Source organism: Mesorhizobium sp. M0140 (assembly GCF_040322475.1).
Lineage (GTDB): Bacteria > Pseudomonadota > Alphaproteobacteria > Rhizobiales > Rhizobiaceae > Mesorhizobium.
Map to the genome: position 1 here is coordinate 1 of NZ_JAMYTM010000007.1, position 56,836 is coordinate 56,836.

At 63.1% G+C, this 56,836-nt stretch carries 48 protein-coding genes and 2 tRNA genes (1 of these 50 cut by a window edge); 21 read left to right on the top strand and 29 right to left on the bottom strand.

What is annotated here, in order from left to right; genetic code table 11:
- Positions 1 to 213 precede the first annotated feature (213 nt).
- A complete protein-coding gene (locus tag NKJ37_RS09055; RefSeq protein ID WP_352773716.1) occupies positions 214 to 1,791 on the bottom strand; it encodes a trimethylamine methyltransferase family protein in 1,578 nt (525 codons plus the stop codon).
- 252 nt (positions 1,792 to 2,043) lie between these two features.
- Between NKJ37_RS09055 and NKJ37_RS09060 the strand changes: the two genes are divergently transcribed.
- The 7 genes from NKJ37_RS09060 to NKJ37_RS09090 all read left to right on the top strand — a co-directional run bounded on the left by NKJ37_RS09060 (position 2,044) and on the right by NKJ37_RS09090 (position 12,158).
- Positions 2,044 to 3,219, top strand: coding sequence for an MFS transporter (locus NKJ37_RS09060; RefSeq protein ID WP_352773718.1), 1,176 nt, complete (start codon positions 2,044 to 2,046; stop codon positions 3,217 to 3,219).
- Between the two features lie 128 nt (positions 3,220 to 3,347).
- Positions 3,348 to 4,520 carry an MFS transporter gene (locus NKJ37_RS09065; RefSeq protein WP_352773720.1) on the top strand — a complete coding sequence of 391 codons (1,173 nt, stop codon included), beginning with the start codon at positions 3,348 to 3,350 and terminating at the stop codon, positions 4,518 to 4,520.
- Between the two features lie 61 nt (positions 4,521 to 4,581).
- Positions 4,582 to 6,654 (top strand): prolyl oligopeptidase family serine peptidase, encoded by a 2,073-nt coding sequence (locus NKJ37_RS09070; protein ID WP_352552461.1) that lies wholly within the window; start codon positions 4,582 to 4,584, stop codon positions 6,652 to 6,654.
- A 256-nt stretch (positions 6,655 to 6,910) separates the two neighbouring features.
- A complete protein-coding gene (locus tag NKJ37_RS09075) occupies positions 6,911 to 8,290 on the top strand; it encodes an aspartate aminotransferase family protein (RefSeq protein WP_128303967.1) in 1,380 nt (459 codons plus the stop codon).
- A gap of 143 nt (positions 8,291 to 8,433) precedes the next feature.
- The gene (locus NKJ37_RS09080; protein ID WP_352773722.1) at positions 8,434 to 8,799 is read left to right on the top strand and encodes a hypothetical protein; all 366 of its coding nucleotides are present in this window, start codon (positions 8,434 to 8,436) and stop codon (positions 8,797 to 8,799) included.
- Positions 8,800 to 8,880: 81 nt separating this feature from the next.
- Entirely contained in the window at positions 8,881 to 9,525 is a 645-nt protein-coding gene (locus NKJ37_RS09085) for a cytochrome c oxidase assembly factor Coa1 family protein (protein ID WP_023812283.1), read from the top strand.
- Between the two features lie 194 nt (positions 9,526 to 9,719).
- Positions 9,720 to 12,158 (top strand): GcvT family protein, encoded by a 2,439-nt coding sequence (locus tag NKJ37_RS09090; RefSeq protein WP_352773724.1) that lies wholly within the window; start codon positions 9,720 to 9,722, stop codon positions 12,156 to 12,158.
- 330 nt (positions 12,159 to 12,488) lie between these two features.
- On the opposite strand, the gene mmsB is transcribed toward NKJ37_RS09090, so the two are convergent.
- From mmsB to NKJ37_RS09105, 3 genes are all read right to left on the bottom strand, one after another.
- Positions 12,489 to 13,373: a 3-hydroxyisobutyrate dehydrogenase gene (gene mmsB, locus NKJ37_RS09095; protein WP_128303970.1), complete on the bottom strand. Its 885-nt coding sequence runs from the start codon at positions 13,371 to 13,373 to the stop codon at positions 12,489 to 12,491.
- 80 nt (positions 13,374 to 13,453) lie between these two features.
- Positions 13,454 to 13,822, bottom strand: coding sequence for a four helix bundle protein (locus NKJ37_RS09100; protein ID WP_023812280.1), 369 nt, complete (start codon positions 13,820 to 13,822; stop codon positions 13,454 to 13,456).
- 22 nt (positions 13,823 to 13,844) lie between these two features.
- Positions 13,845 to 15,014: an isobutyryl-CoA dehydrogenase gene (locus NKJ37_RS09105; protein WP_023812279.1), complete on the bottom strand. Its 1,170-nt coding sequence runs from the start codon at positions 15,012 to 15,014 to the stop codon at positions 13,845 to 13,847.
- Positions 15,015 to 15,163: 149 nt separating this feature from the next.
- On the opposite strand from NKJ37_RS09105, the gene NKJ37_RS09110 reads away from it, so the two are divergent.
- Together NKJ37_RS09110 and NKJ37_RS09115 are read left to right on the top strand one after the other, a co-directional pair.
- The gene (locus tag NKJ37_RS09110; RefSeq protein WP_023812278.1) at positions 15,164 to 15,778 is read left to right on the top strand and encodes a dimethylsulfonioproprionate lyase family protein; all 615 of its coding nucleotides are present in this window, start codon (positions 15,164 to 15,166) and stop codon (positions 15,776 to 15,778) included.
- Positions 15,778 to 17,253, top strand: coding sequence for a cobyric acid synthase (locus NKJ37_RS09115; RefSeq protein ID WP_023812277.1), 1,476 nt, complete (start codon positions 15,778 to 15,780; stop codon positions 17,251 to 17,253). The genes NKJ37_RS09110 and NKJ37_RS09115 overlap by 1 nt, the downstream gene beginning before the upstream one ends.
- Before the next feature lie 277 nt (positions 17,254 to 17,530).
- Here the strand turns inward: NKJ37_RS09115 and NKJ37_RS09120 are convergent, their stop codons facing one another.
- The 4 genes from NKJ37_RS09120 to NKJ37_RS09135 form a co-directional block, all read right to left on the bottom strand.
- Complete coding sequence (locus NKJ37_RS09120) at positions 17,531 to 17,950, bottom strand: VOC family protein (protein ID WP_023812276.1); 420 nt, start codon at positions 17,948 to 17,950, stop codon at positions 17,531 to 17,533.
- 72 nt (positions 17,951 to 18,022) lie between these two features.
- Positions 18,023 to 18,853: a helix-turn-helix transcriptional regulator gene (locus tag NKJ37_RS09125; protein WP_023812275.1), complete on the bottom strand. Its 831-nt coding sequence runs from the start codon at positions 18,851 to 18,853 to the stop codon at positions 18,023 to 18,025.
- A gap of 102 nt (positions 18,854 to 18,955) precedes the next feature.
- Positions 18,956 to 19,126 (bottom strand): hypothetical protein, encoded by a 171-nt coding sequence (locus NKJ37_RS09130; protein ID WP_023812274.1) that lies wholly within the window; start codon positions 19,124 to 19,126, stop codon positions 18,956 to 18,958.
- Positions 19,127 to 19,177: 51 nt separating this feature from the next.
- Positions 19,178 to 19,963, bottom strand: a complete 786-nt coding sequence (locus NKJ37_RS09135; protein ID WP_023812273.1) for a TSUP family transporter — start codon at positions 19,961 to 19,963, stop codon at positions 19,178 to 19,180.
- A 148-nt stretch (positions 19,964 to 20,111) separates the two neighbouring features.
- Here NKJ37_RS09135 and NKJ37_RS09140 point away from each other — a divergent pair, with 148 nt between their 5' ends.
- Positions 20,112 to 20,543, top strand: coding sequence for a TerB family tellurite resistance protein (locus NKJ37_RS09140; RefSeq protein ID WP_023812272.1), 432 nt, complete (start codon positions 20,112 to 20,114; stop codon positions 20,541 to 20,543).
- Positions 20,544 to 20,564: 21 nt separating this feature from the next.
- Here NKJ37_RS09140 and NKJ37_RS09145 read toward each other — a convergent pair whose 3' ends face one another.
- From NKJ37_RS09145 to NKJ37_RS09165, 5 genes are all read right to left on the bottom strand, one after another.
- Entirely contained in the window at positions 20,565 to 22,187 is a 1,623-nt protein-coding gene (locus NKJ37_RS09145; protein WP_352773727.1) for an ABC transporter ATP-binding protein, read from the bottom strand.
- Positions 22,184 to 23,053 carry an ABC transporter permease gene (locus NKJ37_RS09150; protein ID WP_023812270.1) on the bottom strand — a complete coding sequence of 290 codons (870 nt, stop codon included), beginning with the start codon at positions 23,051 to 23,053 and terminating at the stop codon, positions 22,184 to 22,186. Before NKJ37_RS09150 ends, NKJ37_RS09145 begins: the two co-directional genes overlap by 4 nt.
- Entirely contained in the window at positions 23,050 to 23,997 is a 948-nt protein-coding gene (locus tag NKJ37_RS09155; RefSeq protein WP_023812269.1) for an ABC transporter permease, read from the bottom strand. The genes NKJ37_RS09150 and NKJ37_RS09155 overlap by 4 nt, the downstream gene beginning before the upstream one ends.
- A 265-nt stretch (positions 23,998 to 24,262) precedes the next feature.
- Positions 24,263 to 25,741: an ABC transporter substrate-binding protein gene (locus NKJ37_RS09160; protein WP_352629373.1), complete on the bottom strand. Its 1,479-nt coding sequence runs from the start codon at positions 25,739 to 25,741 to the stop codon at positions 24,263 to 24,265.
- Between the two features lie 162 nt (positions 25,742 to 25,903).
- Positions 25,904 to 27,184 (bottom strand): acetylornithine deacetylase/succinyl-diaminopimelate desuccinylase family protein, encoded by a 1,281-nt coding sequence (locus tag NKJ37_RS09165; protein WP_352773729.1) that lies wholly within the window; start codon positions 27,182 to 27,184, stop codon positions 25,904 to 25,906.
- Positions 27,185 to 27,406: 222 nt separating this feature from the next.
- On the opposite strand from NKJ37_RS09165, the gene NKJ37_RS09170 reads away from it, so the two are divergent.
- A complete protein-coding gene (locus tag NKJ37_RS09170; protein WP_023812266.1) occupies positions 27,407 to 27,835 on the top strand; it encodes a L,D-transpeptidase in 429 nt (142 codons plus the stop codon).
- 61 nt (positions 27,836 to 27,896) lie between these two features.
- Here NKJ37_RS09170 and NKJ37_RS09175 read toward each other — a convergent pair whose 3' ends face one another.
- From NKJ37_RS09175 to NKJ37_RS09220, 10 genes are all read right to left on the bottom strand, one after another.
- Positions 27,897 to 28,880, bottom strand: a complete 984-nt coding sequence (locus NKJ37_RS09175) for a lipid A biosynthesis lauroyl acyltransferase (RefSeq protein WP_352552543.1) — start codon at positions 28,878 to 28,880, stop codon at positions 27,897 to 27,899.
- 13 nt (positions 28,881 to 28,893) lie between these two features.
- Complete coding sequence (locus NKJ37_RS09180; RefSeq protein ID WP_352773731.1) at positions 28,894 to 29,922, bottom strand: zinc-binding dehydrogenase; 1,029 nt, start codon at positions 29,920 to 29,922, stop codon at positions 28,894 to 28,896.
- Between the two features lie 37 nt (positions 29,923 to 29,959).
- On the bottom strand, positions 29,960 to 31,231 hold the full coding sequence (locus tag NKJ37_RS09185) for a beta-ketoacyl-ACP synthase (protein ID WP_352773733.1): 1,272 nt from the start codon (positions 31,229 to 31,231) through the stop codon (positions 29,960 to 29,962).
- Positions 31,232 to 31,282: 51 nt separating this feature from the next.
- Complete coding sequence (locus NKJ37_RS09190; protein ID WP_352773735.1) at positions 31,283 to 32,473, bottom strand: beta-ketoacyl-ACP synthase; 1,191 nt, start codon at positions 32,471 to 32,473, stop codon at positions 31,283 to 31,285.
- Between the two features lie 56 nt (positions 32,474 to 32,529).
- A complete protein-coding gene (locus NKJ37_RS09195) occupies positions 32,530 to 32,811 on the bottom strand; it encodes an acyl carrier protein (RefSeq protein ID WP_006203389.1) in 282 nt (93 codons plus the stop codon).
- Between the two features lie 231 nt (positions 32,812 to 33,042).
- A complete protein-coding gene (locus NKJ37_RS09200; RefSeq protein ID WP_352773736.1) occupies positions 33,043 to 34,185 on the bottom strand; it encodes a slipin family protein in 1,143 nt (380 codons plus the stop codon).
- A 352-nt stretch (positions 34,186 to 34,537) separates the two neighbouring features.
- Positions 34,538 to 34,607, bottom strand: a tRNA-Asn gene (locus tag NKJ37_RS09205).
- 2 nt (positions 34,608 to 34,609) lie between these two features.
- Positions 34,610 to 34,683 (bottom strand) — tRNA-OTHER (locus tag NKJ37_RS09210).
- Between the two features lie 229 nt (positions 34,684 to 34,912).
- Positions 34,913 to 35,461 carry a histidine phosphatase family protein gene (locus tag NKJ37_RS09215; protein WP_023812259.1) on the bottom strand — a complete coding sequence of 183 codons (549 nt, stop codon included), beginning with the start codon at positions 35,459 to 35,461 and terminating at the stop codon, positions 34,913 to 34,915.
- A gap of 103 nt (positions 35,462 to 35,564) precedes the next feature.
- Entirely contained in the window at positions 35,565 to 38,585 is a 3,021-nt protein-coding gene (locus NKJ37_RS09220) for a caspase family protein (protein WP_352773737.1), read from the bottom strand.
- A 143-nt stretch (positions 38,586 to 38,728) separates the two neighbouring features.
- Between NKJ37_RS09220 and NKJ37_RS09225 the strand changes: the two genes are divergently transcribed.
- From NKJ37_RS09225 to NKJ37_RS09235, 3 genes are all read left to right on the top strand, one after another.
- Positions 38,729 to 39,679, top strand: a complete 951-nt coding sequence (locus NKJ37_RS09225) for an AEC family transporter (protein WP_128303984.1) — start codon at positions 38,729 to 38,731, stop codon at positions 39,677 to 39,679.
- 213 nt (positions 39,680 to 39,892) lie between these two features.
- A complete protein-coding gene (locus tag NKJ37_RS09230; protein ID WP_127291661.1) occupies positions 39,893 to 41,350 on the top strand; it encodes an NAD-dependent succinate-semialdehyde dehydrogenase in 1,458 nt (485 codons plus the stop codon).
- 93 nt (positions 41,351 to 41,443) lie between these two features.
- Positions 41,444 to 42,466 (top strand): aldose epimerase family protein, encoded by a 1,023-nt coding sequence (locus NKJ37_RS09235; RefSeq protein ID WP_352773738.1) that lies wholly within the window; start codon positions 41,444 to 41,446, stop codon positions 42,464 to 42,466.
- A 50-nt stretch (positions 42,467 to 42,516) separates the two neighbouring features.
- On the opposite strand, the gene NKJ37_RS09240 is transcribed toward NKJ37_RS09235, so the two are convergent.
- Entirely contained in the window at positions 42,517 to 43,437 is a 921-nt protein-coding gene (locus tag NKJ37_RS09240) for a sugar kinase (RefSeq protein ID WP_352773739.1), read from the bottom strand.
- A 151-nt stretch (positions 43,438 to 43,588) separates the two neighbouring features.
- Between NKJ37_RS09240 and NKJ37_RS09245 the strand changes: the two genes are divergently transcribed.
- Together NKJ37_RS09245 and NKJ37_RS09250 are read left to right on the top strand one after the other, a co-directional pair.
- A complete protein-coding gene (locus NKJ37_RS09245; protein WP_352773740.1) occupies positions 43,589 to 44,038 on the top strand; it encodes a FixH family protein in 450 nt (149 codons plus the stop codon).
- Between the two features lie 7 nt (positions 44,039 to 44,045).
- Complete coding sequence (locus tag NKJ37_RS09250) at positions 44,046 to 45,245, top strand: cytochrome-c peroxidase (RefSeq protein WP_352773741.1); 1,200 nt, start codon at positions 44,046 to 44,048, stop codon at positions 45,243 to 45,245.
- Between the two features lie 94 nt (positions 45,246 to 45,339).
- On the opposite strand, the gene NKJ37_RS09255 is transcribed toward NKJ37_RS09250, so the two are convergent.
- On the bottom strand, positions 45,340 to 45,792 hold the full coding sequence (locus tag NKJ37_RS09255; RefSeq protein ID WP_023812252.1) for an Lrp/AsnC family transcriptional regulator: 453 nt from the start codon (positions 45,790 to 45,792) through the stop codon (positions 45,340 to 45,342).
- A gap of 162 nt (positions 45,793 to 45,954) precedes the next feature.
- Between NKJ37_RS09255 and putA the strand changes: the two genes are divergently transcribed.
- Positions 45,955 to 49,566: a bifunctional proline dehydrogenase/L-glutamate gamma-semialdehyde dehydrogenase PutA gene (putA, locus tag NKJ37_RS09260; RefSeq protein ID WP_352773742.1), complete on the top strand. Its 3,612-nt coding sequence runs from the start codon at positions 45,955 to 45,957 to the stop codon at positions 49,564 to 49,566.
- Between the two features lie 13 nt (positions 49,567 to 49,579).
- Here putA and hmuQ read toward each other — a convergent pair whose 3' ends face one another.
- From hmuQ to NKJ37_RS09280, 4 genes are all read right to left on the bottom strand, one after another.
- Positions 49,580 to 49,894, bottom strand: a complete 315-nt coding sequence (hmuQ, locus tag NKJ37_RS09265) for a heme-degrading protein HmuQ (RefSeq protein WP_023812250.1) — start codon at positions 49,892 to 49,894, stop codon at positions 49,580 to 49,582.
- 60 nt (positions 49,895 to 49,954) lie between these two features.
- The gene (locus tag NKJ37_RS09270) at positions 49,955 to 50,968 is read right to left on the bottom strand and encodes a TonB family protein (protein ID WP_348625595.1); all 1,014 of its coding nucleotides are present in this window, start codon (positions 50,966 to 50,968) and stop codon (positions 49,955 to 49,957) included.
- Between the two features lie 91 nt (positions 50,969 to 51,059).
- On the bottom strand, positions 51,060 to 51,503 hold the full coding sequence (locus tag NKJ37_RS09275; RefSeq protein WP_023812248.1) for a hypothetical protein: 444 nt from the start codon (positions 51,501 to 51,503) through the stop codon (positions 51,060 to 51,062).
- Between the two features lie 5 nt (positions 51,504 to 51,508).
- Positions 51,509 to 53,719 (bottom strand): TonB-dependent hemoglobin/transferrin/lactoferrin family receptor, encoded by a 2,211-nt coding sequence (locus NKJ37_RS09280; RefSeq protein ID WP_352773743.1) that lies wholly within the window; start codon positions 53,717 to 53,719, stop codon positions 51,509 to 51,511.
- 198 nt (positions 53,720 to 53,917) lie between these two features.
- On the opposite strand from NKJ37_RS09280, the gene hemP reads away from it, so the two are divergent.
- The 4 genes in view from hemP to NKJ37_RS09300 are tightly spaced (at most 23 nt apart) and all read left to right on the top strand, a layout consistent with a single transcriptional unit that may run on beyond the window.
- Positions 53,918 to 54,124 (top strand): hemin uptake protein HemP, encoded by a 207-nt coding sequence (gene hemP / locus NKJ37_RS09285; RefSeq protein WP_023757683.1) that lies wholly within the window; start codon positions 53,918 to 53,920, stop codon positions 54,122 to 54,124.
- A gap of 23 nt (positions 54,125 to 54,147) precedes the next feature.
- The gene (locus tag NKJ37_RS09290) at positions 54,148 to 55,209 is read left to right on the top strand and encodes a hemin-degrading factor (RefSeq protein WP_352773744.1); all 1,062 of its coding nucleotides are present in this window, start codon (positions 54,148 to 54,150) and stop codon (positions 55,207 to 55,209) included.
- A gap of 10 nt (positions 55,210 to 55,219) precedes the next feature.
- The gene (locus tag NKJ37_RS09295; RefSeq protein ID WP_352773745.1) at positions 55,220 to 56,128 is read left to right on the top strand and encodes a heme/hemin ABC transporter substrate-binding protein; all 909 of its coding nucleotides are present in this window, start codon (positions 55,220 to 55,222) and stop codon (positions 56,126 to 56,128) included.
- Between the two features lie 11 nt (positions 56,129 to 56,139).
- On the top strand, positions 56,140 to 56,836 hold the 5' portion of the coding sequence (locus NKJ37_RS09300) for a FecCD family ABC transporter permease (RefSeq protein ID WP_352773746.1). 401 nt of this gene lie beyond the right edge of the window; the window shows 697 of its 1,098 coding nt (coding positions 1-697); the start codon lies at positions 56,140 to 56,142; its stop codon lies off the right edge, out of view.

Genomic DNA, 56,836 nt, shown 5'->3' on the forward strand with positions numbered 1-56,836 from the left:
CCTGGTCATCCTCAATGCAAAAGCACGCGATGCGCGCAACGAGTTCGTAATTGCAACTTGACACCCCAGATAGTCGCTCTCCCCCCTCTGGAGGGAGAGGAAAGAGCCAGCCGGTATAAGTTCGCGCCTTTCCTCTCCCCCGTCGATCGGGGGAGAGGTGTCGCCCCCCGCTGGTGGGTGGGGGGGTCGACTGTTCATCAACAACACAGATGATCAAAAATCGGTCGGCGCTCCGCCTTCGGACCGCCGCTCGGCGACGAAGGCGTTGAGTTCCTCGCGGATGGCCGGGTCCATGTAAGGCTCCTCATAGGACGCCAGCCGCTCCTTCCAGACCTTGTTGGCCTTTTCGAGTGCCGTCGGCGAGCCGGCTTCCGCCCAGGTCTCGTAATTGCGCCAGTCGGAGAGGATCGGCGAGTAGAAGGCGGTCTTGTAGCGGTCCTGCGTGTGCTGCGTGCCGAAGAAATGGCCGCCAGGGCCGACCGACTGGATGGCGTCGAAGCCGAGTGCCTCTTCGGAAAGATCGAGGGGGGTCAGGAATTCGGCGACCATCTGCAGCAGGTCGATGTCCAGGATGGTCTTCTCGTAGGAGCAGCGCAGGCCGCCCTCGAGCCAGCCGGCGGCATGCATCATCAGATTGCCGCCGCCCTGGATGGCGCCCCACAGCGAGAACACGCTTTCATAAGCCGCCTGCGCGTCGACCGTGTTGGCGGCGCAAGTGTTGGAGGTGCGGTAGGGGATGTTGTAGCGGCGGGCAAGCTGGCCGCCGACAAGCTGCGCCTTCATGTATTCCGGCGTGCCGAACGCCGGCGAACCGGACTTCATGTCGACATTGGAGGTGAAGCCGCCATAGCCGACGGGCGCGCCCTTGCGCACCATCTGGGCGAAGGCGATGCCGGCAAGCGCCTCGGCGTTCTGCTGCACCAGTGCGCCGGCGATGGTGACAGGCGCCATGGCCCCCGACAGGGTGAACGGCGTCACGACGACGACCTGGCCCTTGCTCGACATCTGGATGATGCCTTCCATCATCGGCACATCGAGTTTCAGCGGCGAATTGGTGTTGATGATAGTGAAGACCGACGGCTCTTCCAGCATCTGCTCGTGGCTGATGCCGCGCGCGATCCTGGCGATCTCGATGCCGTCGACATTGCGCTCCTTGCCGAGCGAATAGATGTGGAACACCTTGTCGGTGAGCACGCTGAGATCGCGGATGCATTCGAGGTGGCGGACGGACGGATGGATATCGGTCGGCTCGACCGGATAGCCGCCCGTGCAGTTCAGGATGTTGTGCATCTGCGCAAGCTTGAGGAAGTTGCGGTAGTCCTGCTGGTTGCCGGGCCGGCGGCCACGATCGATATCGGAGCAATTGGGCGCCGACGCCATCATCGAGATGATCACATTGTTGCCGCCGAAGCGTACATTGTGAGCGGGATTGCGGGCATGGATGGTGAACTCCGACGGGCAGTGCGACACCAGTTCCAAGATCATGTCGCTGTCGAAGCGCACCCGTTCGCTGCCGTCGCGCACATCGGCGCCATGCGCCTTCATGATGCTCCGGGCCTCGTCATGCAGCACGTCGACGCCGATTTCCCGCAGCACGCGCAGGGAAGCGAGGTGGATCGATTCCAGCTCGTCGTCGGAGACCAGCCTGGTTGGCGCCAGCGGGTTCTTCAGCTGGCGAAAAGCCGGCTGCTCGAACGCGGCCGAGCCGCCGGCGCGCTTTCCGGCGCGGCCGCCGCGACGGGCGCGGTCAGTGGCCAATGCCGGTTCCAAGGGTTGTAGGGCGGCGGTCATGATGGTCCTCGTAGGATGCGATAGCGGGCGGCATAATGGACCGGCGGCTGCCCAGCCATTGCGGAGGCGGCGACCACTAGGGCGAGGGAAGCGACATGCCGGAACGGCAGTTGCGCGGCCACGACATCGGCCTGATCCCGCCGCCTCGTTGGCTTAAGCGGATTTCGGCGGCCGGCCCTTCCTTTCCCGGGATCGAACCGATAGCTACTCGGCTTGCCGGCCGGATGGCCAGCAGTTCATTTGGATGGCAGCATGGTCGCGACCGGCTCGAGCGAAGGCGAAGCAGGAACGCAATGGGCAGCGCTTGCCGGCGTCACCGCGGCACTTGCCATGTTCGGCGCTGCGCAGGGGTTGAGCTCGCCGCTGTTCACGCTGCTGATGCAGAAACAGGGCATGTCGCCGGCGCTGATCGGCTTGTCGGCGGCGATGATGCCGCTCGGGCTGATCCTTTCGGCTTCCTTCGTGCCGGCCGCGGTGCGGCTGGTCGGTGGGCGCAACCTGGCGGTCGGCTGCTCGCTGATCGGCGCGCTCTGCTTCCTGGGCATCGGCTATCTGCAGGACTGGGTGGCCTGGTTCGTCATCCGCTTCATCATCGGCGTCGTCATCAACCCGCTCTACATTCTCGGCGAGGTGTGGGCACTGTCGCTGGCGCCGCCATCGCGGCGCGGCAGGGTGATGGGCGTGTTCAACACGCTGATGGGCGCCGGTTACGCCGCCGGACCATTCGCGCTGACCCTGCTCGGTACGTCGGGCTGGGCGCCCTTCATGGTCGGCGTCGCCGGTTTCGCGCTCTGCGCGGTGATCCTGCACGCGGTCTCGTCTAAGCTCACCGGTTTCGAGGATGACGGCCAGCCTGCCAGCGGCCTTGTCGGCTTTGCCAAGGCGGCGCCGGCGCTGCTGCTTGCCGTGCTTGTCTCGGCCGCAGTCCAGCAGAGCACCTATGCGCTGGTCCCGGTCTTCGGCGCCAGCTACGGCCTGGCGGAAGCTGTGCTGGCCTCGCTGGTGATGGCGCTTTCCCTAGGCAATATTCTGCTGCAGATTCCACTCGGCCTTCTGGCGGAGCGTTTTGGTGGCCGCGCCATGATCATCGTCTGTGCGCTGGCAACGAGCGCCTGCGCGCTTCTGCTGCCGCTGCTGATCATGACGCCGCTGATCTGGCTGGTGCTGCTGGTGATGGGCGCGGTCGGCTATGGCGTCTACACAATGGCGCTGGTGGAACTCGGCAGCCGGTTCAAGGGCTCGGTGCTGGTCGCCGGCAACGCGGCCTTTGCGCTGATGTGGGGCGCCGGCGGCATCGTCGGCCCGCCCGGCGCCGGCCTGCTCATGCAAGGCATCGGCCCGCTCGGGCTGCCGGTCGTCATCGCCGGCCTCGACGCGGTGCTGGTGATGTTCGCACTGTACCGGTCGTCCGTGCGCCGAGCTTCCTGACAAGCCCAATCTCCTGACAGGCCCAGCCTCCTGACAGGCATTGTCTGGAGCAAGCGGTTTTCGTCCGCCAGGGGCTTACCACCACGTTGCTCAATCGCTAATCCTGCAGCCTTGATAGCGGTGCGCACATGAATTTGGTTGAATCGAACAAGGACGAAACGATGCAATGGGCTGCGATCACCGGTGTGATCGCGACCGTCTCGGTGTTCGCCATTGCGCAAGGGTTGTCCTATCCGCTGCTGAGTTTCATCCTGCAGCGCCAAGGCGTTTCGCCCGCGATGATCGGCTTGTCGGCAGCCATGACGCCGATTGGTTTCATCCTGTCGTCGCCATTGATCCCGGCGCTGGCGCGGCGGTTCGGGGCAGGGCGCACGGCGCTTACCTGTGCGGCCCTTTCGGCTGTCGTGCTGGCGCTGATCGGCTGGACGCAAAATGTCTATTTGTGGTTTCCCCTGCGCTTCCTGATCGGTGTGGTGACCAACCCGCTCTATGTGCTGAGCGAGATCTGGGTCATCGCGCTGGCGCCGCCGGCCCGGCGAGGGCGCGTCATGGGTGTCTATTCGACGATCATCTCGGCCGGTTTCGCGGCCGGGCCACTGTGCCTGCTTGCAGTCGGCACCGAGGGCTGGCCGCCCTTCCTCGTCGGTATCTCCGCCTTCGTGCTGTGCGGCATCTGCCTGGGCTTGGTGCTGCCGCGTTTGCCCAAGGTCGACGAGGCCGGGCATCAGGTTTCCGTCCTGGGTTTCGTGCCGCTGGCGTGGCTGCTTTTGTTTGCCGTCATAGTCGCCGCCGGCTTCGAACAGGGCGCGCTGGCGTTGCTGCCGGTCTATGGCACCCATCACGGCATCACCGAAACCCGCATGTCGGCGCTGCTGTCGGTGATGATTGCCGGCAATATCGCTATGCAGGTACCGCTAGGCCTGCTGGCGGAAAGGCTTTCCGCGCGCCTGGTGCGGCTCGCCTGCGTCGCGATCACGGTGCTCGGCTGCGTCCTGCTTCCGCTTCTCATCGAATCGCCGCTCATCTGGCCAATGATCTTTGTCTGGGGCGCGGTTTCCTACGGCATCTACACGATGTCGATCATTGAGCTCGGCGAACGCTTCACCGGCTCCGCACTGGTTGCCGGTAATGCGGCCTTTTCCTTGATGTGGGGCGTCGGCGGTATCGCCGTGCCGCCGCTGGCGGGCGGCGCGATGGATATTCTGGGTGCCGGCGGGCTGCCGATCACGCTTGGGCTGCTGTGCCTGGCGCTGGCTATTGCTAGCCTCGCTGGTCGGCGGAAAGCCTCAATCGTGCGCTGAGAATATCGATACAGCCTGTCGGCGTTGGCCTTTTCAAAGCAACGCGTTTATCGGAGACCTCATGACCAAGCCTGCCACCCAGACGCCGAATTCCACCCCCTCGACCGACGATCCCTTCCTCTGGCTGGAGGACAGGACGGCCAAGCAGTCACTGGACTGGGTACATCGCCAGAACGAGGTCACGGTTGGCGAATTGCAGGGTGATCCGTCCTATCAGGCGTCGTTCCAGACCGCGCTCGACCTGATGACGGCCGAGGACAACATCGCGGTCGGCGCCGCCATTGCCGGCCATGTCTATAATTTCTGGCAGGACAAGACCAATGTGCTCGGACTCTGGCGCCGCACGACCGTCGCTTCCTACAAGACCGAGAAGCCCGACTGGGAAACGATCATCGACTTCGACCAGCTTGCGGCGAAGGAGGGGGTAAAATGGGTTTTTGGCGGCGCAAGCCGACTCTATCCGGACTTCAACCGTTGCCTGGTGAGTATGTCGCCGGATGGCGGCGACGCCAGCGAGATGCGCGAATTCGACATCGCGACCAAGTCGTTTGTCGAGGGTGGGTTTCGTGCACCCGCTTCCAAGTCGGGCTTCAGCTGGCTGGATAAGGACACCGTGATTGTTTCGGCCGCTTTCGACGAGGCCGACAAGACCGAGTCCGGCTATCCGCGAGTCATAAAGCTGTGGAAGCGCGGTACCAAGCTGGAAGACGCGACGCCGATCTTCGAGGCGCAGAAAGAGGATCTCGCCGTTGGTGCCGCTGTCGAGTACGACGGTGACAGACGTTATCTGGTCCTGGCTCGAACGCTGAATTTCTTCGCTTCGCACATCTTCCTTCGGCTGCCTTCCGGCGAAAACAAACAACTGCCGCTACCGGACGACATGACCGATACGGCAATATTCAGGGATCAGCTCGTGTTCGGCGTACGCAGTCCATGGACGGCGCCCGACGGCACGGTTTGCAAGCCCGACGGCCTCTATTCGCTGGATCTCGCGCACTGGGTCAAGATCGGCGCGCTCGGACCTGTCGAAACCTTGTTCGAGCCGGCATATCGCGTTTCCATAGCCGGCGTTGCCCGCACGCGGGACCGGCTGTTCATCAGCCTGATGGACAATGTGCGCGGCAAGGTCGTCGTCTGCGAGCGCAAGGATGGCAACTGGTCGCTGAAACCGGTGGCGCTGCCCGAAAATGGCAATGTCGGCATCAGCCATGCCGAGCAGTTCGGCTCGAGCGTGTCCTTCTCCTTCACCGATTTCCTGACGCCGAGTTCGATCATCTGGTCTGACGACAATGGCGAGACGCTAGAAACCGTGAAGTCGCAGCCGGCGCGTTTCGATGCCTCGCCGCTGATCTCGGAACAGTTCGAGGCGCGCTCCAAGGACGGCACGATGATCCCTTATTTCGTCGTCAGGCGGCGCGATCAGAAGGGGCCGGTGCCGACGCTGCTTTACGGCTATGGCGGTTTCGAAGTGCCGCTGCTGCCCGGCTATGCCGGCGTGCGCGGCAGGCTATGGCTGGAAAAGGGCAATGCCTATGTGCAGGCCTGCATCCGTGGCGGCGGCGAGTTCGGCCCGGCCTGGCATCAAGCGGCGCTCAAGGGCAATCGCCAAAACGGATTCGATGATTTCGCAGCGGTCGCGCAGGACGTCGTCAAGCGCGGCATCGCGACAGCAAGCTCACTCGGCATCCAGGGTGGTTCGAATGGCGGCTTGCTGACCGGCGTTTCCTTGACGCAGCATCCCGAGCTTTTCGGCGCCGTCATTATCGAGGTGCCGCTGCTCGACATGCTGCGTTACGCCGAATTGCCGCCCGGCGCCTCGTGGATGGCCGAATACGGCGATCCGTCGAAACCCGAAGACGCGAAGTGGCTTTCAGCCTACTCGCCCTACCAGCATGTCGACGCCGCTGCCGCCTATCCGCCGGTGCTGCTGACCACATCGACCGCTGACGATCGGGTCCATCCCGGCCATGCGCGCAAGATGGCCGCCCGCCTGCAGGAAGCCGGCCATGCCAGGACGCTGTTCTTCGAGGAGACCGAGGGCGGCCATGGCGGGCGTGGCGACCGCCGGCCGCAGGCGGCGCAGACGGCGATGAAATATGTCTTCCTGCAGAGGGCGCTGACAGCCAAGGCCTAGACTCATTCCGTTATGGGCCAAGCAAAGGGTGGTTCTCCTCGACCAGCCTTTGCTCTAAGATGGCTTCCATGGCTCTCGTCAGGATGTTGATTGACGCATTTGAGGCTCGCGCATTGCGGGTCGCGGTGACGCCGTCACCGCGTACGCTGCGCGCCGAGCTTTTGCGGCTGTGCGCCCGCATCGGCTATTCGCCACCTCTCTGCCTCTGAAGCATTCGCCCCGGCTTGCCGGATAGAATCCAGAGGAAAGATCAGACATGACCTATCAGAATTATTCGCTGAAGCAGCTTCAGCAGATCGACGCCGCGCATCATCTGCATCCGTTCACCGACCACAAGGAAATGCGCGGGGCCGGGTCGCGCATCATCACCCATGCCAACGGCCCTTTCATCTACGATTCCGAAGGGGCTGAAATCCTCGACGGCATGGCCGGGCTGTGGTGCGTCAACATCGGCTATGGCCGTGACGAGCTGGCCGACGCCGCCTATGCCCAGATGAAGGAACTGCCTTATTACAACTCCTTCTTCAAATGCTCGACGCCGACGCCAGTGCTGCTGTCCAAGAAGCTGGCGGAGATCGCGCCGAAGCACGTCAACCAGGTGTTCTATGGCTCGTCGGGCTCGGAGGCCAACGACACGGCCCTGCGCCTCGTGCGCCACTATTGGGTGCTGGAAGGCCAGCCGGAGAAGAACCGCATCATCTCGCGCAAGATGGCCTATCACGGCTCGACCGTTGCCGGCACCTCGCTCGGTGGCATGGATGGTATGCACAAGCAGCTCAACGGTGCGGTGCCCAACATCGTCCATGTGATGATGCCCTACGCCTATGAACTGGCGCTGCCTGGCGAGAGCGATCATGATTTCGGCCTGCGCGCGGCCGGGGCTGTCGAGGAGGCGATCCTCGAAGCCGGCGCCGACAAGGTTGCCGCGTTTATCGGCGAGCCGGTCATGGGGGCGGGCGGCGTGAAGATACCGCCGGCAAGCTACTGGCCGGAAGTGCAGCGCATCTGCCGCAAATACGATGTCCTGTTGATGCTGGACGAAGTCATCACCGGTTATGGCCGCACCGGCGAATGGTTCGCCGCCCAGACGCTCGGCATCGAGCCCGACACGATCACCACCGCCAAGGCTCTGACCTCGGGCTATCAACCGCTGTCGGCATTGCTGGTTGGCGACCGCATCGCCTCGACGCTGGTCGAGAAGGGCGGCGAGTTCAACCATGGCTACACCTATTCCGGCCACCCGGTGGCCTGCGCCGTGGCGCTGAAGAACCTCGAGATCATCGAGCGCGAAGGGCTGGTCGACCGCGTCAGGAACGACACCGGTCCTTATTTCGCCAAGGCGTTGCAGGAGCGCATTGCCGGACATGATCTGGTCGGCGAGGTGCGTTCGATCGGACTGATGGGCGCGATCGAGATCGTCAAGGACAAGGCGACCAAGGAGCGGTTCCTGCCGGCTGGAAGTGCGGCGGTGACCGTGCGCGATCATGCCATCGCGCACGGCATGATGCTGCGCGCTACCGGCGACACGATGATCCTGTCGCCGCCGCTGATCTGGACCCGCGATACGATCGATATGGCCTGCGATCGCATCTCGAAGGCGCTGGATCTGGCGCAAGCCGATCTGCGCAAGCGGTAGAACTCGACCCCTCGGCTGGGCGCTCCTCGGCGGGAGCGCCCAGCCTTGAGGCCATGCTGACGCGGGGAGCGAACGAATTCCACCACAAGCGCGTAGTGTGTGGGGCTGCGGCTGATTCGGCCGCGACAAGGGGTTTTGTTTCCATGAGAAAGACCGGCAAGAGCCGACGGACGCAAGAAGCGGCCAGGATCGGCGGCGACCTGATGCTGGCGCCGCTGGTGGCGATGATGCGGCTGCCGTTGATGACCATGGATGGCGGGAGCAGCCAGCCATGGAGCACGGAGACCGCGCGTGCGGTAAACGAGAAGACCGCCGCTATGGCCGAAGGCGTGTTTGCGGCGCAAATGTCCTTCCTGCAATCGGCATCGCGGTTCTGGCCGGAAATCTTTTCCGGCCGCACGCCGTCGCTGTTCAACGGGGTCGCGGCGGAGCGCTCGATCAGCGCCGCGCTGAAGCCGGCAAGCCGTGCCGTGAAAGCGAATTTTCGCCGGCTGTCCAACAAGACCTGACAGAAGTTGCAGAACTTTGATTTTGCGCATTGACGGGCGCATGCGCTAGAATCAGTCGGTACGTCACCGATGGGGGACACGATGGCCGGACAACCGCTCAACCAGCCGGCTGAAATTCCAGCCGAACTCGACCGCTGGAACTGGGGCGCCTTCTTCCTCAACTGGATCTGGGGCATCGGCAACAGCACTTTCATCGCGTTGCTGGCGCTGATCCCTGTCGTCAACATCATCATGATCATCGTCCTGGGCGCGCGCGGCAGCCGCTGGGCTTGGCAGAACCGCGCCTGGCGTGACGCGGAACAGTTTCGCAAGACGCAGCGCAACTGGGCAATCGCCGGCCTTGCCGTCTGGGTTGTCGGGATTGGCGGCTGCGCGACGATGGTGGGCAGCATTCCCTACGTCCTGAAAGGCAGCGATGCCTATCACATGACGATGGACAGGCTTCGCGCCGACGACCGCGTCAAGGCGGCGTTGGGTGATGATTTGACCGACAGTTTCTGGGTCGGCGGCCATCTCAACGTCAATGCAAATGGGGCCGGCGACGCCCAGTTCGGCATTCCGGTCCACGGCGCCAAGGGCAAGGGCACGGCCTATTCGACCGCTGTCCGGACAGCCGGCACATGGAGCTTGCGCCTGCTGGTCGTCAGGGTCGAGGGAACCAATGCGCCGATCGTGCTGATCAACGAAGATCATGTCCCGATCCCGAATGCTGCAATCGGAATATAGCTGGGCAAAACGCAAAAAAAGCAGCCTAAACACGGGCGCGAAGGCTGACAGTTCGGTCGGCTTTGTGGCCCAACAATCGGGTCACCACTGCTGCGTTCCAGACAAGGAAATATGCTGAAAAGCCGGATGCTGTCTGACAGTATGCGCATGCGTTCATGTGGGCCGGTGGCAATTTCATACAAGGGCACGCGCATATGGTGAGTTCCTTTCGTGCGGTCGTGGTCGGTGGCGGCTGTGTGGGTGCCGGCATTCTCTACGGCCTGGCAAAGCGCGGCTGGACCGATGTGGCATTGTTGGAGCGAACGCAGCTTACGGCCGGGTCGACATGGCATGCCGCGGGGCTCATCCCCTCTTACGCGCGCAGCCGCAATGTCGGCCGCATGATCGCCAGGTCGATCGAAATCTATGAGGGGCTGGAGGCGGAGACGGGCCAGAACGTCGGCTGGCACAAATGCGGCCAGCTGCGCATTGCCAACACGCGCGACAGGCTGGACGAGTACAGAAGCTACATGGACGTTGCCGAGGTCCAGGGTGTGCGGGCCCGGATCGTATCGCCCGCGGAGGCGCGAGAGATCTGGCCGCTGCTCGACAACAACAGCATGCTGGGCGCCCTCTACCATCCCGATGACGGCCACATTGCACCCGCCGATGTCACCCAGGCCATGGCCAAGGGTGCACGCGACCTCGGCGCGAAGATCCATCTTGATACCGAGGTCGTGGGTTTCGAGCGGATGCCGAGCGGCGAGTGGAGGGTCAAGACCTCGCGCGGTGACATCGTTTGCGAACATGTCATCCTTGCGACCGGCAATTACGCACGCCAGACAGGCGCCATGCTGGGCCTGGACATTCCCGCGATCCCGATCCTGCATCAGTACTGGATCACCGAGTCGGTTCCCGAGGTGGTGGAACGCAAACGGCTTGGTCTTCCGGAGATGCCGATCCTCAGGGACGAGGGTTACGAGGGCTATCTGCGCGAAGAGGGGGACGGGCTGATGTTCGGCCCCTATGAGCGTACCGAGCAGCTCAAGCTGTTCGCCGAAAACGGCGTCCCGGAATGGTTCGGCGCCGATCTGCTCGATGAAGATTTCGACGCCGTTTCCTGGAACTGGGAGCGCGCGACCGAACTGGTCCCCGCACTAGGCCGCGCCGGCATCAAGCGGAATGTGCGAGGGCCTTTCCAGATGACGGCCGATGAACTGCCGCTGATGGGGCAGGCGTGGGGCCTGGAGAATGTCTGGCTCGCCGAAGGGGTGCCGGGGGGCATCCTTTGGGGCGGTGCGATTGGCTACTACCTCTCCGAACGGATCGTGGAGGGTGGCAACAGCATCGACACGGCGGAGCTGGATCCCCGTCGGTTCGGCCAATATGCCAACAAGAACTGGACCCGGGCAAAGGTCCGGGAAGCCTGGGGCACCCACGCCGCACAGCACTATCCAGGCCAGGACATGCCGGCGGCACGACCGCAGAAAACGGCCCCTTCCTATGACCGTCTAAGCCAGCTCGGCGCGGTGTGGGATGTGTTGAACGGCTGGGAGATGCCGAGCTGGTTTGCGCCTGCCGGTGTCGAAGCGCGCAACGTCTACAGCTGGCGCTGGACCCCCAAAGGGAACCACGTCGCCGCGGAGGTCCAGGCTGTCCGCCAGACCGCTGGCCTGGTCGAGATGACACCAAGGACCAAGTTCGAGGTCAGCGGACCGGGCGCAAGGGACTGGCTCGACGGAATCCTGGCCAACAGACTGCCGCGTCCCGGTCGCGTCGCTCTTGCCCATCACCTGACGCCGGCCGGCGGCGTGCAGGCCGAGTATGTGGTGGCGCGGCTGCAGAGCGACCTGTTCTATCTCATATCGACGCCGCGCGCAGAGCGCTGTAACCTTGACGATCTCCGCCGGCTGTTGCCGAAGGACGGCAGCGTGCATCTGCGCAACGTCACGGAGGATCGCGGCAGCTTCACGGTGGTTGGGCCGAAGGCGCGCGACATATTGCAGCCGCTGACGGAAATAGATCTCTCCAACGAGGCCTTCCCCTGGTTCAGCGTGCAGTCCGGCACTGTCGGCATGGCCAGCGACGTGCGACTGCTGCGCGTCAACTATTCGGGCGAATTGGGATGGGAGCTCTATCATCCGCTCTGCTATCAGCGGCATTTGCTGGATGCGCTCCTGGCCTCGGGGGAGGCGCACGGACTGAGGCTGGTCGGACTTCAAGCGCTGGAATCGCTTCGTCTCGATAAATCCTACCGCGCCATGTATCGCGACATGAATCTCGAACTGTCGGCCTGGGAGAGCGGCCTCGACCGATTCATGAGCCTCGACAAAGGGGACTTCATCGGCCGCGCGGCACTGGTCGCAAAACAGAAGCAGGGGGCGGCACGCCGGATCGCCACGCTGTCGATCGATACGGACGGTGCGAGCGCGTTCGCCTTCGAGGGCGTCTACCGCGAAGGCGAGCTCGTCGGCCACATCACCTCTGCGGGCTACTCCTACACTTTCGGTCACGACATCGCACTTGCGCTGTTGCCCCTGGAACTTGTGTCGCCCGGTATCGAGCTCGAGGTGTCCATCCTCGGCGAGCGCCGCGCGGCCAAGGTGATCGCGGACTCGCCCTATGATCCGGAAGGCGCCCGCGGGCGCATGTGAGGCATCCCGGAGTACAGTTTCCGGGTTATCGATGTCTCAAAACGTGCTGCAGGGCAAAACGCAAAAACCGCGCTCCATCAGGAACGCGGCTTTGCCAGATACGCATGGCGCTTCGCTACGCAAACACTTTGCGAAACTTATGGCACTTGTCGAAACTTACGGGCTCCGGTACGCGAGACCTGATCCGGAGCGCCGGGCGGATGAGATATGTCCGCCTCGCAGTCCGTTTTATAGGGACATCGTTACCGCGGAGTTATCGAGAGCTTAAGCAAATCTAAATTTGCATTTTTTCCACCGAAGGAAACCGGAAAAACCCGCCAAATCCAAGGGTTACGCTGGGTTACCCCTGAGAAAATTAATTATGCCGGAGAAATCGACGCCGCCATGTCCTTGGGCGTTGAACAAGGCATAGAGCTGGGCTGCTTCGGCACCAAGCGGCGTTACAGCACCCGCACTTTGCGCGGCTTCCTGGGACAATTTCAGGTCTTTCAGCATCAGTGCTGCTGCAAATCCTGGGTTGTAGTCCCTGTTTGCGGGCGAAGTCGGCACCGGGCCGGGCACCGGGCAATAGGTGGTCAAGGACCAGCATTGCCCCGACGAGGTTGAGGCGACGTCGAACAGCGCCTGGTGTGACAGGCCGAGCTTTTCCGCCAGCACGAAGGCTTCGGCGACACCGATCATCGAAATGCCGAGGATCATGTTGTTGCAGATCTTTGCCGCCTGGCCGGCGCCGTCGCCGCCGCAATGGACGATGCGGCCGGCCATCGGCTTCAGGATCGGCTCCGCGGTTGCAAAGGCGTCATCGGAGCCTCCGGCCATGAAGGTCAGCGTGCCGGCTGCGGCACCGCCGGTGCCGCCTGAGACGGGCGCATCGATGGATAGCAGGCCGTGTTTGGCGGCTATGGCGTGCACCTTGCGCGCCGACTCCACATCGATGGTGGAGGAATCGATGAACAGCGCCCCCTTTTTCGCCTTGGGCGCGATGTCTTCGTAGACGGAGAGCACATGCTTGCCAGCGGGAAGCATCGTAATCACCACATCGGCATCCTTCGCTGCGGCAACGGCATTGGCCATCACAGTCACGCCATGCTCTCGGGCGACGGTGAGGCTTTCCGGCACAAGGTCGAAACCATTCACCGCATGCCCCGCCTTGACCAGGTTAGCGGCCATCGGATTACCCATGTTCCCTAGGCCGATGAAGGCAATGGTGCTCATAATGGTGCTCCGTGATTTGGGCTAGGCAGTAGGCAGTAGGCAGTAGGCAGTAGGCAGTAGGCAGTAGGCAGTAGGCATGTCTATTCAGGTGTAAGTCTGACAATGAGTTGGCGAAGCATTTTGCCGATGCCCTCGGTCGATATCAGCAAGTGATCAGCTTGATCATGCGTGGCAAGGCCAATGCGTTCGGCGATCTGGAGGTGTGTCTCGAACTCCTTCAGCGAGCCTTGGGCGATCCGGAGAAATTGCTGATAAGAGCCTCTGTTGTCTCGACCATAACCTTCGGCGATGTTTGCAGGGATAGAGGTCGCTGAACGGCGGATTTGGCTGGTCAACCCGTACAATTCTTCCTTGGGCCATGCCTTGGTCAAAGAATAGGTGGCGACAGCCAGATCCATCGCCTGCTGCCACACGATAAGATCCTTGTACGAACTGATCTTGCCGGTCATCTCACTGCCTACTGCCTACTGCCTACTGCCTACCAATCAGCGCCCGCGCGATGATGACGCGCATGATCTCGTTCGTGCCTTCCAGGATCTGGTGTACCCGCAGGTCCCGCACCAGCTTCTCGATGCCGTAGTCATGCAGGTAGCCATAGCCGCCGAGCAGCTGCAGTGCGTCGTTGGCGACGTTGAAGCCGGTATCGGTGACGAAGCGCTTGGCCATCGCCGACCATTTGCCGGCATCCGGCGCCTTGCTGTCGAGCTTCGAGGCGGCGGCATAAAGGAAAATACGCGCCGCCTGCAGCTCGGTCTCCATGTCGGCCAGTCTGAACTGCAGCGCCTGGAACTGGTTGATCTTCGAGCCGAAGGCCTTGCGCTCGGCGGTGTAGGAAAGCGCCTTGTCGAGCGCCGACTGCGCGCCGCCCAGCGAACAGGCTGATATGTTCAGCCGGCCGCCGTCGAGCCCGGCCATGGCGATGCCGAAGCCCGCGCCTTCGCCGGACAAAAGGTTTTCCGCCGGCACCTTGCAATCCTCGAAAATCACCTGGCGGGTCGACTGCATGTGCCAGCCCATCTTGTGCTCGTTGGCGCCGAAGGAGAGGCCTGGCGCGTCTTTCGGCACGATGATGGTGGAAATGCCTTTCGGCCCCTCGGCACCGGTGCGCACCATGACGGCGTAGACATCGCTGTCGCCAGCGCCGGAGATGAACTGCTTGGTGCCGTTGAGGACATAGTCGTCGCCGCTCCTGACCGCACGGGTCTTGAGCGCCGCGGCATCGGAGCCGGAGCCGGGCTCGGTCAGGCAGTAGCTCGCCAGCCATTCCATCGACGTGAGCTTGGGCAGGAAGCGCTGGCGCTGCTCGTCATTGCCGAAACGGTCGATCATCGAGGCCACCATGTTGTGGATCGAGATGAAGGACGAGAAGGCCGGATCGGCGTGCGCAAGCGCCTCGAAGATCAGTACGGCATCGAGCCGGCCGAGCGCGGAACCACCGACGTCATCGCTGATATAGATGCCGCCAAGGCCGAGCGGCCCGGTCTCGCGGATCACGTCGGCCGGGAAATGCTTGTTGCGGTCCCAGTCTAACGCATTCGGCGCGACACGGTCTGCGGCGAAGGCCTGCGCCATCTCCTGGATGGCGCCCTGCTCCTCGTTAAGTTCGAACTGGCTGGTGCTCGCATCGACCGCGGCGTCCATGGCGTGCTCCCTAATCTTCGACCTGTTGGCCTGTCGTTTTTGGCTTTGCGCGCGCACCAATCTAGACCAATGATGCCGCCGCGCAACCCGAGCCTATCAACCGGCCCTTTGGGGAGCGGCTGTGCATCAATGCATGTCCGGAGCACAATGTGACGACAAAATTCGATGAACTGCTGGGCCGGTTCCACGCATACCTTGCGTCCGTGGATCACGCCTTGGTGCGCGAAGCCGTGGCGCGCATTGGCTGGGGCATGCCGGCCCGCACGCTGGAGCCACATCCGCTTGCCTGCCTGCGCCATCTTGATCGCGCCGCCGAACTGGCGCCGTCGGATGCCAAGCCGCTGGTGCAACTGCTTGCCGAGCGTCGGAATGATTTCCGCTGGGGGCAGACCTACAGCGAGGCGGATTTCGGAAAAGAGTTCATCGACAATTACGGCTGGCTGGAAGTGTTCGGCAACCGAGGCCACTTCGCCAATGACGCGGTCGCCGCCGGCGTGCTGATCCTTGGGCCTGATATCGTCTATCCCGACCACCATCACATTGCCGAGGAAATCTACATTCCGCTGACCGGCGGTACCGAATGGCGCATGGGCGAGAGCGGCTTTTGCATGCGCACGGCCGGCGAGGTCGTCCACCACGCGTCCAACGTCAATCACGCCATGCGCACCGGCAAGGACCCATTGCTGGCGCTCTACATCTGGCGCGGCGGGCCGCTGGCGCAGAAATCCGATATTACCGGAACCGTGGCGCAGGGCAGGGGCTGATGGCCAAAGCGATCATGCTGCAAGGCACGGGTTCGGATGTCGGCAAGACGGTGCTGGTCGCCGGCCTCTGCCGGGCGGCAAAAAAGCGTGGGCTGAAGGTGCGGCCATTCAAGCCGCAGAACATGTCGAACAACGCCGCCGTCGCCGACATTCCGGGCGACAACAATCATGGCGGCGGCGAGATCGGCCGCGCGCAATGGCTGCAGGCGATCGCTTGCGGTGTTGCGCCATCGGTTCACATGAACCCGGTGCTGCTCAAGCCGCAGACCGATGTCGGCGCGCAGGTCATCGTGCAGGGCAAAATGTTCGGCGAAGCGCGGGCGCGCGACTACCAGGCGATGAAGGGCCGGCTGATGGATGCCGTGCTGGACTCCTGGGGCAAGGTCGGCGAGGGCGCCGATCTGGTCATCGTAGAGGGCGCCGGTTCGCCGGCCGAGATCAACCTGCGCAGCCGCGACATCGCCAATATGGGCTTTGCCACGCGCGCCGACGTGCCCGTGGTGCTGGTCGGCGACATCGATCGCGGCGGCGTCATCGCTTCGGTCGTCGGCACGCATCTGATCCTGCCGGAAGAGGACCGGCGCATGATCGTCGGCTACCTCATCAACAAGTTTCGCGGCGACGTTTCGCTGTTCGACGACGGTCTGAAGTCGATCGAGACATTCACGGGATGGCGCTGTTTCGGTGTCGTGCCGTGGCTGAAGGCGGCGGCACGCCTGCCTTCGGAAGATTCGGTGGTGCTGGAACGGCTGGCATCCGGCGAAGCGCGCGCGCTGAAGGTGGCGGTGCCGATGCTTGGCCGCATCGCCAATTTCGACGATCTCGACCCGCTCAAGGCCGAACCGCAGGTCGAGGTGGTGTTCGTGCCGCCGGGAAGGCCGCTGCCGGCCGATGCCGGACTGGTGGTCATTCCGGGCTCCAAGTCGACCATCGGCGATCTCCTGAAATTCCGCGAGAACGGCTGGGATCGCGACTTGCTGGCCCATCGCAAGCGCGGCGGCCATGTCGTCGGCATTTGCGGTGGTTTCCAGATGCTCGGCCGTGCTGTCCGCGATCCCGACGGCGTCGAGGGCAGCGTCACCGAAGCCGAAGGGCTAGGCCTGCTCGACGTCGAAACGGTGATGGAACCGGAAAAGACGGTGCGCAATATCAGCGCCCGTTCGGTGCAATTCGACCTGCCGCTCGAAGGCTACGAAATCCATCTCGGCCGCACCACCGGACCGGATACGCTGCGGCCGTCGGCAATCATCAATGGCATCGAGGATGGGGCGGTGTCGGCCGACGGCAAGGTGTTGGGTACTTATATGCATGGCCTGTTTGGCGCCGATGGCTTTCGCGCTGCCTACCTTGCGAGCCTTGGCGTCAGCGGCGGCGGCGTCGATTATCGCGCCGAGGTCGAGAAAGCGCTGGACGAGATCGCGGCCGAGCTGGAGACTAATCTCGACTGTGACGCGATTTTTGGGTTGGCTCGATAGATCCCCGTTGGCGAACCACCTTGGCAATTAGCGATAAACGCCGATCACGTCGTCATCCACGGGCGGAGCAAGGAGCGTAGCGACGCGGCGCAGACCCGAGGATCCATGCCGCAACTTCGAAGCGTTGCTTCGGTGCAGAATTCTGCACCGCTGCACTCTACGACTGAGGTCGCGGCATGGATCCTAGGGTCTCCGCGACGGAGCTTCGCTCCTGCTTCGCCCTAGGATGACGAAGTTGAGGACGCCTCGGTCAATCCCCAGCCAGCAGCGCAATAACTCAGGCCTTCTCGCCAGCCTTCGGCCAGTAGGTGCCAAACGACCAGACATTGCCTTCCGGGTCGCGGCAGATGAACTCGCGGCTGCCATAGTCGCGGTTGGTCAATTCCTGGATGATTGTGGCGCCGGCCTTCTTGGCCTTGGCATAGGCGGCATCGGCATCATCGACTGCAATGTAGATCGACTTGCCGCCGCCTGAGCCGGGCTCGCCGACCATCTTGCCGTAGTCGTCGTCGCGCACCGTGCCCAGCATGATCATTGAGGAGCCGAAGACCAGTTCGGCATGGTGCACGACATCGCCTTCGCCATAGCGGGCCCGGACGCTGAAGCCGAAAGCTTCGCCCAGCCAGTCGATCATTCTTGCCGCGTTCTTGTAGCGCAAAGCGGGATAGAGGCGGGGCGTTTCAGTGGTGGTTGGCATGGGAACCTCCTTCATTTGGGTTGGTCGACAACCCACCCTGCTCAAAGGCCGTTCCGGCGTCTTGAAGAAATGTTACCTGACAGAGAGCGCGGTCGGCGTTTCGCCGGCGAGGTCGCGAAACTCGCGCACCAGATGCGCCTGGTCGGCATAGCCGCAATCGGCGGCGATATCCGCCCAGTCGGCTGCCGGCTGTCTCGACAGGCCGAGCGCCCGGTTGAAGCGGACGATGCGCGACAGCGTCTTGGGGCCGATGCCGATGGCGTTGGAAAAACTGCCGGCGAGATGTTTGCGGCTCCAGCCCAGTCTTTCGGCGATCGATGCAATGCGGGTCCGGCCGCCGGATGTGATGATGCGGTCATAGGCCCAGGCGATTTCGAGCGGCGTTTCCGCGGCGTTCTCGAGACGGGCGGTGACGAAGGCTTCGGCCACGTCGAAACGCGTGGCCCAGTCCGGCGCGTTGCCAAGCCGTTCACGCAGCGCCATGCCTTGCGCGCCAAGCACGTCGTCGAGGGCGACCATGCTGTCAGCCAGCTCGCTCATCGGCAGGCGGAAGAAACGGCGTGCGCCAAGCGGCGTGAAGTTGACCTGGACGCAGCAGGCGCCGCCGAAGGATTCGATCACCACCGGTCCGGCATAGAGACCGGCGGCGAAACTGGCGAAGCGGTCATTGTCGCCGGGCGCCTTGCCGAGGCCGATGGCGAAGGGTTCGGCGAAGCTGATGACCAGCGGTACGGTGAGCGACGCGTATTCGACGTTGCGCATATGGCCGGGCGCCATTTCGCGATAGCCGCAAATGTCTGACACAATGCCCTCAAGTCGAGGGTCGGGCAGGCGCCGGCGCATCTCGAACCGCCCGGCGACGGATCGGTCCTGCTCTTGCTGGGGTTGCATATCGACGGGCATTGGCCATCCTTGCGCCAAGTCAAATCTAGCAGACTCGAGGCCGGAATCAAAAGCGCCCGGCTTTTGGCCGGGCGCTCCTCGTCCCCACTTCAAGGGAAATGGTCAGGCGCCGCGCATCAAGCAGCCGCCGGCAAGCACGATGAAAGCAATAAGTACGATCCACACCGATGCGAGTGGAATGAATGCAAGAACGCCAAGCGCGGCGAGGACGCCGATGATGGCGATAACAACGGAGATGATAAAAACGATCTGGGTAGGTGCGCTAAGATTCATGTCTGCCTCTCCAACATGATTCGAACAGCGGCATTCTATCAGGGCGCGTGATCACACACCAATCAAGGCGCGCAGTGGGTTCGCCGGGTCGGCCAGCAGCTTCACAGCAAGCGCCAGGCACACGATTACCAGCAGCGGCTTGATCAGTTTCGCGCCGATGCGCATGGCCAGGCTGGCGCCGACGCGGGCGCCGAGGAACTGGGCAACGCCCATCATCAGGCCGATCTTCCAGTAGACGACGCCGAAGGCCGCGAAGACGATGAAGCCGCCGATGTTGGAGGCGAAGTTGAGCAGCTTGGTATGCGCCGTCGCCTTGAGCACGCCATAGCCGGCGAGCGCCACGAAGGCCAGCATGTAGAAGGAGCCTGCGCCCGGTCCAAACAGGCCATCGTAGAAGCCGATGGCGGGCACAAGGATCAGTCCGAACAGGAAGGGCGACAGCCGCTCGGCGCGGTCGATGTCGTTCATGTTGGGCTTAAACGCGAAGTAGAGCGCGATGGCGATCAGCACGATAGGCAGGGCAGCACGCAGAATGTCACCCGGCACGATCGTTGCCAGCAAGGCGCCGATGGCGCTTCCGACAAGGGCCAGAAGCGCCGACGGCAATTGCCGGCGCAGATCGACATGACCCTTCGATGCGTAGTGGATGGTCGCCGAGCCCGAGCCGAACATGCCTTGCAGTTTGTTGGTGGCGAGCGCCTGGACCGGTGTGAAGCCGGCAAGCAGCAGCGCCGGCACCGTGATCAGCCCGCCACCGCCGGCGATCGAATCGACAAAACCCGCGGCAAAGGCGGCGAAGGCGAGCATGGCGACGGTCTGGATGCTAAGGTCGATCATCTGATGTATGGGGGTATCCGGCCGGCTGAAATATCGGGCGTTCGACCACGGCCACCCTGTTTGCGCAAGGTCGATTCCGCGCTACCTCTATCCAAGCGCATCGCGCTTGGATTTGTATTTGTGTGGTTAACCCGGAAAGAGGCTCCTGATGGCATTCGCATTGCTGGACCAGATACGTCAAATATTCGACGGCGACCCGGGTGTGCGCAAGGTGGCGGACGATCCGGTCCTGTCGGCGGAACTGCTGATGTTGTTTCGCATGATCCTGGCCGACGGGTCTGTCAGCGAGAGCGAGATGGTTGCCTTCCGGCGCATCTGCAAGGACGCCTTCGGCATTGCGGAAAGCAGTATCGACAGCGTCATCGAATATCTCAACGAGTTCGGCTACGAGACCAATGGTTCGCAGGCGATCGCACTGTTCCGCGACCTCGATGTCGAGCGGCGCCGGCAATTGGCCAAACATATGGCGGAGATTGCCAAGGCGAATTCGCAACTGGCCGAGAGCGAGATACGCCTGCTGCGCCGCACGCTCGACCTGCTCGATATCAGCCCGGTCGATGTGGTGAAGCCGCAGGAGTGATTGGGCCGCCTTCTCTCCTGATCAGCCTTGCTCTCGCAGCCGCTTCGCGATTGCCCGGTGCAAGTCAGGGGCGGCGGTGACAAGCGCCTTGGCAGCCTCGGATTGCGGGTGGTCGAGCACCTCGCTCGTCTTGCCGCGCTCGACAACCTTGCCGTCATGCATGACCAGCACCTCGTCCGTGATGGCGCGCGCGACGGTCAGGTCGTGGGTGATGAAGAGGTAGGCGATGCCGAGCTTCTGGTTGAGTTCGGCGAACAGATCGAGGATCTGGGCGCGGATCGAGACATCGAGCGCCGAGACCGGCTCGTCGGCGACGACCAGCTTGGGGCGGGTGATGATGGCGCGGGCGATCGACAGGCGCTGGCGCTGGCCGCCGGAAAATTCGTGCGGGTATTTGTCCATGTCGCTGATGCCGAGACCGACTTCGTGCAGCGCATGCGCCACCATCTCGCGGCGTTCGGCGCGCGTCGGCTTTTTCTCCAGCACATGCAGGGGTTCGGCGATCAGTTTTTCGACTTTCTGGCGCGGGTCGAAGGAACCGTAGGGATCCTGGAAGACGACCTGCATGTTACGTCGCGCCGGCTTCAGCTCGGCTTCGCTCTTGCCGGTGACGGTCTCGCCTCGGAACCGGATCGTGCCCGAGCTTGGCTGGTCCAGCGCCAGGATCATGCGGGCGAGCGTTGACTTGCCGCAACCGGAGCGGCCGACCAGCGCCACTGACTGACCCGGCGCCATCGACAGGGAGACATCGTCGACGGCTCGGATACCAGGCGCGCGTTTGAACAATGAGGTGCGTCGGCCGGGATAGTCGCGGGTCACGCTTTCGACCTGAAGCAAAGGTTGGCCCGTCTCGATGTCATGCGGCCTGGCGCGCGCCGGCACATGCATCGAGGCCTGCGCCAGCTGGCGCGTATAGGGATGGAGCTGTTCGGACAGCGTGCGCGCCGTGTCGCCGGCTTCCATCACCTCGCCGCCGCGCAGGATGGTGATGCGGTCGGCCATCTCGGTGACCACGGCGAGGTCATGCGAGATCAGGAGCAGGCCCATGCGGCTTTCGGCGACGAGGTCGCGCAAGAGGTCGAGGATCTGCGCCTGCAGCACCACGTCGAGCGCCGTCGTCGGCTCGTCGGCGATCAGCAGCTTCGGCTTCAGCGCGCAGGCGATGGCGATGACGACGCGCTGGCGCTGGCCGCCGGACAGTTCATGCGGAAAGCGCGACATCGGGAATTTCGCCGAGGGCAAGCCGACACGGTCGAGCATTTTTCGCGCCCGGTCTTCGGCCTCGGCGCGGCTGGCCTTGGTGTGCCAGCGTATGCCTTCGGCAACCTGTTCGCCGATGGTCTTGACCGGGTTGAGCGCCGTCATCGGCTCCTGGAAGACCATGCCGATGTCGTCGCCGCGCAGCGCGCACATCTGGTCCTCGGTTGCTGCCAGGATGTCGATGCCGTCGAATGTGACATGTCCGGTGGCGCGCGCGGCATGGGGCAGAAGCTGCATCACCGTCAGCGCGGTCATCGATTTGCCCGAACCGGATTCGCCGACCAGCCCCATTACCTCACCGGGCGCGACGGAAAGCTCCATACCCCTGAGGATCTGCGTGTCGCCGATAGTCAGCGACAGGTTCTCAATGTCGAGCAGGCTCATCGCTGCCGCCGCGATTTCGGATCGAGGATGTCGGCAATGCCGTCGCCCAGCAGGTTCAGTCCCAGCACGGCGACGACGATCGCCATGCCCGGAAAGATCGCCATCCATGGCGCCACCACCATGCGGGTCTGCGCGTCGAACAGCATGCGGCCCCAGCTCGGCATCGGCGGCTGGGCACCCAGGCCCAGATAGGAAAGCCCGGCCTCGGCCAGGATGCCCAGCGCGAACTGGATGGTGCCCTGCACCAGGAGCAGCGTGGCGATGTTGGGCAGCACATGTTCGATTGTGATCTGCGTGCTGCTCTTGCCGGCGGCGCGCGCGGCCAGAATGAACTCGCGCGGCCAGATCGCCAGCGCGCCGGCGCGGGCGACACGGGCAAAGACCGGAATGTTGAAGATGCCGATGGCGATGATGGCGTTGATCGCGCCCGGCCCGAAGATGGCGGTGATCATGATCGCCGACAGCAAAGCCGGGAAGGCGAAGACGAGATCGTTCAGCCGCATCAGTGCCTCGTCGACGAGGCCGCCGCGTGCCGCGGCAAAGGCGCCGAGCGGCACGCCGACCCCCATGCCGATGCCAACCGCGACCAGCGCCACGGCAATCGAATTGCGGGCGCCGACCATGACCATCGACAGGATGTCGCGGCCGAAATGATCGGTGCCGAACCAGTGCGTCAGAGAGGGGGCTTGCGTCTTGTCCGATATCACCAGTTTGGTGACGTCGTAGGGCGTCCACGCATAGGAGACGATTGCCATTGCCAGGATCAGCAGGGTGATGACGAAACCGGCCACGAAGGCGGTGTTCCTGAATGCCTTGGCCAGGATGCTGCCGAACGTCTCCTCTGGGATGTCGATGTGCAGTGTCATTGCCGGCTTCTCAGGCGCGGATCGACAACCGCATAGGAAAGATCGACGAGAAGGTTGACGGCGATGACGGCGGCGACCAGCAGCATGACGACGCTTTCGACGACGATCAGATCGCGCTGGGTGATCGCCTGGAATACCAGCCGGCCGAGGCCGGGCAGATAGAAAACATTCTCGATGATGATGGTGCCGGCAAGCAGGAAGGCGAATTGCAGGCCCAGAATGGTCAGGACCGGGATCATGGCGTTGCGCAGTGCATGCCGCCACAAGACTGCGCGATAGGGCAGGCCCTTGGCGCGGGCGGTGCGGATGTAGTCTTCGCTCAGCACCTCGATCAGCGCCGAGCGGGTGACGCGCGCCAGGATCGCGGCTTGCGGCAAGGCAAGTGCGACCGCCGGCAGCAGCAGCGATTTCAGGGCTGGCCAGACGCCGGCACTCCAGCCGGGAAACCCACCGGCCGGGACCAGCCGCAGCCAGACGGCGAACACATAGATCAGCATCAGCGCGAACCAGAAATTGGGCACGGCGACGCCAAGCTGTGCGGCACCCATCGAAATCGTATCACCGGCGCGTCCACGCCGGCTGGCGGAAAACAGGCCAACGGGAATCGCGATGATGGTGGAGAGCGCAAGTGCAATCAGCGCCAGCGGCAGCGAGACGGCAAGCCGCTCGCTCACCAGGTCGATGACCGGCACCGAATAGGTGTAGGAACGGCCGAAATCGAGGCTGAGCAGGCCGCCGGCCCAGTGCAGATAGCGCAAGGCCAGTGGCGCGTTGAGGCCCATCTGGTTGCGGAGAAGTTCGATCTGGTCGGCGCTTGCGTTCATGCCCAGCATCAGCCGTGCCGGATCGCCGGGCAGGATCTCCAGCACGGCGAACACCACCATGGAAGCCAGCAGCAGCGTGGCGATGGCGACGGCGATGCGTTTTAGGAGATAGGCCGTCATGGAAGCGGAGGCACTGTTATTTTGTCCACCGGGCAAAGGTTGCGTTCCCGCACACCCCCCTCTGTCCTGCCGGACATCTCCCCCGCAAGGGGGGAGATTGTGCTCTCATCGAGGCTTTCGCCAATCGTTGACGGTGCGCAGACCAAGAAGGTTGCAAAGGGTGCACCATCGGCCAAACTGCCGATCTCCCCCCTTGCGGGGGAGATGCCCGGCAGGGCAGAGGGGGGTGTGACGGAGCGCAAGTTCCGCCAGGCAGCCTGAGTCTTCAATCCGACCACTTCACCTTGGTCAAATCATTGGCCTGGATCGGCGCGTTTTCCCACAGCCCTTGCAGCTTGGCGTCCCAGACTCCGACCTTCGGCAATTCGTAGAGGAAGCCGACCACGGCATCGTCGGCCAGGATCTTCTGTGCCTGCCCCAGCAATTCCTTGCGCTTGGCTTCGTCGGAGGTGACACCGAGGTCGGCAATCACCTTGTCGAAGGCTGGATTGTCGTAGTTGAAATAATAGTCTTTGCGCGAATAGATATCGATGTCGTTGGGCTCGGTGTGGGAGACGATGGTCAGGTCGTAATCCTTCTTGGTGAACACCTGATCCAGCCACTGTGCCCATTCGACCGGAATGATTTCCAGATCGATGCCGACGTCGCGAAGTTGTGAAGCGATGATCTCGCCGCCGAGCCGCGCATAGGCGGGCGGCGGCAGTTTCAGCGTCGCCTTGAAGCCGTTCTCGAGGCCTGCCTCCTTCAGCAGTTCCTTGGCCTTGGCGACATCATGCGGGTAGCGGCCGGTGAGGTCGACATAGTCCTTGTTGGCCGGCGACATATGCGAGCCGATCGGCTGCCCGAGGCCGGCCGAGGCGCCGTCGATGATCGCCTTGCGGTCGAGCGCGTAGGAGATCGCCTGTCTTACCTGCAGCTTGTCGAAAGGCGGCTTCTTGTTGTTGATCGACAGGATGGTCTCACCCTCGGTCGCGCCGATCACAACCTTGAAGCGCGGGTCGTCCTTGACCTGGGCGACGCTGTCGGCATCGAAGAACGGGAAAGCCTGGATGTCGCCCGAGAGCAGCGCCGGCACATAGGCGGCTGCATCCGGCACGATGCGGAACTCGGCCTTGTCGAGGGACGCCGGCGTACCCCAGTAGTTATCCGATTTGACCAAGGTGATCGACGATCCCTTGGCCCAGCTCTGGAACTTGAACGGGCCGGTGCCGATCGGTTTCTCCTTGTTGGTATCGGCAGATTCCGGCGCCACGATTACCGCGTCGCCCCAGCCCATATTGTAGAGGAACGAGCCCTGCGGGTTTTTCAGCGTGACCTTGACGGTTGCCGGGTCGACCACGTCGACTTTGTCGATGGCGGCGAACAGGCCCTTTTGTGCGTTGACGGAATTTTCGGCGCGGGCTCGATCGAGCGAGAATTTCACGTCGCTGGCGTCGAAGTCGGTGCCGTCATGGAATTTCACGCCGGTGTGCAGCTTGAAGGTGTAGACCTTTCCATCATCGGAAATGGTCCAGCTTTCGGCCAGATCCGGCAGCACCTCGCCATTCGGCCCGATGCGTGTCAGCCCCTCGAACACATTGGCGTAGAGAACCTCGTCGATTGCCGCGGCGGCACCTGCGGTTGGGTCGAGATGCGGGGGTTCGAGCGGAATGCCGATGACCAGGTCGGTTCGCGCGGCAAACGCGGAGGTGCCGGCGGCCAGCGACAGCACCGCGGCCGCCAGAATGGTTTTCCACAATTTCATCGTGCAACTCCCCATGCGTTCAGACACGTGCTCGAACCCGGGCGATAGAAGCGTGATTTCGCCACGGAGTAAATTGCGTTTCGTTCTGCCCGTTGGCGGGGCCGGGAATGTTTTTGTCCTGGCGACCGCATCGGCAGGTCGAAGCTTGTCGCGGTGCGCACCTTATTCCGCGGCTGTGCCGCGCAGCAGCACGTTGAGCCCTATTGCCATCACCTTGGCCGATTCCACCATGTCCGATATGCCGACCCATTCGTCCGGCCGGTGGGCGAGGTCGAGAATGCCCGGGCCATAGGCGATGCAATCATAGATGTGGCCGATGCGGGCAATGTGCTTCTGGTCGTAGGTGCCCGGCGAAATGACGTAGTCGGGTTCGCGGTCGAAGATCGCCATGATACCTTGCGCTACCGCCTTGACCACCGGCGCGTCGCGCTCGGTCATCAGTGGCAGCACTTCCATCAGGTCGCGTATTTCGTAGTCGAATTTTTTCCGTTCACGCTTCAACCGCTCAAGAATGCCGGTCACTTCACCTTTGACGGTGTCGAGATCTTCCTCGAGCAGGAAACGGCGGTCGATGGTCAGCCGGCAGGAGTCGGGCACGTTGGGCGAGGGCAGGCCGGGCCGGAAATCCTCGGTCTGGCCGCCATGGATCGAATTGATGTTCATGGTCGAGCGTTTTGCCCCTTCGGGCACGACCGGCATGCGCGTCATCTTGCGGTCAAGCGCAGGGAACAGCTCGTCCTCGAAAGCCCTCAGCACGGCGCCCATGTGGCGCACCGCATTGTCGCCGAGAAACGGCATCGAGCCGTGCGCGATCTCGCCCTTGGTCTCGATCTCCGCCCACCAGACACCGCGATGACCGAGACAGATGCGGTCCTTGTTGAGCGGCTCGGGAATGATGACGTGGTCGACCCTGGGTTTTGAGAAATAGCCGAGGCTGGCCAGATGGGCGACGCCGCCGAAGCCGCCGGACTCCTCGTCGACGGTACCGGATATTTCGATGGCGCCGGGAAAGTCGGGGAAGACTTCCAGGAAGGCTTCGGCTGCGATGATCGAGGCGGCCAGTCCCCCCTTCATGTCGCAGGCGCCGCGGCCGTAGACCTTGCCGTCTTTGACGATGCCGGCAAAAGGATCGACGGTCCAGCCGTCGCCAGCTTCGACCACGTCGATGTGCGAGTTGAAGTGGACGCAGGCGCCTGACGATCTTCCGTCGAAACGGGCAACGACATTGACGCGCGGGTAGCGGTCGGTGTCGCCGGGCGTGCCTTCGGCGCGGATGAATTCGGTCTCGAAACCGCTCTTCTTCAGCCGCGCGCCGAGATATTCGGCACATGGCCGATAGGCCTCGCCGGGTGGATTGATGGTCGGAAAACGGATCAGCTCAGTGGTCAGCGCGACGACATCGTCGCGCCTGTCATCGATTGCCCGGAGGAGTCGCTCGTTCATGCCCAGAGTTGAGCAGCGATCTCAGCGGTTTTGCAAGCCCGTTGGTGATCGAGCCTGGGCGGCGTGTCGTTGCGGCAACTATTGCGGGAAATCGTTCAAATTCGCTGCTTTGGATTGGCGAATTGGTCAAGGTGTGTGTGTTAGCCCGTTCATCTGCCATTAAAAAAATGAAAGACAATTTGAGGGCAGACAGGTTAGGGGCAATCAAAGGGGTTTGATCGCATGAAAAAGACAGTTCTCATGGCAGCCGTGTTTGTTGCGATGCTGTTCGGTGCTTCGGGGCAGGGCTGGGCAGCCAGCCTCGTTGCAAATATTGACGTGTCGTCGCAGACGATGACCGTCAGATATGGCGCGTCGGTTTACCGGTGGAGCGTCTCCACCGCGCGCAAAGGCTACATTACCCCGCGCGGCAGCTATCGGCCGCAACGGACGGCGCGGATGTGGTATTCGCGCAAATACGACATGTCGCCGATGCCTCATTCCGTGTTCTTCCGCGGCGGCTATGCGATTCACGGCACCGGCGCGGTGAGGCAGCTCGGGCGCCCGGCATCGCATGGCTGTGTGCGCTTGCACCCGACCAACGCCGCCGCCTTCTATGCGATGGTTCGGCAAGCCGGCTTCGGCAATACGCGGATTGTCGTGACGAACTGAAGAGATTCAGGTTCGCTGTTGTCGGCTGGCGCAGGGCTAACACCCTCGCCAGCAGTTCTGTTTAAGCGTTTGGGACCGCTTTTGCCTGCGAGGGCCGCTTTCGACGCCCGCCGCTGATCTCCCACCTTTTGTGGAACCACATCCACTGGCCGGGATCTTCTCGCACCCAGCGTTCGACGACATCGTTGAGACGCTGGGTGGTGGCGTGGACATCGACGCTGCCGTCAGCGGTGCGCGGCAATGTCAGCTTGTCCTCGATTTCGAGCCGGAAGCGGTTGCCTGGCAGCCTGATGCAGCGCGCCGGATAGACGTCGCAGTCATAGTGACGGGCAAGGGTGGCCAGCACCCGATTGCTCTGGCACGGACGGCCGAAGAACGTCGTATCCAGTCCATTGGAGAATTTCTGGTCGACAAGGATGCCGATGTTGCCGCCGTTCTCCAGGACCCCGGCCAAGGCGAATGAAGCACCGGCCATCGATGGCAGCAACGAGCCCATGGTCGAGCGGCGCGTCGAGAGGATGTAGTCGGCAAGATAAGGATTGTTGGGCGGCCGAAACAGCGCCGTGATGTTCATGCCGAAGGTCGCCGCCGCCACCGGCAGCAATTCGAAATTGCCGAGATGGCCGGTAAAGACGATGTGCGGCTTCTGTTCGCCAGCGATTTCGACGAAGTGGTCCGCTCCTTTGACCTCGATGCGGGCGGGCTTGATGGCCGTGGGGTCATAGTCGAAGAGGGCGTCGAGAAAGATGTATTCCGCGGCAAGACGGGCCATGTTGCCCCACATGTCGGAGGCGATCGCCTGGATCTCGGCTTCGCTCTTTTCCGGATAGGCCTTGCGCAGATTGTCGACGGCAACCTGATGGCGTCCCACCCGGGGGCCGACTAGGCGTGCGACGCGGTCGGCGAAATTCAGCGCACTGTCGGCCGGCAGCAGACGCAGGACCGAGATGATCATCATCGCCGCCCGCGCCACCAGCCAGTAATTGAGCTGGCGCAGTTGCCTGCCGTAACGAAATTTTAGATCCCGGCGGAACTTCTTGAACACAGAGGTCAAGGCTCTAGCCGACGCGCAGGATGATCTTGCCGAACACGTCGCGGCCTTCCATGCGCTTCAGCGCGGCATCTATACCGTCGAAGTCGACTTCGGTGTCGATGACAGGTGCGACCTGTCCCGCCGCCATTTTCTGCATGGCGTTTGCCATGTTCTCCATGCGGCAGCCAAAGGAGCCAAGCAGTTTCAATTGCTGCTGGAACAGCTGCATGAGGTTGATCTGCGTCGACACGCCGGAAGTCGAACCGCAGGTCACCAGGCGGCCGCCACGCTTCAGGCACAACATCGAGGCGGCAAAAGTGTCGGCGCCGACATGTTCGAAGACGACATCGACGCCCTTCTTCTTGGTCAGCTTGCGCACGACGCCCTCGAAACGGTCGTCGCGGTAGTTGATGACATGGTCGGCGCCGAGCGCCTTGGCCTTGTCGATCTTGTCGTTGGAGCCGACCGTGGTGATGATGGTGCAGCCCATCCGCCTGGCCAGCTGGATGGCCGCCGAGCCGATGCCGGATCCGCCGGCATGGATAAGGATCGTCTCGCCGGGCTGTAGCCTGGCGTTGTCGAATAGCATGTGCTCGACCGTGCCGAAGGTGACGGGCGCGACCGCCGCGCCGATGTCGGTCACGCCGGGCGGGGCAGGGACCAGCAGGCGAGCCGGCAGGTTGATCTTCTCTTGCGCGAAACCGTCGAGATGGAAACCGTGCACACCCGAAACATGTTCACAGAGGTTGTCGCGGCCTTCGCGGCAGGCTCGGCAGAGGCCGCAGGTGCGCGCGCCGTAGATCGATACCAATTGTCCGGGCAGCAGGCTGGAAACGCCGGGGCCTACCGCCTCGACCTCGCCGGAGGCTTCGGCGCCGACGACCAGAGGCAGCTTGCGCTTGGCGAAGGCCATGCCGCGCCAGCCCCAGACGTCGATATGGTTCAGCGCCACCGCCTTGATGCGCAGCGTGACTTCGCCAAGTGCCGGCGGTGAGGGGGGCGGCAGGTCCACCGTTTCAAGACGGCGGTCCTCGATAAGTTGCAATGCGCGCATTGGGCCTGTCGGTTTCGGTCTGGCTGAAAAAGGTCGCTTAGACCGGTTCCCGCGCCATGACAAGGCAAGTGTTCTGGCCGCCGAAGCCGAAGGAGTTCGACAGAACGGTGCGAACCTCGGCATTGCGCTTCTTGTTCGGCACCACGTCGAGCACGATCGCGGGGTCGGGTTTGTCATAGTTGATGGTCGGCGGAATGACGCTTTCGCGCATCGTCATCAGCGAGAACGCCGCCTCGACGGCGCCCGCCGCCGACAGCGTGTGGCCGATCATCGATTTGTTCGACGAGACCGGCATCGAGCCGATCCGCTCGCCGAACACGGTCGACAGCGACAGATGCTCCATCTTGTCGTTTTCGGGCGTCGAAGTGCCGTGAGCGTTCACGTAGTCGATCTCGTCTTCGCTCAAGCCGGCATCGGCAAGCACAGCACGGACCGCCGCGATCGCCGGCGAAGCGTCCGGCTTCGAGCGGGTGCGGTGGAAATCGTCCGCCTTTTCGCCGCAGCCGCGCAGGATGCCAAGAATCGTGGCGCCGCGCGCCATCGCGGCTTCCAGCGATTCCAGCACGAGAGCGCCGGAGCCCTCGGCCAGCACAAAGCCGTCGCGCTCCTTGGAGAAGGGTTTTGACGCCTTTTCGGGAATGTCGTTGTGGGTCGACAGCGCCGACAGCAGCGAGAAGCGGATCAGCGCCTCGGCGGTTGCCGAACCGTCGGCGCCGATCGACAGCGCCCGGTCGCATTCGCCGCGGCGGATCGCCTCGACACCGAGCTGGATGGCGGTGGCGCCGGAAGCGCAAGCGGTCGACAGCGTGATCGGCAGCCCGCGTGTGCCGAAACGGTCGGCAAGCCGGTCGGCGATCGAGCCGAACTGCGTGGTCTCGAAAATGTCTAGTTCCTTCAATCCGCGCGCCACCCGCAGCAGCCGTTCGCCGCCGGAGTCCAGTTTGTTGGAATTGTAGAGCGCGAAGCGGTCGTGCCAGTCGAGTTCGACCGGCGGTGAAGCGAGGAAGAGAGGACCACCGAAATCACCGGAATCGAGGCCGGATTCGGCCACGGCCTCACGCGCGGCGGTTTCCGCCAGTTCATAGGTGAGGTGGCTGGAGCCCTTCGAGCTCGATGGCAGGAAGTCGACCATGCCGGAGATGCGGGTGTTGAGATGATCGACCGGAAAACGGGTGATCGGGTGGATGCCCGACTTGCCCGAGGTCAGCGCCGCCCAATTGTCGGCCTTGCCGACGCCAAGCGAGGTCACCACGCCGATGCCGGTGACGGCAACGATCGGCCTGCCCATATGATCGTTCAAATTGGCCATGCGGTAGCCCTCGATCGTCTATCGTTGCGGCATGGATCGTGGACCACCGCCTCAGGCGGCGTTGACGAGCGCCATGCCCTCGAATTGGTGATAGCCGATCGCCGTTGCAAGGACGGTTGCGGGAACCCCTTCGAACGGCTTCTCGGCTGCGGCATCAAAAACGGGGTAGGCGGCCTTGCGATCGACGGCCAGCGCCGCCAGTGCCACGGCGAAGGGAAACTGTGCTTCCTTCATGTGCCCGGTCAGCGTCGAGAAGCCGCGCGCGGCAATCGCCGGATTGGCGTCGAGCGCTGCTTTCTCGGCGATGGTTGCCATATGGGCGCCTGACGCGCCCGACAGGGCCAGTAATTTGCCGTTCGGCATTGCAGCCTGCTTGAGCAGTGCGGCGATCTCGGTGTCGAGTTCTCCCCGTGGGCGCCTGGCGCGGCCGGAGACGACCGGCCCAAGCTCGGCATAAATCTTTCGTCCGCGGCTTGTCGCGTGTTCGCGCTGCTCCAGCACCAAGAAGGCACCGCCGGATCCAGTCACGACGCCGCCGCCCTCAGCCCCCTGTCTTTGCCAGACCGGCTTCCACGGGCCGCGATGCAAATAGCCGGCGAGTTCATAGCCGAGCAGCATGTCGGAATGTTCGGTCTGGAAGGCACCGCCGACCAGGATGTGCGTCGACTGGCCGGAGCGGATGCGCGCGGCTGCCGTCTCGACGGCGGCGACACCGGCACCTTCCTCACCCATGAAGGTTCTGGATGAGCCCGTCACCTTGTGGACGATGGAGATGTTGCCGGCGAGCAGATTGGAAAGCTGGGCCAGGAACAGTGTCGGCCGCAATTCGGTGGTCAATTTCTCGTTGAGCAGCACATCGCGGTCGTTGCGGCTTTCCGAAGCGGCGAGAATGGCGGCATCGACCGCCTCGTCGCGTTCGCCGCCGCCTGCGGCCACAACCATGTCCATGGTCGTGCAGAGTTCGTCATTGCCCTTGATGCCGGCGTCGTCCAGCGCCAGGCCTGCGGCATAGGTGCCGAGCCTCTGCCAGGTTTCCATCTGGCGCTGATCGCCGCGTTTGGCGATCTGCAGGTTCCAGTCGATCTCCGGCAATGGATGGACGGTATAGGGTGCAAAGCGCGCCGCTTCGAGCACCGGTTCCAGGCCCGGCTGCGCGAGCTTCTGCCAATGGGCGTCCGGACCTTCCCCCAGCGAGGAGACAAGGCCGATACCAGTGATGACGACGTCGCGGGGGCTGCTCATGAGCGGCTTTGTGGGTCAGGCGGCAGGGCGCGTCAAGATCACGCGCTCAACCGAAGTCAGGCGGTCTTGGCGGCAACCAGTGCGTCGATCTTGGCGCACAGGTTCTTCATGACGAAGTAATCGTCGGTCGAAGCCTTGCCGTCATTGACTTCCTGGGTCCATTTTTCCAGCGGCACCTTGATGCCGAATTCCTTGTCGATGGCGAAGACGATGTCGAGGAAATCGAGGCTGTCGATGCCGAGATCGTCGATCGTGTGGCTCTCGGGCGTGATGGTTTCGATATCGATCTCGCTGGTGTCGGCAATGATCTTGGCGACTTTGTCGAACGTGGTGGACAAGGGCTTTTCCTTCGGTTGCGGGCGGAATCTGTCCGCATCTTGTTTGGGCGCTGTCTAATCGGTTTTTCCCGGCAGGAAAAGGGCTGATACGCCGGGCGCAGATGGGTAGGGTGTCTGGAAAACGCAAGAAGGCCACCGGTTTACCCGGCGGCCCTTCTTGTTGACGCTACGTCAGCCTTTGTTTCGAGGCATGCCGTTTTCCCAAACCGGAACCACTTTGGGCGACATGCATCAGCTGTCGCGGAGCTTGACCAGATCGTTCAGCAGCCCGCCCGTTCCGTTGTGGACGGTCAGCCGCTCGACCTTGCCGGCGATGGTTTCCAGAGCCTCAAGCTCCTTCAACCGCAGCATCACCGGGTTTTCCGCCATCACCCTGGCCGTGTTGAGGAGGGAACGCGTCGCGTTCGTCTCCTCGCGGCGACGGATGATGTTGGCCTCGGCCTGCTTTTCGGCCGACACCACCTGGTTGAGGATCTCGCGCATCTCGCCCGGCAGGATGACATCCTTGAGGGCGATATCGCTGACCTCCACCCCGATCTCGGCCATATCAGCGCGGACCTTGCCAGCGGCTTCTTCGTCGATCGTCACCTTCTTTTCAAGGATCTGATCGAGTGTCAGCGCGCCAAGGGTCTTGCGGAAGGCGTACTGCAGGGCGCGGTAAAGGGCTTCGGAGAAGTCCTTCACCATGCTCACCGCCTTGACAGGATCGACGACCCGGTATTCGGCTGCGATGTTGACGCGGATCGTCACGCGATCCTTGGTCAGCACTTCCTGCCCGGCAACGTCGAGCGACTGGCGCTTGAGGTCGACGACCTTGATCTGCACCATGCGTCCGACGTTCCAGAAGCCATGCACGCCCGCCGTCAGCGTCCTGACCAGGACACCGTCGATGAACAGCAGTCCGGCCTGACCGTCGACGACCGGGTGGACGGACATCAATTCCGCCTTCCGGGCCTGGCCGAGCCGGCGCATGACCGCCGCATCGATGGCGAGATCGACCGATGTGTCGATCAGCGTCACCTTCCACGGACCGGCATCCGTCCACAGCACGAGCTTGCGGTCCGGCGCCAGAACGGCGTGCAGATTGCCGTCACGCTCGATGATGGCGACATCCGTGGGCCCGGTGCGAACGACGGTGAAATGACGCGCGGCCACATCCGGGAGCTTGTCGAACAACGCCTTCTCGTATGCCGAAACGAATTCCGGGTTCTTCAGATCGTGCCGGGACACTTCAAGGCTGCCGCGCCGGTTGGCGAGCCAATGTTCGCCCGGCAGCAGGACAGTCTTGATCTCACCCTTGTGGAGGGTGAGGGCACGTTCGTTTTCCTTTACGAGGACGCGCTCGCGTCCAAGAACCTTGTCGAGAATTGTCATTGTTTCACTCCTGTCGGGCATGGCCCCATGCGAGGCGTCAAGTCATGCGTCGATCGTTCCTTTCGTTTCTCGTTTCACATCGTCGTCTTGCGTCATCGTCCGGGCACGAATGATCCGGGGACTGGTGGCATCAATCCGTGGCGGGCCTTCGGGAGCGGATCGCGGGGCAGCGAAGCGGGCGCCGGAGGCCGAGCTTCCTTTGCCGGCGACACTGCGCCTTGATCGTCACCGCGGGCCTGGCCGCGAGCCGATGGCGAAAGACGCTTGGGATGATCCGCGCCCGAGGGCTTGGGCCATCCGTTCAGTCTTTCGCATTCCAGTCCCCTGACCGTTTTTCGGATGGCTTTTCAGGCCAATGGAGAAGGAATCGAACCTTCGACAGTCAGATTAACAATCTGATGCTCTAACCAAACTGAGCTATCCGTGGTGCAGATGAAGGGAATTGAACCCCCGACCTCCGGACCCAAATCCGGCGCTCTCCCGCTGAGCTACATCCGCGATCCCAATCCCCAAAGCGGCGCCGTATACAGGGCGGCAAAGCCGCCTGCACGGGCGGAGGCGAAAGCTCCAACCGTTGTGCTCGCTTCGGTTCTCGTGACCGGGAGCGCGCCTATAGCCCCTGCGACGGGTTGTCGCAAGCGGCATTGTCGTGGCGGATTTGCGGCTTCTTGCGGCGGTGGCATTTCGGCAACACCGCTTTCGACGTCAGCGATCGCGCGCAGGGAGCTCAGAAGGTGACGCGGCCGAGCACGCGCAGGCTATCGCCCTGCGGCTCCACGACCACGGCCTCGCCTTCGCGCGGCGAGATGCCGGTCAGCGCCACGATGTCTTCCAGATGGGTGACCATGACCAGATTGTCGGAGCCGGAATAGGCGCGGATTTCTTTCAGGATCGCCGCGATCTGCGCGGCTTTCTGCGCCTCGTCGCCCTTCAGGAGGTCGAGCGGAGCAAACAGCTCCGGCTCGGCCTCGAAGGCGATGCGGGCAGTATCGAGGCAGCGGCAATAGCGGCTGGACAACACGCGCTCGATCGGTGCCGCACGGGCGGCAAACAGAGCGCCGATCTTGCTCGCCTGTTGCTTGCCACGGGCCGACAGGTTCATCTGGGTGGCGCAACTGTCGATGTCGAAATTGGCCGGGTCGGTGGTGCCGGTGACCATGGCATGGCGCAGCAGCACGACATGTCCGCCATCGCGCAGCAGCGCCCAGCCTGCATCCGTGGCGTGGGCCACGCCGGGAATAAGAAACAGGAACAACGCCAAGGCAAATCGAATCATCCGCTATCCTTCTCCGGTTCCCGGCAATGGGTTCCGGTGACGGGACATATAGGGACGGTAAAGCCAGCCGAAAGACAAGGCGCGGTCGGCGGGATGCGTAGACCTACTTCTTCGCCATCTGCTTCTTCACCAGATCGATCTTCTGGTCGGTGAGCGGGATGGGGGTTGTGTAGCCGGCTTCGGTAAAGCCCTGCTTGGCGTTCTCGAAGAATTCGATCGCCTTTTGATATTCGGCCTTGCCCCCGCCATAGCTGGCCCGGTTCCAGCTGACGTCACCGAGATTGTTCTGCGCGAAGGCCCATTGCATGGGCAGGCTTTCCCTGGTGAATACCTTCAGCGTGGCCGCGAAGGCGGCCTCGGCATCACCGAGGTATTTGCCGGTGCGTTCGAGATTGCCGAGGTTGAGCAGGCTCATGCCGATGCCGTTCTGGGCGTTGGCCCAGTCGACCGGTGCCGCGTCGACGGTGAGTACTTCGAGGGCTGCTCGGCGGGCCGCTATGGACTCAAGCAAGGTCCTCGGGTCGGCATTGCTCATGCTCAGCCAGTGCAGCGTCGAGCCGAGGCCGGCCTGGGCCAGCGCCCATTGGCGGGGGTTCGTCTCGCGCTTGTACTCGCGCAACGCATCGCGGTAGGCGGCAATGGCTTCACCATAATGTTCCGGCTTGTCGGTGACGCCGCCGAGGAGCTGCAGCGTGTTGCCGAGATTGTAGTGGCTCATTGCCCAGTCGAGAGGGAATTTCCGTCTGACATAGACCTGCCGGGCCGCCCGGAAGGCCGCGGCCGACTGCTCCAGCTTGGCCGCGTCGCGGGTGCGCTGGCCAAGCGTCTGGTAGATCGAACCGAGATTGTTCTGCGCCGACGCCCAGTCCATCGGGAAACGCTGCCGGGTAAAGACCGTCAGTGCATCGTCATAGGCGGCCGCGGCCTCTTCGAGCGCGCCGGTGCCCATATCGAAACGGGCGACACCGCTCAGCGCGTTGCCGAGGTTGAGCCTGCTGGTCGCCCATGAGACGGGGAAGGTTTCACGGGTTCGCACTTCAAGCGCGGCACGGAACGCGTTGGCCGCCTCGTTTATCTTCGCCTTGTCGTTGAGCTGAATGCCGAGCGACACCAGCGTGTTGCCGAGATTGTTCTCGACCATCGCCCATTCAACCGGCGCCTTTTCGCGTGTGTATTCCTCAAGTGCCAGCCGGTAGGCCGCCTCGGCTTGCGTCAGATGTTCGCCGGCGGCCTCGCGCTCGGAAAGCGCATAGAGCGCCAGGCCGAGATTGTTCTGCGAAGCGGCCCAGTCGAGCGGGACCTTGTCGCGCGGGCGTTTTTCGAGTGTGGCGCGCATCGCCACCACCGCCTCGTTCAGGCGTTTCGGGTCGCTCTCACGTTCGCCGATCTTCAACAGCACGTTGGCCAGATTGTTCTGCGCGGCGGCCCAGTTAAGATCGTCCTTCTCGCGCTCGAACACGACAAGGGAATCGCGAAAGATCCGCGCTGCCTCTTCAAGGCGCGCGGTCTCCGTCTCTCGCTCGCCGATGGTCTGCAGCACCACCGCCATGTTGTTGCGGGTGATCGCCCAGTCGCGATTCTGTTCGTCATTGGGGATGAAGTTCAGAATGGTGCGATAGGCCTCGATGGAGTGCTGCAGCGCATCGAGATCGCCGGTGGCGTAGCCGTAGGCGTTCAACGCCTCGGCTTGCTGGTTCTTGTAGTTCCAGCGCAGCTTGTCGTCCCATTTCTCGGCCAGCGAGAAGGCCTTGGCGTAATCGCCTGCGGCGGATCTGTAGTCGAAGACCAGGCCAGAGGCATCGGCGCGCCTGGCATAGATCGCGGCATCGGCAAGACGCTTCTGCTTGACGAGATCCTCGGCTTGATCGACCGCGTCGTTGGTCTGTTCGATCCGGCCGACGGCATCGTCGAGGAATTTACGCGCCGTCACGATGGCGCCCTGGCTGATGGCCTTGTCGGCGGAGGCGACAAGCCGTTTGATCTCCGGATCGTCGGTGCGAAGCGCTGCACGCTCGGACATCATCTTCTTCAGGCGCTCGGCCTGGGCGTCGAGCACCTTTTGCAGGTCAGTCGGATCTTCCGGGATCTTTTCCGTGCCGAGCGCTTTCAGCACGCCATAAAGCGCATCAAGCGGCACGCCTTCCTGCAGCGAGGCCAGTTCCACCTGCGCCCGTTTGGGGTCGGGCAGGTCGGAAATCGTCAGCAGCAGCTGGCGCCGCTCGCCGGTGATCAGCCCGTCGTCGCCGGTCGGCTCCGCCGGCGCGACGCCGAAATAGAGCAGCCGGCGCAAGCTTTCATTGACCCAGGGGCGCTGCTTTGCCTTTGTGTCGAGATAGACCTCCTCGGTCACCATGCGCATGACCGAGCCGAACTCGGTACCCTTCATCGCCGCGAGGTGGCGCAGCAAAGCGGACGCATAAGGGCTGTTTTCGCCGGCGGCGCCATCGAGCGCTGGACGACCCGGTTCTGCGGCAAAGCCGACCACCGTACCCAGGCTCGCGTCGGCCGCCGGCGCATTGCCGAGCGCCTTCGCGCCGCGCACCGGCTCCAACCCGCCGGCGCCTATGGGCGAGGCGGAAGCGGTCGGTGAGCGCCGGACCATGGCATCCGCGGGGAATGGATTGGTGCGGCAGGCGTCGAGCAGCATGATCGTCACCGGCACTGTCTTTTTCAATGCCTCCATGACGGCCGATATCGGCACAAGGCTGGTGCCGGCATCCTTCAGCGACGGGACGTCGGCATCGACCGGAACCAGATAGTTTTCGCCGCCGGCCTCGATGCCATGACCGGAGTAGTAGATGAAGGCGACATCGGCGCCGTCGGCATCTTCGGTGAACCGCTCCAGGTCGCGCTTCAGCTTGGTGGCGTCGCGGTCGGTGACGCTGCGGGCGTCGAAGCCAAGGTCGGTCAGCATCTTGGCCATGTCGCGGGCGTCGTTGGCGGGGTTGGGCAGGGCGGCGATGTGCAGGTAATTCGACTGGCCGATGATCAGCGCCACGCCCTTAAGGCTTATTGTCTCGGCAACTGCAAGCGCGGTCGCGGCAAGGCAAAGCAGTGCGGCGATGAAAGCCGTCAGCCATGCCCGCCGCAAAAGATTAAGCTTCGAGGTTTCGACAAAGGTCATTTGTCGTTCGCATCCGCCCTGATGATCCAAGCCCTCTATAACGCTGCCAATGGACCATGATCAAATTTGGCCATGATCAAATTAGGGCATGATCAAATTCGGGCGCGATTGCGCCGCGGCCGTGGCTCGCCTATCCCTGAAAAATGTCGCCGCTCACCGAAACCGTTCTTTTCGTCTTCAGCCTCGTCGCGCTCGGCTATCTCACCGGGCTCACCGGCTATCTAAAGCCGGCCAGCGGGGACGGCATCTCCGAATTCGCCATCAACGTGGCGATGCCGCTGCTGCTGTTTCGGACGATGGTGAATTCCGATTTCCATGGCGTGGCGCCATGGTCGCTGTGGGGCGCTTACTTCACCGCGGTTGCAATGACATGGGCTGCCGGCCATCTGGTGACGACGCGAATCTTCGGGCGGGACGCACGCACAGGTATCGTCGGTGGAGTGTCGTCGTCCTTCTCGAATGTGGTGTTGCTGGGCATTCCCTTCGTTCTCGGCGTATTCGGGTCCAGCGGATTCGAAGTGCTGTCGCTGCTCGTTTCCGTGCATCTGCCGACCATGATGATGGCGTCGATCATCATGTTCGAGATATTTGGCCGCGGTGGCAGCGAGCCCGTACACCCGCTGCGCATCATCCAGAGCTTTCTGAGAAGACTGTTCACCAATCCCCTGATCATCGGCATCCTGGCCGGGCTGGCATGGCGCCTAACCGGCGCGCCGCTGCCGAACCTTGCCACACGGCTGGTCGATGCGCTGGCTGACACTGCCGGGCCAGTGGCGCTGTTCGCCATGGGCCTCAGCCTGCGCCGCTTCGGTATCTCCGGCAATGTCCGGCCGGCTCTGGCGCTTTCGGTGCTGAAATTGTTCCTGATGCCGGCTCTGGTTCTCGGTCTGGTCTGGCTGCTTGGCCTGCCGCCATTGACGGCCAAAGTGGCGGTGGTGGTGGCGGCGCTACCATCCGGCATCAATTCCTATCTCATCGCCGTGCAGTTCAACACCGGCCAGGCGCTGGCGTCGAACCAGATGACAATCGCCACGGCGAGCGCGGTTGTTACAACCGCCTTCTGGCTGACGGTGGTGCTCCACGTTTTCGGATAGATAGCCAGATGGTGCGGCCAGCGATCGGCACGGCATATGTCCGGCCTGCTCTCGCCTCGGGCTGGTCCAACCCCTATATGCCATCTTGCGATTGCTTGCGGGCCTTGCCCTCGGTAAAGAGCAGTGGCTCCGGCGTGCCGGCTTCAGTCCATGGCGCACGCTCACCGAAGATTTCACAGACCGGCCGTCAGCGCGCCGAACGGAGGATAGACCATGCTTCAGAAAACCAGCCATTTCATGCGGCAGGCCAATCTCATCAATGGCGAATGGGTGCAGGCCGACAGCGGCCAGACGGTTGACGTCAACAACCCGGCCACCGGCCTCAAGATCGGCACCGTGCCGAAGTCGGGCAAAGCCGAAACCCGCCGCGCCATCGAAGCCGCCGCGGAAGCTTTCAAGACCTGGCGCAAGACGACCGCGCTCGAGCGCTCGAAGCTGCTGCGCAAGCTGCATGACGCAATGATGGACAATCAGGACGTGCTGGCCGAACTGCTGACCATCGAACAGGGCAAGTCGCTGTTCGAATCGAAGGGCGAGATCGGCTCTGCCGCGGCCTACATATTGTGGTTCGCCGAGGAAGGCCGCCGCACCTATGGCGACGTCGTGCCGTCGCCATGGGCGGACCGCCGCATCCTGGTGACCAAGGAACCGGTCGGGGTCATCGCCGCCATCACGCCGTGGAATTTCCCGTCCTCGATGCTGGCCCGCAAGCTCGGCCCGGCGCTCGCCGCCGGCTGCACCGCAGTGGTCAAGCCGGCCTCGCAGACACCATATTCAGGCCTCGCCTGGGGTGCGCTCGCAGAGGAGGTCGGCTTCCCCAAGGGCGTCGTCAACATCCTGACCGGTTCGGCAAGCGAGATCGGCGACGAGATCTGCGCCAATCCGCTGGTGTCGAAGATCACCTTCACCGGATCGACCGAAGTCGGCAAGCTTCTCATCCAGAAGTCGTCGGTCACCGTCAAGAAAGTGTCGATGGAGCTCGGTGGCAACGCGCCGTTCATTGTCTTCGATGACGCCGACCTCGAGCGTGCGGTCGCTGGTGCGATCACCGCCAAGTATCGCAATTCCGGCCAGACCTGCGTCTGCACCAACCGCTTCCTTGTCCAGGCTGGTGTCTATGACAAGTTCGTCGAGAAGCTCGCTGCCGCCAGCAACGGGCTGAAGGTCGGCTCCGGCCTCGAGGACGGCGTGCAGCAGGGGCCGCTGATCGACGAGAAGGCGGTCGAGAAGGTCGAAGAACTGATCGCCGACGCCACATCCAAGGGCGGCAAGATCGTTGCCGGCGGCAAGCGCCATGCGCTCGGCGGTTCGTTCTTCCAGCCGACGGTCATTGCCAATGCGACGCCCAAGATGCGCTTCATGAAGGAAGAGATCTTTGGCCCGGTCGCACCGGTGTTCAAGTTCGAGACCGAAGAGGAGGCGATAGCACTCGCCAACGACACCGAATTCGGCCTCGCCTGCTATTTCTACACCGGCGATCTCGGCCGCGCCTTCCGCGTCATGGAAGGGCTGAAATACGGCATGGTCGGCGTCAATGAAGGCCTCATCACCACGCCGGAGGCGCCGTTCGGCGGCGTCAAGGAATCGGGTCTCGGCAAAGAAGGCGGACATCAGGGCATCGAGGATTATCTCGACACCAAATATGTCTGCATCGGCGGCCTCGGCCTCTGATAGGATATTCCCTGAGATGGGGAGGCCGATGGCCTGCCTGTCTCTCATGGGAAAACCAGCCGAAGTCTTCTGGATCAACTGGCATTTACGGGCATGGCGATGAAGGACGGCGAGGTTTTCGGCACGACGCAGGCAGGCGAGCCGGTGCGTCGCTTCACGATCAGGGGCGGCGGTATCACCGCCAACATCATCGGTCTGGGCGCGATCATCCAGGATCTGCGCCTGACCGGGCACGATGCGCCGCTGGTGCTTGGCTACGACAATCTGGCGGCCTACGAGACGGATACGGGCTTCTTTGGAGCGGTTGTCGGCCGCTATGCCAACCGCATCCGCGACGGCCGCTTTACCATCGCCGGCAGCCGCTACCAGACCGAGCAAAACTTCCTCGACAAGCATACGCTGCATGGCGGCTCGCAAGGCTATTCCCACAGGCCGTGGACGGTTTCGTTGCATGGCAGGGATTTCGTCACGCTGACGTTGCACGATCCCGACGGCGCGATGGGCTTTCCCGGCGCGCTCGATGTCACTTGCACCTACCGGTTGAAGATCCCCGGCACGCTCAGCGTCGAGCTGACCGCCACCTGCGAGGAGCCGACGCTGTGCAATCTCACCCAGCATTCCTACTTCAACCTGGACGATGGCGGCGCCGGAGACATTCTCGACCACAGGATGATGTTGAATGCCGGCGCCTATCTGCCGGTCGATGGCGACATGATCCCCACAGGCGTGGTCAAGCCGGTTGACGGCACGCCGTTCGATTTCCGCCAGGCGCGGCCGCTGCGCATGGAGACCGAGGGCGAACAGCTGCCCTACGACCAGAATTTCTGCCTCGCTTCGGCACGCGGGCCGCTCAAGCAGGCGGCATGGGCGCAAGGCGCCAGTTCCGGTGTCGAGATGGAGATCTGGACCACTGAGCCGGGCGTCCAGCTCTATACCGGCCAGTACGTGACGCCGCGCACCGGGTTGGAAGGCCGCGACTACAAGGCTTTTTGCGGCTTCTGCCTGGAGCCGCAGATTTGGCCGGACGCGCCGAACCGGCCTTATTTCCCGCAGGCGACCCTGTGGCCGGGCGCGATCTACCACCACGTGGCGGAATACAGATTCCGTCTGCCCTGAGGCCTGCCAATGTTCAGGTGAAGCCCGCCTGACCTGAATCGCAACAGACTTTAGCCGGCGAAGGCCGCGCGCAGCGTCTCGAACGGCGCCAGCGCGCCGCGCACCTGCACCACGGCGGCGGCGACGCGATGCGCACGGCGTGCTGCTTCAAGCGGGTCGTGGTCGGCAAGTCGAGCCGCAAGATAGCCGCCGTTGAAGGAATCGCCGGCGCCCGTCGTATCGGCGGGAGCGGCGACATGGATTGCCGGGACTTCGCGCAGCGTTCCGGCTTGGGCAACCTGTGCCGGCGCTTCGCCATTCTTGACGACGACCTCGGCAACCAATTTCCCGATCCGCTTAGCGGTCACTTGCGGCGTTGCATCCTCAAACAGCATCTGCTCGTCGGGAAAGGTTGGTAATGCGATATCAGTGACGGCAAGGGCTTCGACGATCGCTGCCTGCGCCTCCTCGCGCTCACGCCAGAGCCGCGGCCGGTAGTTGGGGTCGAAGGCGATAAGTGAACCAGCCGAACGAGCCTTGGCGACGGCGGCCAGCAACGCAGCGCGCGAGGCTTTGTCCAGAATTGCCAAAGTGATTCCGGAAAAATAGACAAGTGCCTGATTTTCCAGGTTTTTCGATAATGCGGCCGGGTCAGAGGCAAGCTGCCGCGCGGCGGCGTCGCCACGCCAATAGGTGAAGGAACGTTCGGCTCCCGTCAGCGTGATGGCATAGAGGCCGGGCCGCGCGCCCGCTATGAGCGGGCTGGAGCCGATGCCGATGCCGTTTTCAGCGAAGAAATCGATCTGGCCTTGCGAGAATGGATCGTCGCCGAAGGCCGAGACATAGGTTGCCGGCCGCTCAGCGCTCAGTGCATGCAGCGCCCACAGCGTGTTGAACGTGTCGCCGGCAAAGCCCATGCGCCAGTTCGGTCCCGTCTGGCCCGACAGTTCGAGCATGCATTCGCCGATCGAGGCGACGCCGTTTCCCGCCATCTACAATCCTCCAGTGATCCCGGTGCTGTAGCTTTTTGCCACCGGCAGCGCCATGCTTGGCAAGCAGGGTTTTTTCCGTCACAGCGTTTTCCCACAGGCTGGCGGGATGCGATCCGTCTGGCAGAGCGTTGTCTGCGGAAGAGGAACCGGTTTGGCATCGATATGGCGTTATCTTCTGGCGGGTCTTGGTCTGGCTGCCTTGCTGGTCGGCATTCTCGCGGTCGTCTTCCTGACGGCGCCGCGGTCGTCGCTGCCTGCCGGCCCGGATGTCTCGCGGACGAAGAACACCGCCAACGCGCTGTTCGTAGCCAGCTTCGCGCCGGAGCGAGGTGTCGTGCGGCTAGGCCAACTGCAATCCTGGCTGCTGACGCTGAAGACAAAGGCAGGAGTTCCGGTGGAAGGTGCGGCGATCGCGATTTCCGGCGGCATGCCACTGCACAGTCACGGCCTGCCGACCAGCCCGCAGGCGACCGACTATCTCGGCGACGGGCGTTATCGAATCGAAGGGGTGAAATTCACCATGAGTGGCTGGTGGCAGTTGCATTTCGCCATCTCGGCCACCGCCGGCTCCGACACGGTGCTCTTCAACGTGGTGCTGTGAGCAGGACATGAGGCGGCTTTCGCGTTTTCTGGCGCTGGTGGTGGCCGTTGTCCTTGCCGGTTGCGGCAAACCGGATTTTACCGACGCCGAGAAGAAAACCATCGCCTCGCTGGCGCTGTCGGCGCTGCCGCCACTCAAGCCCGACACCACTAACCGGTTTGCCGACGTGCCGGCTGCCGCCGCACTCGGATCGACCCTGTTCTTCGATCAGGGCATGAGCGGTGACGGGTCGATATCCTGTTCGACATGCCACAAGATCGACCGCCAGTTCCAGGACGACCTGCCGCAAGCCGTCGGCGTCGGCCGTACCAGCCGGCGGACCATGCCGCTGGCCGGCGTCGCGCGCGATCCCTGGTTCTTCTGGGACGGCCGCCGCGACAGCCTGTGGGCGCAAGCGCTGACGCCGCTCGAAAACCCGCTGGAGCAGGCGGGAAACCGCACCGCCTACGCGCACTACATCAAGGCGCGCTTCGGCGAGCGCTATGAGCGCATCTTCGGGCCGCTGCCCGATCTTTCGGGCATGCCGTCGAATGCCAGCCCGCTTGGAAACGATGCCGAGAAGGCGGCCTGGAATGCGATGAGCGGCGCGCAGCGCAGCGCAATCGACGGCGTCTTTGCCAATATCGGCAAGGCGATCGCCGCCTTCGAACGCTCGATCGAGCCGGCGCCGACGCGTTTCGACCGTTTTGCGCTGGATCTCGTCACTGGCGCTGAGCCGAAAGGCCATGCGGTCTTTTCCAAGCAAGAAATCCTTGGGCTGAAACTGTTCATCGGCAAGGCCAATTGCGTGACCTGTCACAACGGCCCGCGCTTCACCGACAACAGCTTTCACAACACCGGCGTGCCACCCATTGCGGGCCTGCCGCCGGACCGCGGCCGCATCGATGCGGTGCGCCAAGTCGAAGCCGACCCGTTCAACTGTTTCGGCGCCTATCGCGATGGCGACGCCAGCGCCTGCGGCGAGTTGCGCTTCATGGTCAAGGATGGCCCGCAACTGATCCGCGCCTACAAGACGCCGTCGCTGCGCGGTGCGGCAACGCGGTCGCCCTACATGCATGCCGGGCAGTTTTCGTCGCTCGACGAGGTCGTGGCGCACTACGCCAAGGCTGCACCCAGCGTGGAGGGTACGTCCGAAGTTCATCCGCTGGGGCTGTCGGATCGTGAACGTGCGGCGCTGGTGGCTTTCCTGAAGACGCTTTCGGAGTGAGTTAGAGCCCGATCCATCCCGATGTATCGGGATGGGGCTCTACGTTTGACCATGATCTTGTCCGAAAACCGGCTTCCACTTTTCGGGATCATGGTCATCGATCCTTGACTGTCTCCATCGCCACGAAGGTCGAGGTCTGGGCGACGTGGGGCAGGGCCGAGATGCGTTCGCCGAGGACGCGGCGGTAGGCGGCGATGTCCCTGGTGCGGACTTTCAGCAGATAGTCGAAGCTCGACGCCATCATGTGGCACTGCTCGATTTCCGGCACGGCCTGCACGGATCGGTTGAAGGCATCGAGCGCGGCGGACCTGGTGTCGGACAATTTCACCTGGACGAATGCAACATGGCCTTCGCCCATGCGCTCGCGGTCGATGATCGCCTGGTAGCCCCTGATGTAGCCGTCCTTCTCCAGCCGCTTCACCCGCGCCTGCACCGGCGTTTTCGACAGGCCGACGTTTGCCGCCAGTTCTGACATCGAAAGCCGGCCATCGCTTGCCAGCGCCGCCAGGATATTCCTGTCGATGCGGTCCAATTGGTCTTCTGTCATCGAAAATGCAGTCCATATGTCGGTTTTGAGCTGCTACGATAGATCGAATGACCTGCAATGTCGATTTCTTCGGACCGATTGAAAATTCGCATCTGTGCTAGCTTCCACCATTCGGTCCGGTGACCGCCGGCCCGATCCCTTTGCTCGATCCATGGGACCGCCATGCCAGCGCTCGATGCCATCCGCCAGCAGATCCGCGCCAACTACCTGCCCGATGAAGACGAGGCCGTGAAGCGGCTTGCCGACGCGACGGCGCTCTCCGGGAAAGACCGCAAGGCGATCTCGGCCCGCGCCGCCGATCTGGTGCGGGCGGTGCGCGGTTCGTCCGATCCCCGGCTGATGGAAGTCTTCCTCTCGGCCTATGGTCTCTCCACCAAGGAAGGCGTCGCGCTGATGTGCCTAGCCGAGGCACTGTTGCGCGTGCCCGATACCGAAACGATGGACGACCTCATCGCCGACAAGATCGCGCCGCACGACTGGTCGGCGCATTCGGGCGGTTCGAGCTCCATCTTCGTCAACGCCTCGACTTGGGCGCTGATGCTGACCGGCCGCGTCCTCGATGAAGGCGAGGGCGGCATCGAGGGCACGCTGCGCTCTATGGTGCGGCGGTTGGGCGAACCGGTCATCCGCAAGGCGGTGGCCGCCGCCATGCGCGAGATGGGCGAGCAGTTCGTGCTCGGCCGCACCATCACGGAAGCCGTCAAGCGCGGCCGGCCGATGACGCAGAAGGGCTATCTCTATTCCTTCGACATGCTGGGCGAGGCGGCCCGCACCGAGGCCGACGCCTTGCGCTATCACAAGGCCTATGCCGACGCGATTTCGTCGCTCGATTCCGGCTCCAACGGTCCTGACATCAGGCAGAACCACGGCATTTCGGTCAAGCTTTCGGCGCTGCATCCTCGCTACGAGGTGGCGCAGAAGGAAGAGATGCTGCCTGTGATGGCCGAGCGGCTCTTGTCGCTGGCGCTTGCCGCGCGCCATTCGCGTATGGGCCTCAACATCGATGCCGAGGAGGCCGATCGCCTCGATCTGTCGCTCGACGTCATCGAGCGGGTGCTGGCCGAGCCGGAGCTCGCCGGCTGGAACGGCTTCGGCGTGGTGGTGCAGGCGTATGGGCCACGCGCGGCTTTCGCCATCGATTGGCTCTATGCGCTGGCCAGGAAATACGACCGCAACATCATGGTGCGGCTGGTCAAGGGTGCCTATTGGGACACCGAGATCAAGCGGGCGCAGACGCTCGGACTGTCAGGCTATCCCGTCTTCACCCGCAAGACCAACACCGACGTTTCCTACATGGCTTGCGCGAAAAAGCTGCTATCGATGACCGACCGCATCTATCCGCAATTCGCCACCCACAATGCCCACACCGTCGCCGCCATCTTGGCGATGGCGGATAATCGCGATTCCTTCGAGTTCCAGCGCCTGCACGGCATGGGCGAGGCGCTGCACGAGACGGTGCGCCGGTCCGAAGGCACGCGCTGCCGCATCTACGCGCCGGTCGGTGCGCATTCCGATCTGCTGGCCTATCTGGTCCGCCGGTTGCTGGAGAACGGCGCCAATTCCTCCTTCGTGCACCAGCTGACCGACGAGGACGTCGAGCCGGAGGACATTGCGCGCGATCCGCTCGAAACGGTCGAGAGCCAGGGTCCGGCCGCCAATCCGGCGATTGCCCGGCCTTCCGAGATTTTTGGGGCCGAGCGTCGCAATTCGAAAGGATTCGACATCACCGACACGGTGACGCTGGCGGCGATCGACAAGGCCAGGGCGGCCTTCGCTGGGCCGGATCGTTGGCATGCCAAGCCGATCACCCGTGCCGCCGGCTACGGCAAGCAGCGTCCCATAGTCAACCCAGCAAAGCCTTCCGAAGTGGTCGGTACGGTCAGCGAAGCCGCCGCCAAGCAAGTCGCGACCGCCGTGCGCTTTGCGGTGGAAGCGCAGCCGGCATGGGCAAAACGTTCCGTCGCCGAGCGCGCTGCCATCCTCAACCGTGCCGCCGATCTCTATGAAGCCAATGCCGTCGAGTTCTTTGCACTCGCCACCCGCGAGGCCGGCAAATCGCTGGCCGACGGCGTCGCCGAAGTGCGCGAGGCGGTCGACTTCCTGCGCTACTACGCCACCGAGGCGGCTAATGCGGAGGCGGGCACGCAAGCGCGCGGCGCCATCGTGTGCATTTCGCCGTGGAATTTCCCGCTCGCCATCTTCACCGGCCAGATCGCGGCCGCACTTGTCACCGGCAATTCGGTCATCGCCAAGCCGGCCGAGCAGACGCCGCTGATCGCCTTCCGGGCTGTCGAGCTGCTGCGCGGGGCCGGTGTGCCGGAAGACGTCATCCAGTTGCTCCCTGGCGACGGCCCATCGGTCGGCGGGCCGCTTACATCAGATCCGCGCATCGCCGGCGTCTGCTTTACCGGCTCGACCGAGGTCGCCAAGCTGATCGAGAAGCAACTGGCCGAGACGGCCGCGCCCAACGCCATGCTGATCGCCGAGACGGGCGGCCTCAACGCCATGATCGTTGATTCCACCGCGCTGCCCGAACAGGCGGTGCGTGACATCCTCGCCTCGGCTTTCCAGAGTGCCGGCCAGCGTTGCTCGGCACTGCGCGTGCTCTATGTGCAGAAGGACGTGGAGAAGAAGATGCTGGAGATGCTGAAGGGCGCCATGGAGGCGCTCAGCATCGGCGATCCCTGGCGGATTTCGACCGATGTCGGCCCTGTCATCGACGACGAAGCGCAAAGCTCGATCCGCGAGTACTGCACGAAAATGGGCCTGCAGGGCCGGCTGATCGCCAAGCTCGAGGCGCCGAAGGAAGGTCGCTTCGTCGCGCCGCATGTTTTCCGGGTCAAGGGTATCGAGGACATGGAGCGCGAGGTGTTCGGGCCGGTGCTGCATGTCGCTACGTTCGACGCCGACGAAATCGACGCGGTCATCGCCGCCATCAACCGCAAGGGCTATGGCCTGACCTTCGGCCTGCACACCCGCATCGAGGGTCGCGTCCAGCATTTCGTCGACGGCATTCATGCCGGCAACATCTACGTCAACCGCAACCAGATCGGCGCCGTGGTCGGCTCGCAGCCGTTTGGTGGCGAGGGGCTTTCAGGCACCGGGCCGAAGGCCGGCGGCCCGCACTATCTCAGGCGCTTCCGCAAGGGGCCGGAGGCCGGCACCCATTTGCAGGATGGCCATAAGGTCACGGCGACCGAACTTGCCGACAATCTGCCTGATCCCACACTTGGCGGCTGGTCGACGCGGCCCGACCGGATCGCCATTCTGAGGAAGCATCTGCGCGGCAAGGGTGCCGCGGCCATTGGTGCTGCCGCCGGCATCGATTTCGGCCAAGTCGACCTGCCCGGACCAACCGGCGAGGCCAACACGCTGTCGCTGTCGCCACGCGGACGGGTGCTGTGCCTTGGTCCCGATGGCGATACGCTGCTCGCGCAGACGATCCAGGCGCTCGCCGCCGGCAATGCGGTGCTGGCCGTGGCGCCCGGCGCACCGGCTGCCCTTTCCCCATTGACCGGCAAGGGCTTGCCGCTGGCCGCCATCGATGGTCGGCCGGATCCGGTCGAAGCACGCTCACTGCGCGTCGATGTCGTCGCCTTTTCGGGCACGCCGGAGGCTGCACGCATCGTGCGCAAGGTCATCGCCGACCGCTCCGGCCCGATCGTGCCGCTGGTCAGCGAGGTACTGAACCCGGCGGCCTATGCACATGAACGGGCTGTCTGCGTCGACACCACCGCCGCCGGCGGCAATGCGAGCCTGCTGGCCGGAGCTTGAGCCCGGCCAGTATTTAAGCGCCTTCGACGACCGAAAAACCTTCGAACTGGGGGTGACCGAGATAGTGGACCTTCGTCGTGCCGACATTTCGATGGGCGGCGCGGAAATTCTCCGACTTGGTCCAGGCGATGAAATCCTCGTGGCTCGCCCACACCGTGTGCGACGCAAACAGCGTGTAGCCTTCGGTCTCGTTGACCGGGCCACGCAGCAGGTGGAATTCCCGAAAACCCTTCATCTCAGCGAGGCTGGAATCGCGGTTCTTCCACACGGCTTCGAAATCGTTCTCCGAGCCGGTCTGCACCTTGAAGCGGTTCATGGCGATGTACATGGCGGTTCCTTTCGTGCGGATGTTGATGATTGGCGGCTGCAGCGTTTGTTCTGCGCACATTCAAAATGGGCCGATTTCGGTCTCGAACTCCAAATTTGCGCTTGCTGCCTGTGGTGGAATTGGAGGGAAGGGGGCTGCCTTGCGGACAATGCCAAGCGCCGCCTGATCGAAAGCCGCCGACCCTGAGGTCTCCAGGATGCGCAACTCGTTTATGTTGCCCTTCCTGCCTATGACGAATGTGACAACCGCATTGTTGCGTGCCGCCAGCTGTAGGGAAGGCGGGAGGGTGCGATTGACGCTGCCGAGTTTTCTAAAAACATCGCCGCGGTAATTGTCTTCCGCGGCCGTGCCTGCCTCTTTTTGCCTTTTGCCCTTGCTGGCTGCTTGCGCCGACCGGTCCTCGCCATTCGCCGTGCCGCGCTTCTCATCCGCCGTCTTTGAAGGGGCAGCTGCCGACGTTGGCCTGGCGCTGGGGATCGGTGGCTGCTCTGGAACGGCGACAGGCACTTCGGCGCTCTCGGCCTGCACGATCGGCTGCGCCGGCGTTTCGGCCTTGGGAGCCACGCTCTGGTCATCGGGGCGAGGGGCGCCGGCCACCAATATGTCGGGCGTCACCGTCTGCTGTTTGGCAGGTTCCGGCAAAGGCTTGAGCGGCTTTGCTGCGTCCTTCGCGGGTTGCGAAGGCTCTGTTGGCGGCGTTGGCTTGGGCGGCGTTGCCGGCTGTGGTTTGGCGGGTTGCGGGTTCGGCACCAGTGCAACGTTTATTGCCGTCGGGTCCTTGTCCAGCGCGCTGCCGACCACGTTGGTGCCCGACTGTTCACTGCCTTCCGGCTGCTCGGCATCTTGGAAACTGGAAGTCCCCGTAGGGGAGATCAGAAAGGCCGCTGCCACCGCGGCATGGAGCAGGCAGGAGACGACGATCGCCGCCGTCCACTTGCGGTTCCAGGCCGATGGCCGCGGTAGCGCGAGCGGCTCGGTTGGCTCTATCGCCAGCTCGGCGCTGGCTTCGGGGAGGGGACTGATATCCTGCATGTCTCGCCGCGAGACCTGCAGCGACAAGAGCAGAATTGTCAAATCAAGATCGTTCGCTCGCAGCGGCAGTCGGCAGTGGCCGGCAACTGGCCACGCCGCATTGTTTTGCAGGAATGCGGGATGCAGTCCCACCTTAGACTCCGAAAGCGATCCCGGTCTTGGTGTCCGTCTTCAGCTTGCGCATGCAGGCGTTCGGTTCGACGCCGGTACCGGTGCATTCGGTCGCGCTGTTGATCAGCACGCGGCTGACTTTCGAGCACTCGGTGCCGGCCAGATCGAAACGCGTCACCTTGGTCTTGCCCGCCGGCAATTCCTTGAAATCGAGCACGGTCAGCCGGTCGACGACGCCTGCCTCGTTGAACAAGGCGATCTCGAACGCAGCCTTGGACAGGTCGGCGCCGAGATTGTTGTTGACCACGAACGTCAGGCGGCAACCCTTGTCGGAAGGTTGCGCACCATTGAGTTCTAGGGTGAGTGCGGGGACCGGCGCGGACTCTTGTGCCCACGCCGGAACCATCGCAAGCGACATCGCCAGCATCGAGGTCAGCAGACGAAGGGATGTCATCAAGCTCGTCATGGTCATCAGCCTCCAAATCGCATCGTCGCCGCCAGCTTCAGGGTGACGCCGGGCTCGTAGGCCGCGAAGACCGGCTGCGGCGGCTGGCCGGCCGTGGTCAGGTTGAGCGGGTTGGCGTATTTGACATCGAACAGATTGTCGGCGCGGAAATCAATCTTCAAATTGTCCGTCGCCTGGTAGCTGGCAAAAGCATTGACCAGCGTGTAGTCCTCGGCGATCGGGTTGCCCTTGGGCTTGCCATTGTATTGCACTTCGCCGCCCACGGTTAGCTTGTCCTCGAGGAAGCGCAAGCCGAGCTGCGCGGTGACCTGGGATGAGGGGATGGTCAGCAGATCGGCCCGAACGTCCCTGTAGGAAATGGTATGACCATTGGTGATTGAGGCCGAAAGCCCGGCATAGCCCCATCCGGCATCATAGACGCCCTCAAGTTCCATGCCGTCGATCTTGGCCTTGGCAAAATTCTGGTACTGGAAGCATATCGGGATACCGGGTCCGCTCGGGCAGCCGGCTGTCGGGTCAAACCGCGACAGGGTAACGCCATCGATGTAGTCTTCGACATCGTTGTTGAAATAGGCTGCCTTGATGCGCAGCGCATCGTCGGCTTCGAGGATATCATTCTGCTTGTAGTTGACGCCGAATTCGACGGTCTTTCCGGTTTCCGGCCGCAGATTGGGATTGGGCAGGAACGGGAAGGTGACACCCGCCGGATGGCGACCGCTGATCAGTGTTTCCGACAGGGAGGGTGACCGGTATCCTTCCGCATAGGTGCCGTAGAATTGCAGGCCGGCAAGGCTGGCGCTGTCGAAAGGCGAGACGCCGACGGTGATGCGCGGCGACAACCGGTCCCCCGACGTTTCGTGTGTGTCATCCTTGAGGCTGTAATTGTCGTAACGCAGCCCGGCGATGACTTCGAGCCACTCCCAGGTGAGCTTGTCCTGGACATAGGCGCCGGAGACGTTCCGCTTACCGGAAGGCGTATAGAAGCTGTCGCCACCGGCCGTGCCGCCGGTCTCGACGTTATCGCCGGCCCAGTCGCCGCCATAGGTCAGTTCGTGCGCGATTCCCGCGGTCTCGAATCTGGACGTGTTCCAAATGTCGATGCTGGTCGTGCCGATGTCGAATGTCGATGTCGAGCCAGCCGGCAAAACAACTGGAAGGCCGGTGCTCGGATCAAACCGGTTGAGAGGCACGAGGCTGGTCAGATCGAGATTGGTCTTGTTGTAGGAGGTGTTGATATGGAGATCGAGCCAGCTCTTGTCCTCATCCGTAATGTTGTAGCGGGCGGTGAAGGTGTTCGACTTCAGGTCGACGTCATTGACCGGCACGCCGCCGCTGATCTCGTTCCAGCCGTCGCTCGAGCCGACCCAACCGAGCTTCAGTTCGCTGTTGTCGGTCGGGCGGATGGTGGTCTTGAGCAGACCGCTCAGCACATCGAAGCCGGTGCCCTTGACCGTGTCGCCACCGCCATCCTTGTAGTCGTCATAGTTGCGGTAGACGATGTTGCCGAGCACATCCCAGTTCTCGTTGAGGCGGTAGGCACCGGATGCGCTTGTTGTCCAGCCCTTGCCGTTGCTCTCATAGCGTCCCGTGACGGAGCCGGCCCATGTTTCTTCCGGCTTGAGGAAATCCCCGGCGTCCTTGGTATCGAAGAAGACAACGCCGCCGATGGCGCCCGAGCCGTAGGTGTTGGCGACAGGACCGCGGATCACGTCGACGGATTTGACGAGTTCGGGGTCGATGTAGAAGGTCGACTGCGTGCCGTGGTCTGAGCGCTGGAAATTCTGGCGCGCGCCGTCGACAATGACCGCGACGCGGCCGAAATCCTGCAAGCCGCGGATGTTGATGCTGGTGCTGACACGCCTGGCGTCGGCCTGCGCGGCGACGCCAGGCACGCCGAGCAGCATCTCGTTCGGCGTCGTCGCCATGCGGCGGTCGAGCTGTTCCTGGCCGACATGGCTGGTCGATGCCAGCGATTCGATCGCCGTCTCGCCGGTGCGGCTGATGACGAGGATCTTGTCGAGCAGCGTTGCGCCCGCTTGTGCCGCCTTTTCTTCGTCGGCCTTCTTCGTTTGATCTGTCTGCTGGTCCGCCGGCTGCGCCGCCTGCTGAGCGTTGGCCAGCTGCGCCGACAAGGCGATCGCCGCCACACTTGCCAGCAAAGCCGCTGCGCCGTTCGCCGCCGACCGGCCGCGCCATTCCCAAGTCACAAACCCCATGCCCCAACTCCAAAGTCCAGGTTTCATGCTGGCTGGCCCGGGGCTGGCTGGCATTTTTGATCATGTCCGGCGTCTTAAATGTTGACTCATTTAATCCGGTATTGCACTGACTAATAAACATGATTATTCAAGTCAAGAAATGAATCGGATTACGCAACGCCTAGCCAGACGCCCGGCACAGGAAAGGGATCGATCCAGATGAACACCCACAATCCCAACGATTTTCGCTATCGCGTCCGCCGTTCCGACGATGCCTCCGCCCGTTTCGACCGGGTTCCGCTGGCGGTACGAACCCTGTCCAGCAACACCCTGTTCCAGGGCGAGCACGAGATCGGCATCGAGCATCATGGCGCGCTCTATCGGCTGAAGATCACCCGCCAGGGCAAGCTCATTCTCAACAAGTAAGGCAAGGCCACAGGGACCAAGACATGGACCAGCGCGTAAAACCCGCCCCGCATGAAATCCGGCGGGCACGGACAGACAATCCGAAGACGCGCGAGCGTGATCTCGCCGCCCAGCTCGGCATTTCGGAGGCCGAGCTGGTCGCAGCCCACTGCGGCGACGGCGTCGTCCGTGTCGAGCCACGCGTCAACGATCTTTTGACCGGTCTCGAAGCCGTCGGCGAGGTCATGGCGCTCACCCGCAATGAAAGCGCGGTGCACGAGAAGATCGGCGTCTATGACAAAGTCGTCACCGGCAACCACAATGCCATGGTGCTTGGCGAAAACATCGACCTGCGCATCTTCCCGAAGGTCTGGGCACACGGCTTTGCCGTCGAGAAGCGAGACGGCGACGAAATCCGCCGCAGCCTGCAGTTTTTCGATGCGGCGGGCGAGACCGTGCACAAGGTGCATTTGCGTCCGGCCTCCAGCCTCTATGCCTATCAGAAACTGGTTGCCGCGCTCGAATCGTCCAATCAGGAGCCGACGGTCGACATTTCAGGACCACTCCCCGATGACGAGATCCATGGCGACGAAACGGCCGCCAACCTCGACGACCTGCGCGACCGCTGGAGCCGGCTCACCGACGTGCACCAGTTCTTCGGCATGCTGAAGACGCTGAAGCTCAGCCGCCGGCAGGCGGTCCGCCTGGTCGGGCAAGACTATGCCTGGCAGCTCGACAATGATGCCGCCCGTGCCATGTTTCATCACGCTGCGGAGGGCGAGATGCCGATCATGTGCTTTGTGGGAAACCGCGGCTGTATCCAGATCCATTCCGGTCCGATCAAGTCGATCAAGCCGATGGGGCCATGGATCAACGTGCTGGACGAAACCTTCCACCTGCATTTGCGGACCGACCACATCCAGGAGGTCTGGGCGGTGCGCAAGCCGACCAAGGACGGTCATGTCACCTCGCTTGAGGTCTATGACGTCGACGGCAAGATGTTCATCCAGTTCTTCGGCAAGCGTCATGAAGGCGAAAGCGAGCGGGACGACTGGCGCTTCCTGGCGGAAAACCTGCCGCGCATCCCAAGCCCGACCGCAGCCTGAGGAAAATGCGATGCGTTTTTTCCCAAGATTGTCGACCGTGCGCGGATCTATTTTCGGGTCGGTGATCGGTCTCTCCACGGCTGTTATCGCATTGCAATCCGCCAGCGCCATGGAAGGCACGGCCGTGTTTGCCGATCCTTCGAAAATCGTGGCCGTTGGCGGCTCGATCACCGAGATCGTCTATGCGCTCGGCGAGGAAAAGCATCTGGTGGCTCGCGATTCCACCAGCCGGTACCCAAAGGCGGCGCTTGAGCTGCCCGATGTCGGCTACATGCGCGCGCTGTCGCCGGAGGGGGTGCTGTCGGTTAACCCGACCGGCATCCTGGCGCTGCATGGCAGCGGTCCCAAGCAAGCCGTCGATGTCTTGAAGAAGACGAGCGTCCCGTTCATCGAAGTGCCCGAACACTATAGCCACGAAGGCATCCTCGAAAAGGTCCGTATCGTCGGCAAGGCGCTCGGCGTCGACGCCAAGGCCGAGGTGCTCGCCGGGGAGCTCGATGCCAAGCTTACGGCAGCCGAGAAGCAGACGGCGTCGATCAAGGAGCGCAAGCGCATCCTGTTCGTGCTGTCGATACAGGGCGGCAAGATCCTGGCGGCCGGCAGCGAGACCGCGGCCGACGGTATGGTCAAGCTGGCTGGCGGCGTCAACGCGGTCGAGGGCTTTTCCGGGTACAAGCAAATGTCCGACGAGGCGATCATAACCGCCAGACCGGACGTGATCCTGATGATGAGCAATGCCGGGCCTCCGGTGTCGGACGACGAACTGTTCGGCAATCCGTCGATCGCCTCGACGCCGGCCGGAACGGCGCGCAAGCTGATCCGCATCGACGGTGCCTATCTGCTCGGCTTCGGGCCACGCACGGCCGATGCCATCCACGACCTCGCTGTCTCGCTTTATGGCGGGCAGGTCACGGACTGAACGGGCGGATCATGGTCGATCAATCGATCGCCGGCCCGGTGATGGCAAGCGTATCCGAAGGCGACCGGTCGGGCCGCGCCCGCATCGTCATCCTTCTGCTGTGCCTGGGGCTCGCGGCTGCCATTTTTCTGTCGCTGACATCGGGGGCTTCGGACGCTTCGGCCGTCAACGTTATTGGCGACTGGCTGTTCGGCACAGTGCCTGACAACGCCGCGTTGAGCGCCCGCGATAGCCTGATCGTCTACGACATCCGCCTGCCGCGTATTATCCTCGGCATGCTGGTCGGCGCGGCGCTCGCGGTCTCCGGTGCGGTCATGCAGGGACTGTTCCGCAATCCGCTGGCCGACCCCGGCCTGATCGGCGTCTCGGCCGGCTCCAGCCTCGGCGCGGTTGCCGTCATCGTGCTCGGCGCCACAATATTGGCTCCGGTGACCGCCTTGCTCGGCACGCTTGCACTGCCGCTGGCGGCCTTCTGTGGCGGGCTCGCCACCACGCTGGTGCTTTATCAGGTCGCGACACGACGGGGGCAAACCTCGGTTGCCACAATGCTGCTCGCCGGCATCGCACTGGCTGCGCTCGCCATGGCGCTGACCGGCATCCTCATCTTCATGGCCGACGACCGCCAGTTGCGCGACCTGACCTTCTGGCAGCTCGGATCGCTCGGCGGGGCGACCTGGGCGAAGATCGCGTCGGTGGGGCCGATCATCG

Bases quoted from the DNA above. Each gene is read 5' to 3' on its own strand.
- NKJ37_RS09060 (WP_352773718.1), top strand. From the start codon at position 2,044: ATGGTCGCGACCGGCTCGAGCGAAGGCGAAGCAGGAACGCAATGGGCA.
- NKJ37_RS09135 (WP_023812273.1), bottom strand. From the start codon at position 19,963: ATGATCGACCTTAGCATCCAGACCGTCGCCATGCTCGCCTTCGCCGCC.
- NKJ37_RS09255 (WP_023812252.1), bottom strand. From the start codon at position 45,792: ATGACAGAAGACCAATTGGACCGCATCGACAGGAATATCCTGGCGGCG.
- NKJ37_RS09140 (WP_023812272.1), top strand. From the start codon at position 20,112: ATGGCATTCGCATTGCTGGACCAGATACGTCAAATATTCGACGGCGAC.
- mmsB (WP_128303970.1), bottom strand. From the start codon at position 13,373: ATGAGCACCATTGCCTTCATCGGCCTAGGGAACATGGGTAATCCGATG.
- NKJ37_RS09070 (WP_352552461.1), top strand. From the start codon at position 4,582: ATGACCAAGCCTGCCACCCAGACGCCGAATTCCACCCCCTCGACCGAC.
- NKJ37_RS09090 (WP_352773724.1), top strand. From the start codon at position 9,720: ATGGTGAGTTCCTTTCGTGCGGTCGTGGTCGGTGGCGGCTGTGTGGGT.
- NKJ37_RS09130 (WP_023812274.1), bottom strand. From the start codon at position 19,126: ATGAATCTTAGCGCACCTACCCAGATCGTTTTTATCATCTCCGTTGTT.
- NKJ37_RS09155 (WP_023812269.1), bottom strand. From the start codon at position 23,997: ATGACGGCCTATCTCCTAAAACGCATCGCCGTCGCCATCGCCACGCTG.
- hemP (WP_023757683.1), top strand. From the start codon at position 53,918: ATGAACACCCACAATCCCAACGATTTTCGCTATCGCGTCCGCCGTTCC.
- NKJ37_RS09075 (WP_128303967.1), top strand. From the start codon at position 6,911: ATGACCTATCAGAATTATTCGCTGAAGCAGCTTCAGCAGATCGACGCC.
- NKJ37_RS09290 (WP_352773744.1), top strand. From the start codon at position 54,148: ATGGACCAGCGCGTAAAACCCGCCCCGCATGAAATCCGGCGGGCACGG.
- NKJ37_RS09150 (WP_023812270.1), bottom strand. From the start codon at position 23,053: ATGACACTGCACATCGACATCCCAGAGGAGACGTTCGGCAGCATCCTG.
- NKJ37_RS09250 (WP_352773741.1), top strand. From the start codon at position 44,046: ATGAGGCGGCTTTCGCGTTTTCTGGCGCTGGTGGTGGCCGTTGTCCTT.
- NKJ37_RS09295 (WP_352773745.1), top strand. From the start codon at position 55,220: ATGCGTTTTTTCCCAAGATTGTCGACCGTGCGCGGATCTATTTTCGGG.
- hmuQ (WP_023812250.1), bottom strand. From the start codon at position 49,894: ATGTACATCGCCATGAACCGCTTCAAGGTGCAGACCGGCTCGGAGAAC.
- NKJ37_RS09160 (WP_352629373.1), bottom strand. From the start codon at position 25,741: ATGAAATTGTGGAAAACCATTCTGGCGGCCGCGGTGCTGTCGCTGGCC.
- NKJ37_RS09125 (WP_023812275.1), bottom strand. From the start codon at position 18,853: ATGCCCGTCGATATGCAACCCCAGCAAGAGCAGGACCGATCCGTCGCC.
- NKJ37_RS09145 (WP_352773727.1), bottom strand. From the start codon at position 22,187: ATGAGCCTGCTCGACATTGAGAACCTGTCGCTGACTATCGGCGACACG.
- NKJ37_RS09240 (WP_352773739.1), bottom strand. From the start codon at position 43,437: ATGGCGGGAAACGGCGTCGCCTCGATCGGCGAATGCATGCTCGAACTG.
- NKJ37_RS09165 (WP_352773729.1), bottom strand. From the start codon at position 27,184: ATGAACGAGCGACTCCTCCGGGCAATCGATGACAGGCGCGACGATGTC.
- NKJ37_RS09120 (WP_023812276.1), bottom strand. From the start codon at position 17,950: ATGCCAACCACCACTGAAACGCCCCGCCTCTATCCCGCTTTGCGCTAC.
- NKJ37_RS09185 (WP_352773733.1), bottom strand. From the start codon at position 31,231: ATGGCCAATTTGAACGATCATATGGGCAGGCCGATCGTTGCCGTCACC.
- NKJ37_RS09215 (WP_023812259.1), bottom strand. From the start codon at position 35,461: ATGATTCGATTTGCCTTGGCGTTGTTCCTGTTTCTTATTCCCGGCGTG.
- NKJ37_RS09100 (WP_023812280.1), bottom strand. From the start codon at position 13,822: ATGACCGGCAAGATCAGTTCGTACAAGGATCTTATCGTGTGGCAGCAG.
- NKJ37_RS09225 (WP_128303984.1), top strand. From the start codon at position 38,729: ATGTCGCCGCTCACCGAAACCGTTCTTTTCGTCTTCAGCCTCGTCGCG.
- NKJ37_RS09280 (WP_352773743.1), bottom strand. From the start codon at position 53,719: ATGGGGTTTGTGACTTGGGAATGGCGCGGCCGGTCGGCGGCGAACGGC.
- NKJ37_RS09085 (WP_023812283.1), top strand. From the start codon at position 8,881: ATGGCCGGACAACCGCTCAACCAGCCGGCTGAAATTCCAGCCGAACTC.
- putA (WP_352773742.1), top strand. From the start codon at position 45,955: ATGCCAGCGCTCGATGCCATCCGCCAGCAGATCCGCGCCAACTACCTG.
- NKJ37_RS09115 (WP_023812277.1), top strand. From the start codon at position 15,778: ATGGCCAAAGCGATCATGCTGCAAGGCACGGGTTCGGATGTCGGCAAG.
- NKJ37_RS09105 (WP_023812279.1), bottom strand. From the start codon at position 15,014: ATGGACGCCGCGGTCGATGCGAGCACCAGCCAGTTCGAACTTAACGAG.
- NKJ37_RS09065 (WP_352773720.1), top strand. From the start codon at position 3,348: ATGAATTTGGTTGAATCGAACAAGGACGAAACGATGCAATGGGCTGCG.
- NKJ37_RS09190 (WP_352773735.1), bottom strand. From the start codon at position 32,473: ATGAGCAGCCCCCGCGACGTCGTCATCACTGGTATCGGCCTTGTCTCC.
- NKJ37_RS09235 (WP_352773738.1), top strand. From the start codon at position 41,444: ATGGCGATGAAGGACGGCGAGGTTTTCGGCACGACGCAGGCAGGCGAG.
- NKJ37_RS09275 (WP_023812248.1), bottom strand. From the start codon at position 51,503: ATGACGAGCTTGATGACATCCCTTCGTCTGCTGACCTCGATGCTGGCG.
- NKJ37_RS09200 (WP_352773736.1), bottom strand. From the start codon at position 34,185: ATGACAATTCTCGACAAGGTTCTTGGACGCGAGCGCGTCCTCGTAAAG.
- NKJ37_RS09180 (WP_352773731.1), bottom strand. From the start codon at position 29,922: ATGCGCGCATTGCAACTTATCGAGGACCGCCGTCTTGAAACGGTGGAC.
- NKJ37_RS09080 (WP_352773722.1), top strand. From the start codon at position 8,434: ATGAGAAAGACCGGCAAGAGCCGACGGACGCAAGAAGCGGCCAGGATC.
- NKJ37_RS09170 (WP_023812266.1), top strand. From the start codon at position 27,407: ATGAAAAAGACAGTTCTCATGGCAGCCGTGTTTGTTGCGATGCTGTTC.
- NKJ37_RS09230 (WP_127291661.1), top strand. From the start codon at position 39,893: ATGCTTCAGAAAACCAGCCATTTCATGCGGCAGGCCAATCTCATCAAT.
- NKJ37_RS09055 (WP_352773716.1), bottom strand. From the start codon at position 1,791: ATGACCGCCGCCCTACAACCCTTGGAACCGGCATTGGCCACTGACCGC.
- NKJ37_RS09220 (WP_352773737.1), bottom strand. From the start codon at position 38,585: ATGACCTTTGTCGAAACCTCGAAGCTTAATCTTTTGCGGCGGGCATGG.